This is a genomic window from Blastococcus sp. CT_GayMR20, assembly GCF_004570345.1.
Map to the genome: position 1 here is coordinate 1 of NZ_SPQM01000007.1, position 57129 is coordinate 57129.

Consider the following 57129-nt stretch of genomic DNA (forward strand, 5'->3'; position numbering starts at 1 on the left):
CGCCGGCCAGCAGCCCCGTGCCGCTCACCGTCGTCCTCCCGCCGCACCGGCCCAGGAGCCCCGGCCGGACCGAAGCCAGCTCGGGTCGAAGCCGACGCGCACGTAGTCGGCCAGATCCACCGGGTCGTGCTCGGGCACCGCGCGACCGTCCGGGCCCGGGCCGAAGACCTCGGTGACCGCCGGGCGCCCGCCCTCCCCGATGCCGTTGCACTCGAGCACCTGGCTGACGAACCGGTGGCGCTCACCTCCGATCCAGCGCTCATCGACGGTGCTGAGGTGCACGACCAGGTCGATCGCCGACGCACAGGACCGATACGCGTGCTCCGGGGTCACCGCGGCCCGGCCGCGCATGCACAAGTTGGCGAGCCTCTCGAAGGCATGGTGCGCCGAACGGGCGTGCAGCGTGCAGGCCGAGCCGCCCTCGCCGGCCTCCATCACCTCGATCAGCGGCCAGGCCTCCTCGCCGCGCACCTCGCCCAGCCAGACCCGGGACACGTTCATCACCAGCGCCTGCTCCACCAGCTCGGTGAGAGTCACCTCACCGAGGCGGTGGCCGTCCGGGCCGCGCTCGCCGGTGCCCTCTCGGGCCTCGAACGGCACCACCCTCGGATGCCGGTCCGGCAGCTCGTGCAGCAGCAGCTCGAAATGCTTCTCGATCGTGGCGAGGTTCTCCTCGACCGGCAGCTCGTTGGCCAGCGCCCGCAGCAGCAGCGTCTTGCCAGCGCCCTGCGCGCCGGTGACCACCACGTTCTTCCGCGCCCGGATCGCGGCGCGGAGAAACTGCGCCAGCGACCGGTCGAGCGCCCGCAGTCCAACCAGGTCGTCGAGGTCGACGTTGCGGATCCGATGCCGGCGGATCACCAGCTGCGGTCGCGGCACGGTCTCGATCACGGCCGCCAACCGGGACCCGTCCGGCAGCCGCATGGTGAGCAGCGGACTGGCTGTCGTCAGCGTCCGCTCCGCGCGGCCCAGCCGAGCGGCGATGTGCTGCAGCTGCCGCACCAGATCCTCATCCGAGTCCGCGATCGCCTCCACCCGGACATCGCGGCCGTCGGCGTAGCCGACCCACACGTTGTCGTGCCCGTGCACCTCGATGTTCTCCACAGCCGGGTCATCCACGTAGGGCTGCAGCCGACCCAACCCGAACTGGGCGGCGAACACCGCCTCGGCGATCACCCGCTCCTCGGCCGCCGACGGCACCACCTGCCCGGCGCGCATCCGTTCCCGGATCAGCTCGTCGAGCCCGTCCTGCACGAGCGTGCGGGCCAGCTCCTGCTGCGCCACCGTGCTGAGCGTCGGGCGCCGCTTGAGTTCCTCAGCCAGCGCCGCCGCCGTCACCTCGTGCAGGCGGCGGACCAGCGTCCAGTCCACCGCCTCCGGTGTTGCGTCGGGTCCCGGAGGCACGGCCCCGGCGTGGACCATGTCCGTGGTGACGTCAGCGGACACGACTGCCCCCGACCGTGGCCTCCGCCGCAGACACCGGAGCGGGTGGTGGCGTCAGCCGGGATTCCTGCGCCGCGGCAGAGTCGGCCAGCCGGGCCGCCACCGCCCGGGCGGCCCGCAGCAGCGCCGACTGGGCGAACAACCGACCCGCCGGTTCGCCATCGCTGAGCACCGCCGCCGCCTTCGCATCCCGCGGCAGCGAACCGACGACCGGAACGCCGAGCGCCTCGCCGATCTCCCGCTCGCCGTACGGCTCCCCCGCCCCGACCACCAACGCGCCGAGCATGCCGCCCCGGCCCTTCTCGGCCTGCAGCTCGGCGATCGCCCGCGCCGCCGCGCGCACAGCGCGCAGCGTGGAGCCGGTGACCACCACCACTGCGGCCGCGCGACGGACCGCGGGCAGCGGGAAGTGCTCGGCGTGCAACCTCCCGCAGTCGGCCACCACGTCGACCGCGCCGCCCTCCACCGACGCCAGCACGGTGGCCAGGCGATCCCAGTCCACATGACGGGCACCGGCGGGATCGGCCAGGCCCGGCAGCAGCCGAACCCGTCCCTCGGCGTCGAGCCGCATCAGCTGGGCGTCCAGGTGCCGGGCCGGCCCGCCCCGTCGCGCCGCGAGCTCCAGGTCGGCCAGCCCACCGGCCGACACCTCGCCCCGACCGTATCCCGCCAGCACGTCCCCGCCGGCCGGATCCAGCTCGGCCAGCACCAACGGCCGCGGCCAGCACAGCGCCAGTGCCAGCCCGCTGGTGGTCACCCCGGGTGCGCCCTTCGCCGAGCACAGCGCGATCAACACAGCAGCCGCCCCGCCTTACTCGCCGGCCACTACGACGATGGCGACCAGACCCGCCGCGGCACGCGCGGCAACAGCTGGCCCGTCAGCCGCGTCGACGAGCACGTCGACCACCCGCAGCCCGTCGGCTCCCGGCGGACCGGACTGAACCACGGTCGCCTCCACCACCCCCGAACCCCCCGCTCCGCTCCCGGCAGGAGCAGTGCCTGCGGCCACAGGAACCAGGAGGACGTCGTCCCCCGGGCGCAGCGTGGTCGCCGGCAGCTGCACCGCCGACACCCCCACCCCGACAAGCTGCTGTCCGGGACCCGGAAGCCGCTGATCGGTCAGCGCCTGACGCGTCAGGAGCGAACCCGGCGCCAGGGTGGTCGCCGCGACCAGGCCGACCACCTCATCGCGCTCCCCGTACGGAATGGGCTCCAACGCCGGATCGGAGGTGATCCGCGCCTCCACCAGGTCGGCAGCGGTCACGGGTTGACCCCACGGCACCTCCCGTGCCATCGCGATCACCGGCGACGTCTGCCCCAGCGACGTCGCCAGATACGTCGCACCCAGCGCACCGAGGATCACCATGGTCACCGCCAGCGCCAGCAGCGCCGGACGGCGGCGGCGACGCGGTCGCCCCAGCACCGGCGCCCGAGACAGGCCGTTGACCGCCGCCTGGGGTGGTGTGCTGAGATACGGCGGGGTGCGAGTCACCGGCTGCTTCCGTTCTGGTTGAGGACGTGCAGCTCACCGACGAACAGCTCCGCCGACGACGACAGCTCGAGCGTCTCGGTTCCCGACTGACCGCCGCCGGACCAGGTGATCGTCCACGTGCTCGTCGCGGTGATCGGCCACGGCCCTCCGCCGGGCACGTGCCGGCTCGACGCCTGTGCATAGACATGTCCGCAGTCCGGGGAGGGACCCTCCACCCCCGCGGTGTACGGAGCCCCGGCCCCGCAGACCACCGTGGTGCCATCCCCCATGTCCCAGCTGACCTGACTCACCTGGCCCACAGCGGTGACGGACACTCCTCCCGCTGAAGCGGACGCCCGGGCAGGGCCGGTGGTTTCCGCGCTGCGCTCGACCCACATCCAGACAGGAAGGCCCACCAGGCCACTCGCTGAGCCCGGCGGTGGCGCCGTCCTGATTTCCGGTGCCCTCAGGGCCATGGAGGAGATGGCCTGCTGTGCGAGGACGACGGGATCCGCTGCAGGATCGGAAGGAGAGCCGGTCCCGTTCGCGAGAAAGATGAGCCCAGACCACACGCCGGGACCCCAACCGGCCGGACGTGGGCATGTGAACGCCCAAATCATGCCATCTTCTGGCCGTTGTCCCGCCCACACCGGGTGCCCTATCCACGGCTGGGGATTCGCCACCGCGCGGGTGCAGGCGTCTGGCGGGGACGGATTTCCGCCGCCGTCCTGCCCCGCACTGGCGCTAACACCGCCAGGGTTACCGCTGACTTCCGGCGTCGACACCCACAGCGAGCAGGTCCCGGTGCGGGGGTCGGTCCTGGAGCATTCGACGCCCGGGTCTGCTGCGGCGATCCCGGAAGATGTCAGGCCGAGCCACCCTGGCACTGCGGCGAGTACGACCAAACTCAAGATGCGCTTCAGCATGGCCGGTCCGGCCGCGGCTCCAGCGTGGTCACCAACCAGGGTTCACGGGGCTCCGCCAGGAACTGGACGACGGTGATGTCCCACACGTACCGAGGCGGGGTCCCAGGCGGTACTACCTCGCCGGTCTCGACGTTGACCCGCTGGGCGCTCTGACTGTCGTAGCAGCCAGTGATCCTCACTGTTGGCCCCTCCGGCGCAACCAGATCCACGCTCGTGGCCGTCAGATCTACGGCAGAGTCACCCTCTTGACGAAGCCCAAGGGTGGCGTAGTCCCGCACGGACTGAACGGTGAGAAGCGCCGCCGGATCGGCTGCGTACCGGCGGATCTCGGACTCCCAGTCCCGAGCAGTTGGCTCACGACTCGCCGCGTCGCTGACCTGAAGCAGGCTTTCGAAGGCTTGGGTGGCGGCCGCGGCCGCTTCTTCCTCACGGGTTGGAGGCTCTGACGTCACAGAGGACGTCATGGGGGACGAAGTTGTAGGCGCGACGCTCGGGGACGCCTGCTCCGAACTGCCTTTGTCGTCACTGCAGGCCGCCAGGGCCAAGGCTGCGCCTAGGACGGTAAGGACAACCTGCCGCCGAACCATCATCCGACTCGGTCGACGTCGATACGTTGGCCACGTCCGCCTGCGAGCTGCTGGTGGCTCCTGGGCCTTCTCACGGGCTGCGTTTGCGGTCGATCGTCGATCGGGATGGGCGGTTGGCTGCGGATCAAACCAGCGGCCACCGCTATGCTGAACACGCTCGTGCACGCCATGGCACCTCCCCGACAAGCGGTGGCGGGAAGTTACCACCAGTGGCGTTCGGTAGCGTAACCCCTTCCTCCAGTAATCCTCCAGTTCCAGCCTTGGCGTCTGATCCTCCAGTAGATCGCCGGTTCAGTCACTGGGGGATGCCAAGGCGGCATGTTCGCTACGTGAACGGCGGATGGCTGCCTCAACGCGAGTGGCTGCCACACCGAGCACCTGAGCCACGGCAGATACGACACTTGGTGAGGGTTCCGTGCCGGGGCGTCCGTCCTCCAGTCGGACGTACGTCATGACCGAAACGCCCGGAGCCCCCATCTCGTTCGTGGCAAGGCCGGCCGCGACTCGAAGCGCCGCCAGAGGCGGGTCGTTCGGGTCGGCGTCGAGCAAGTGCAGCGGTTCGACACCTAGCGCGGCTGCCAACCGCGGGATGAACCGAGGCCGGGGGCCTTCCAGGCCCAACTCCCAGACACGAACCCGGGCCGGACCCGACAATCCCAGCGTTCGGGCGAGGTCTTCTCGTGTCATACCAGTGGCCTTCCGAGCCTCGAGGAGACGATCACTCCGAAGTCGTGGCCGCGCCACAGCAACTCCCCTCGCCCAACCGGTCAGGTGCCGCCCCGGTCGTCGTGCACCCTAGCGACGACCCGCACCGCCTGACGTAGGGGAGGTGCATCGTCCGAGCGGCGCCGGACAAGTCGGCGACCTGGAACGTGTCCCAAGGGTGGCGCTGGTCGCTGTAGCGAGTTGGAGCGGATGGAACGTAGCCTGACCAACTTCTCTGGCCCTCCTCTCCCTCCGCAGCGCGGTAGACGCCGGCGCAGTACTGGAGAAACTCTGGAGAGACCCAGCGTCCCTGACACGGAGTCCTACCCACAGAACTGGAGGATGGAGGGCGACGCTCGTCGCATGTTGGCTTTCAGGCGTCCCGGACGACGGTCCGTCTCCATGCGCGGGCACCGGGATCTTCGTCCTCGCACTGGGCTCCACCTCGGCGACCAGGTGCGGGCAGGGTCTCAGTGGCACTGCCGTCAGCTGAATCAGGTACCAGTGTGCTACACGTCCTGGTCTCCGAACCGCAGCAGCATCGTGGGCCACAGGAGCGCCTGGTTGGCCTTCGGAGGTTCGCAGTGAGCCGCCCGAGCCAGGTGATGCACGATCCGCGTCCTGGCCCTCATGACGAGCTGTTCACCATCGCGCAGGCCGGCGAGTACCTGGGGACCGGCGAGCGCTTCATCCGTCGACTCGTCGCGCAGCGGCGCATCTCATACGTGAAGCTTGGCAAGTACGTCCGCCTGCAGCGATCCGCCTTGGACCACTTCATCGAATCCGGGCGCGTACCGAGCGACTGACGCTCGAAACACACTGCACCTCTGGCCAGCGAGTTCTGCCCGACAGCGACCTGATGTTGTCGATGTTCTTCCAGGGCCCACGGGGCGGATCGATCCGGTTTTGAACAAGCGCCTGTGACAGCCACGTCGGAGCGGGCTTGACACCACGGCGGCCCCATGACTGGTCCTGGGGTACTGCCGGTTCTGGGCACGGTTCGCCGAGTCCGATTCCGATCGGGCTTACGGCATGAACTTGGCCGAGCGGACGAGGTGCGCGCTCCCTCCTCCAAAGGCCTCGACAGTGAACCCTCGCCTGGCTAGCACGTCGGCCAGGGCGCGGTTCATGACCTGCTGCACGGATTCGTCCGCGACGGCGCCGTGCACCCCATCGAAGCTCATCCGGTCATGCTGCCTCCAGGTGACGACGATGCTGCCCAGCCCCGGTTCAGGGGTCAGGCAGGCACCGCCGATCTGGTTTCCTGGGCCGTCGGCCTCGTGCAGCGGCAGCCCAGTCTCCGTCAGGACCGTGGCGACCTCCACCACCAAGGTGGTCAACGAGTCCTCGTCCGAGACAAGGGCCTGCCAAGCGTCGGGCAGCCGGTCCATCTGCTCGGACAGGTACGCCAGCCACGCCAAGTCCTGGGGGGACGGTCGCCGGTTGAGCCCGCCGTCCGCCCGGAGGTGGCCGTAGACAGGCCGGGCTTCGTCGAACCCGCCATCGCCGGTCGCGCCAGCTGCCCAGGCGGCGTCGGATCGGTCAGGGAACGGGCCGGCGATGATGCGACCGGGCCCGACCTCCTCGTCGACAACCAGCCACCAACTCTGACCGGCACCGCAGTCGAGAACGACCTCACCGCTGGACAGACCGCCCACAGCGCTCACCCTTCCGAGAACGGCCGCCACCGGGGAAGAGCGACGGCATCTGCGTACCCGGAGACGAGCAGCGCAGATGCCGGAAGGTTAGGAGGGAACGCGCCTGTGACGCTTCCTTCTGGTCTGGAAGCGGCACCCGCGTTCCCGAATCGTTGCACCACCGCCTCCGGGGAACGACGACCCTTCGTCCCGCGCGGCAACATGTCGACTCACGCCGCTACCGGCCAGCGTGATGACGTCCGATCCGGCGTCGGTAATGCTCAAGATGACCGGGATCGAGGGCGAGTCGTCGCATGGGCGGCGCCGCACAGAAGCGTGTATCGGAGCTAGACCTGCCCGAGGGATGGCACGGGTGGTTTGGCCGGGCGGAATCGGCTCCCAGCGCATCGGCGCGCTGGTGGACTCAAGACATGGTTCGCCAGAGTCCAAGCCGGACGCGATGACAGATCCAAGTGGAGGGGGCACCGGACGATCCGGCTGGCTGTTTTCCGGACGAGCCCCAGCCGCGCCGCCGCGGCCAAATGCATCGACACCCGACGGTCCCGGCGGGGGGCTTAGCGGGGTACGCGAGCCTGCCCGTTCCCAGTCGTACGGTCTGAAGGCGGTCCACCCCCACCGCAAGGGGCCAGAGAGCAAAGATGGGGGTAAAGCGTGGCGAGAGCCGCAAACTCACTTGTTCGCATATCCAGGTTGAAGTGTTTTACCAGGCAAGCGACCTGTCGGGTGGGCCCCGTGGGGATCGAACCCACAACCCGCGGATTAAAAGTCCGCTGCTCTGCCAATTGAGCTAGAGGCCCCGGTGGGTGCAGAGAACCCTCCAGAAGACCCACGAGATGACGCGTGAGACTTCTGGCCGGCCCGCAGCCCGGTGTGAGGCTACCGCCGGGGCACGACCCTCCCGCTCGTACAGCTGCCGTGGGGCGGAGCGGACCTGTCCCCCGCCGAGCCACGGCGGACAACCTGCCGGCAGGAGCTCCGAGGATCCGCCGACCGGTGCTCACCGACGTCCTGGCTCCCCGCCGAGCCGGACCGGTCGAGCCGCGGCGGGCACGCTGGACCGGTGGGTGGAAGAAGCGCGAGTACCAGGACCGGAAGGCCGCGGGGTGACCGGTCCGCGTGGACGACCAGTGTCTACGGGACGATCAGCGTCGCGGTCGTCGTCGCCGAGTACGCCTCGTCCAGCGCGAGCCGACTCGCCCTGCTCGTCCTCGGCTACGGGGCCTCGATGTGGCTTGCGCACGGCTACGCCGCCGTCGTGAGCACGGAACGGGAGACCTGGGGCTCGGCGCTCCTGCACTCCTGGCCGGTTGCCGAGGCGGCGCTACCGGCCCTGGTCGTCGTGGGGACCGCGGCGCTGTTCGGCTGGCCCAACCGGATCGCTGTCCCGCTGGCACTCGTCGCTTGCCTGGCGAACCTCATCGCCGTACAGGTCGCTGTGCTGCGGGGAGGCGGGCGGCGCTCACGGCAGCGAATCGCAGCCACGATCGCCCTCGACGTCGTGGCCGGCGCCGTCGTGCTCGCCGTACTGACCCTCCTCCGGTGACCGCGCCGGTCGGCACGCCGTCCGGGTGAGTGCAGAGGCTACCGCCGGGGCTCCGCACCTCCCGTTCGGCTCAGACCGAGGAGATCGGCGCGCCCAAGCGGATCTCACCGTCGGTGAGGACGTCGGCGCGCAGCCCGCCGCGGTGGATGAGCGGCCGCAGGATCCCCGGGCCGCTGAGCCGGTCGAGGTGGACGCAGGGCTCGCACAACCGACGCCCCTCGCACACGACGTCCCCGATGCGGAAGCGCCGCCCGACCAGCGCGTTGACGTCGACGCCCCGGGTCAGCACGTTGCGCCGGGTGCCGGCGAAGTCGAGCGTCTGCCCGGCCGCCGCCATCTCGTCGAGCACCTCGGCCGCGATCAGGGTCAGGTCGTAGCCGGGACGCCGCTGTGCGCGGGAGCTGAACGTGCCCGCCCCCACGGCGTAGCGGTCCCCGTCGAGCCCGCGGCCCGCTCCGGCCTGCGCGACGTCGACCAGCTGCATCGGCGCCTCAGCGGCGACCGCCACGGCGAGGCCCTCGACGGTGCCCCGCAGGTCCGCCGCGTCCGAATGCCGCCGCAGCACCGGATCGAGGGAGGCGACGGCATAGGCCTCGCGGATGCGCAGGTCCGCGGTGGCCCGCCCCAGCAGCGCCGGCTCCTGCGGGCTGAGGACGACGCCGGGCGGCGTCCCGAACGCCAGAACGGCGACGTCCGGCTCCGCTACGACGGCGATCCACCACCCGGCCCACTGGACGCGCACGGGGTCGGCGATCGGCACCAGCCCCGACCCGTGCCCGGCCAGCCACCCTCGCCAGGCGCCCAGGGCGTGCGCCAGGTCGGCGTCGGGCAGCGGCAGTTCCGTCACGGGCACCTCGGTGACCGACGCCACGCAGGCGGCGAACCCGCGGACGAGTGCCGTCGCAGCGGGCCCGGCCGGCAGTTCGACGTCGATCACGGTGCTCCAGGTGTCTCAGGTCCCGGCGAAGCCGCGGACGACGAGGGAGACGGCGAGGGCCGACATCACGACGGCGATGCCCGCGTCGAGGATCCGCCACGCCCTCGGGCGGGCGAACACGGGCCGGAGCAGGCGCGCGCCGTAGCCGAGGCCGACGAACCAGATCGTGCTGCCCAGGCCCGCGCCGGCGGCGAACTGCCACCGGTGCTCCTCGTACGTCGACGCCATCGATCCGAGCAGCACGACGGTGTCCAGGTAGACGTGCGGGTTGAGCCAGGTCAGCGCCAGGCACGTTCCGACAGTCACGGCCAGACCGGTGCGGGCACCGGCGGCGTCCGGCAGCAGCGTGCCGGGCCGCAGCGCGCGTCCCGCGGCCATGGCGCCGTAGCAGAGCAGGAAGGCCGCCCCGGCGAAGCACACCACCGGGATGAGCCACGGCACCTGCGACAGGGCCGCGCCGGCGCCCAGCACGCCCGCACCGATCAGGGCGAGATCGGAGAGGGCGCACACGGCCACCACCGCTGCCACGTGCTCGAGGCGGAGTCCCTGTCTCAGGACGAAGGCGTTCTGGGCGCCGATGGCGACGATCAGTCCCAGCCCCAGGGCGAGGCCGGACGCGGCGGCGAGGAGCGCCGGGGTGGTGAGCACACAGCGACGCTAGGAAACGGCACGTCCACAGTCCAGCTCATGATTCTGATGCGCCGTTAGCATCGCTGTCCATGGATCTCGACCTGCCGCAGCTGCAGGCGCTGGACGCCACGGTCCGCGGAGGCACGTTGGAGGCGGCCGCCCGCGCGCTGCACGTCACTCCCTCGGCGATCAGCCAGCGGCTGCGCGCGCTCGAGGTGGCGACCGGCCGGATCCTGCTGGTGCGGACCAAGCCGGTCCAGGTCACCGAGTCCGGGCAGGCTGTGCTGCGCCTCGCGCGGCAGGTCGACCTGCTCACCGCCGACGTCGCCCGCGAGCTCGGCGGTGATCCCTCGCCCGAGAACGTGCCCACCCTCCCGATCGCGGTCAACGCCGACTCCATGGCCACCTGGGTGCTGCCCGCGCTGGCCCCGCTGGCCGGCGACGTCTGCTTCGACCTCTACCGCGAGGACCAGGAGCACACCAGCGCCCTGCTGCGCGCCGGCACGGTCATGGCGGCGGTGACCTCCGAGGCCCGGCCGGTGCCGGGCTGCACCTCCACCCGCCTGGGCGGCATGCGCTACCGGCCGATGGCCACTCCCGGCTTCGTGCAGCGGTGGTTGCCCGCCGGCCCGACCTCCGAGGCGCTCGCCCGGGCACCGGTCGTGGTCTTCGACCGCCGGGACGACCTGCAGCACCGCTACCTGCACGCCCGCGCCGGTTCCGACGTCGCCCCACCGCTGCACTACGTCCCCGCCTCGGCGGACTTCGTCGCCGCGATCAGCCTCGGCCTGGGCTGGGGCATGGTGCCCGACCTCCAGGCGGGAGGGATGGCCGCGGAGCTGGTCGAGCTCGACCCGGCCGGGGCGGTCGATGTCGTCCTGTTCTGGCAGCAGTGGCGGCTGCGCTCCACCACCCTCGACCGCGTCCGCGAGGCCGTGCTGGCCGCCGCCTCCCGCGAACTGGATCAGGCCTAGTCAGAGGACGTCGAAGACCAGGAGGAGCACCAGCGTCAGCACAGCCGACAGCAGCAGCGAGCCGAGACAGCCGAGCCGGTTCGAGAAGAAGAAGAACATCGTGGTCCAGTGCCCGCCGTCGTGGGCCGGCCAACCCGGCGGCGTGTGCGTTCTGTCACCGGTCCGGGCCGAACCACCCGTTCAGGGGATGCCGTCGGCGGTCTTCGGTTACGTACGGTCATCGGGCTCCGGTCGGACGGCCGGGCAGCGTCGCCTGCCGTCCGGCCGCGGATTCGTCCGTCCGGCGCCGCGAGGTGCCCGACGGGATCGACCCCGGCCCGGCTGACCCGTTCCCCCCGGGGCGGCCGGGCCGGCTTCTTCTCCCGGTCAGGACGGCGGACCGCACACCCGCTGCACGAGCGCGGTCAGCCGCGCCCGGAGGGTCTCGTCGATCGGCAGGTTCACCACCACCTCGTCGTCGTCCCCCACGGTGAGCGCCAGGGGGAAGACGTAGGGCTTCTTCGTCTCGGCCAGCACGTGCGGATCGCAGGACGCCGGGGTGAAGGACACCGGTACCGAGGCCGCCTCGGCGTCGCCGTCGAGCTCGAGCGGCAGGTCGGCGGTCGGTTCGACCAGGACGCTGCGACCGAGGCGCGCGGCCGTGACCGGCTCGGCGCCCTCCCGTCGCGTCAGCGTGAGCGATCCGGTGAGCGCGTCGCCGCCGTCCTCGAGGTCGGTCACGGTGATGGCCACGACCGCGGTCACCCCCAGGACGTCGCACTCCTGCGCGTGGACGAGTTCCAGCACCTGGGCCTCGGCCGGGACCTCCAACGGCTCGACGGATCCGTCGGGTCGCGTGACCGTCAACTCGGCGGAGGCCGGCACCGGGGACGCGTCGCAGACCGCGTCGCCGAACGGCACCGGCAGGTCGATCACCCGTCCGGGCGCGTACTCGGCGGTGATCGCCGTCGGTGGAACCGGTGCGAAACCGGGCGACCGCAGCGCCACGGAGGTGACGGTGAAGGGGGTGTCGCCGGTGTCGGTGAGACGCACCTGCACCTGGCCGCCGATGGCCTCGTCGGTCCGCAGTCGCACGATCTCCGCCTCGATCCCTGGCACGGCGGGCACCGCAGGTGTCACCGAGGAGGACGTCGACGCGTCCGACGACGGGCCGGCGGCCGGTCCCCCGCAGGCGGCCACCGCTCCGACCACGAAGGCGATCGCCGTCCGCCTCATGGCTCGAGAGCCTAGGGCGAGCCGGTCCTCATTCGTGCCGGCCGGGGAGCCGCGCCATGACGCGGCCCGCCGTCATCTTCACCTCGAGCTTCTCCTGCGGATTGGCCGCAGGGCCCCGGCGGGGGGAGCCGCTCTCCAGATCGAACGCCGAGCCGTGCCACGGGCACACCAGGCACTCGTCGCCGCGGACCGTCTCGACCGATCCCTCGTACAGCGGCCCCGACAGGTGCGAGCAGGCGCCGATGAACACGTCCACCCGCGCACCCCGCCGGACGGCGACCAGCGGGACGGCGACGCTGCCGCCCTTCCCGGTGCGCAGGGCCGGCCGCCCCTCCGGCAGGTCGTCCAGCGGCCCGAGGTCGATCCAGTCGGTCGTGAGCGCCCGTGCCGCCGTCGCGGCGTGGGACGCGCCCGACGACTGCGCGTAGGACATGTGCCCGCCGATCGCCGCCGAACCGGTCGCGAGCGCCAGCCCCGAGTACGACAGCACCCGTCCCAGGCCGCCCCGGCCGTTGCGCCGCGCCACCAGCGAGCCGACGTACAGCCCGAGGGCCGCCGTGTTGGCCACCGCGTGGATGGCGCCGAGGCGGCGGACGCCCACTTCCTGCTCCGACCAGTCGGCGGCACCGGCCAGGGACGCCGGCACGGCGGCGGCCACCCCGGTGCCGATGAGCACGGTCGCGGCGGGCCGCAGCGGCGGGATGGCGTCGAGCACCCCGGCGGAGATCCAGCTGCCGACCGGCACCTGGACGAGGACCGGGTGCAGCGTGTGCCCCAGCCACGTGCCGTGCAGCAGGTCCTTCAGCCCCTGCGGGCGGAGTGCCACCTGGACGGCCTTGCGTGCCGGCTCGATGACCTTGTCGAACGCGGACACGTCGGCCACCCGGTCCAGGATGCTCAGCAGACTCATGGCGGGCCCCTACCCGTGCGCCTCACCGGAGATGCCCGGTGTCGCGACCGGATCGTGATCAAGAACTCGGAATCGTCAGGGTGACCAGGCACGTTCTCACGTGACAAAGGCCAGGGCTCGGAGGAGCCTTGACCACACTCCAGCTCGAGAGGAACCGCGTGACCTGCCCGTCCCTGCTGCGCCGCCGGCCGGAGGACGCCGAGATCCTCGGCGACGCCCCGGACCGGCAGCTGTCGCGGGTGCACGACGTCGCCGACCGCCTCCGCCGGGACGACGGATGGGCGCAGTTCGCCCGGTTCGTGCTGGTCGGCGGCTCCTCCACCGCGGTCTACGCGGCACTCTTCCTCGCGCTCCGCGGCTTCGGCTACCTGCCCGCGCACGTCGTCGCGACCGTCGCCTCCTCCATGCTCGCCAACGAGCTGCACCGCCGGCTCACCTTCCATGCCGAGGAGCGGGTCGGGTGGCTGGCCGCCCAGATCGAGGCCGGCGGCGTCTCCTTCCTCGGCCTCGTCGCAACCAGCGCGGCCCTCGGCTGGCTGGACGCCGCGGTCGGCTCGGCCCACCCGATGCTGCAGATCAGCCTCGTGGCCGCGGTGACGGCGGTCATCGGGCTCATGCGCTTCATCGCCCTGCGCTGGATCTTCCGTCCGTCGGTGACCGAGCCGGCCTGACGGCATCCGGCAGGCTCCTGCGTCCGGTCTCAGTAGCGTGGCGCAGATGACCGGGCCGCCTCCTCCCGAGCCCGCGCCGGAACCGGACGCGACCGCGCCGTCCCCCTGGGTCCGCCGCGGTCGGACGACCGGGCGCTGGGCGCTCCGCGTCGTCGTCGCGCTCACCGGTGCGCTCGTCGCCGTTCTCCTGTTCGGCCGGATCTCCGCGCCCATCGGCCCGTTCGACGCGACGCTCGCCTTCCGTCCGTCGCTCGACGGCGGCGCCGCCGTCGCCGTCCCTCCGCTCGGGGCGCTGTCCGTCGACGTCTACGAGGGGCCACTGCGTCTGGACGTCGCGCTCCAGCGGGTCGACCAGGACCGGGCTCGGGCCCTGGCGACCGACCCGGTCCGGCTGGCCGGCGTCGTCGACCAGGTCAGCGCGGACCTCCGCGGAGCGGTCGTCCGTCTTGCCTGGACGACGGCCGCGGTGGCGCTGGCCGGCGCGGCGGTCACCTCGCTCGTCGTCCTGCGTCGCCGCCGCGAGCCACTTCTCGCCCTCGGCGTCACCGGCGCCCTCCTGCTCGGGACGGCGGGTCTGGGTGCGCTCACCTGGCGGCCCGAGGCGCTCTCCCAGCCGACGTACACCGGCCTGCTGGTGAACGCGAACAGCCTGATCGGCAGCGCCGAGGACATCGTCGCGCGCTTCGACGCCTATCGGGCCTCCCTCGAGGACCTCGTCGCCAACGTCGGCAACCTCTACGCGACCATCTCGGACCTGCCGGCACCCGGCGGCACCGGCGACTCGGTGGCCTTCCTGCACGTCTCCGACCTGCACCTGAACCCCGCCGGGTTCGACCTCGTGCGGCAGGTGGTGGACCAGTTCGGGGTCGACGCGGTGCTGGACACCGGCGACATCACCGACTGGGGCAGCGAGCCGGAGAACCGGCTGATCACCACGGTGGGCGACCTGGACATCCCCTACGTCTACGTCCGGGGGAACCACGACTCCGCTGCGACCGCGGCGCTCATCGCCGCACAGCCGAATGCCACGGTCCTCGCCGGCACCGCCGTGACCGTGGCCGGCATCGGCATCGTCGGGGTGGCCGACCCGCGCTTCACCCCCGACAAGACCACCGGTGACGACGACGCGGGAGACGAGGTGCTCGTCCAGACGGGCGAGACGCTGGCAGAGGTGGCTCAGGAGCAGCCAGAACCCCCCGCCGTCGCCCTCGTCCACGATCCGAAGCAGGCGCCACCGCTCGACGGGGTCGTCCCGCTGGTCCTGGCCGGGCACACGCACGACCGCGAGGTCACCGAGCTCGAGGGCGGCACCCGGTTGATGGTGCAGGGGTCGACCGGTGGCGCAGGTCTGCGCGGGCTGGAGGGGGAGTTCCCCGAGCCGCTGACCTGCACCGTCCTCTACCTCGACCCCGACACCGGTGAGCTGCAGGCCTACCTCGAGATCACCCTCGGCGGGCTCGGCGAGACCGAGGTGACCATCCAGCGCGTGGTCATCCCACCGGACGACGGCGCCGACAGCCCGGACGCCGGCGACCCGGCGTCCCCGACCGGATGACCGGAGCGCCCTACGCTCGGGTCATGGCCTCGCGAACCACGACCCGCCCCACCCGGATCGCCGCCGCTCTCCTGACGGGCGGACTGCTGCTCGCCCCGTTGACCGCCTGCACGTTCAGTTCGAACAACGTCTCGTGCAGCCCGAGCTCCTGCACGGTCACGCTGACCGGCGAAGGCGCGGAGGCCGAGATCCTCGGCACGACGCTGTCCTTCGGCGGCATCCAGGACGGCCGGGCCTCGCTCAGCGTCGGGGGCGCCAGCGTGTCGTGCGGCGAGGGCGAGAGCGTCACCGCCGGGCCGCTCGAGCTGCAGTGCTCGAGCATCACCGACGACGGCGTCGAGCTCACCGCCTCCCTGAACTGAGCTGCCGATCAGCCGGCGTCGGCGACCTCGACCACCACGCGGGTCGGGTTCTGCAGCGCGTACACCCGGAACGGGTTGCGGCCGGTGGTGCCGACGAAGGCGACCGTCGTCCCCTCGTACGTGGCGTCGAAGACGACCTCGGTGACCACCTCGGTGTCCGCGGCCGTCAGCGGCCCGCCCGAGTATTCAGTCACGCCGGTGTCGTAGGGGTAGCCGGCACCGGTGAGCGTCACCTGGAGGATCGCCTCCCCCGCGACGTCGACCGCGTCCCCGCTGCCCTGCGACGCCGCGTCGTCGACGTACTGGACGTCCCAGCCGGGGGTGCCCGTGCCACCGACGTCGAGGACGACGCGGTCGAAGCCGTCGTGTCGGCCGAGCCGGATGTCGCTCACGGTCACCCGGGCGTCGGCGGAGGGCTCGGCGGTGTCGGGGTCGGCGTTCGCGGGGAAGGCCGGCGCGTCGGTCGACCCGTCGTCCGCCGTCGCGTCGTCGGTGGCCGGCGCCGCCGACGAGTCCGACTCCGCGGTGGTGGAAGAGTCCGAGGACGCGGCCTGCGTCCCGGGCTTCTCGCCGCAGCCGGCCAGCACCGCCGGGCCCACCAGCAGGGTCGACAGGACGAGGACGACGGCGCGCGATCGGGTGCTCACGGGGGAAAGCTTCGCAGCCTCGCGCCCCCACGCCGGGGTACGCCACGGGGCCATGTATTGTTTCTCCCGCCCCCGGCGAACTACGAGCCCCCATCGTCTAGTGGTCCAGGACGCCGCCCTTTCAAGGCGGTAGCACGGGTTCGAACCCCGTTGGGGGCACGCACCACCAGCACGTGAGTTCCACGGTCTGGCCCTGTAGCGCAGTTGGTTAGCGCGCCGCCCTGTCACGGCGGAGGTCGCGGGTTCGAGTCCCGTCAGGGTCGCTCTCCGGTGCACGCACCGGCGAGGGGCAGGTAGCTCAGTCGGTACGAGCGCTCGCCTGAAAAGCGAGAGGTCGGCGGTTCGACCCCGCCCCTGCCCACAGAGAAGCCCTGCGGCCCCGTCGATGCCCGAGGACAGAGACAAGGCGTCGTCAGTTGTTCAAGCCAGGTACAGGGAACTGGCCGGCTCGCGCGACGTCGGGGCGTGGACACCCTCTGCTTGGCGCGTCGATGCGCAAGTCAAGCTTGTCCATTGGGCGGGTCGTGTTCATCGTGGACCGGCCACTGGCGATGCCGAAAGGCCGAAATCCGCGTCGTCGCGTCACCGTAGCCCCAGGACAGCGTCCCTAAGAAGAACGCTACCGGCGTGAGCCATAGGCTCCAACCGAGGGCCAGGCCCAGTCGATCGTCGAACTCGACACCTGAAGCTCCTGACTCCGCGGCCACCTCGAACGCGCCGATCACGATGGTGATGAACACGAACAGTGCGATGACAACGAGGGTGATTCCGAACGGCACGACGAGGACGGCGATCGCAGCGAGCGTCAGAAGGACCGATTTCAGGCCAAGCAACAGGCGCGTGGGAATTGTCGTCCGCTTCACCTCCACGTCCGTCACGCCCGAGCGGTCCAACAAGAGCCTCATGAAATACGGGTTGCGCTCGTACGCCGTGTGCGCCGTCAGGAGCCAAGCCCGTCCGGCGAGAGCATGGTCGTGAACGGGTCCGAAGGAGTCAGCATGGCGGAGCTTGCCCGCGACCAGATCCAGCCGATCCCGGATGTTGTCCCAACAGATCCCGCTCGGAAGGCGATGTGAGCCGGTGGCGACGAGAAGTGGCCAGAAGAACCGAATCTTCTCCAGGGGGCTGCCGATCGTGATGAGGTTGGTGACGAGGGAGCGGGCCGGTCCGGAGCTGAGGAACGCACGGCGCCGGGCCGGTGTCTGTTGCACGTGACCGGTCAGTCCGTGATAAGCGACGACGCTGCCGAGACTGTGTCCTACGACGATGACCCGGGAACAACCGTCTCTCGCGGCACTCTCCAACGCAGCTGCGAAACGGCTCATCACCCGGTCGCTCACGTCGCGCAGTTTCGAGTCGTCCGGCAGGGCGAGCCCTGCAGAGTTCAGGTAATTGGTGACGTCACCGGCCTCCTGTTCGAGCACTCGTGGGAGTCGACGGAACACGACTCCCACCAGCATGATGAGTACGGGAAGGACGACCATGATCGGCCGCAGGACGACGGTCCAGATCATCACCTTGACACCGGGCTTGTCCGCATACAGTCCCTGGCGCCAATTGAGCCAGGGGAACCAGGTGATCTCGGTGGCGGTAAAGGCGTCGAAAGTGCCTTGAACGGCGTCGGGGGTGAGAACGTCCGCCCACCAGGCTTCGTAGACGCGAAATGTGCGCCCGCTCACCGAGACCGCGGCGTGCCCACGCTGTCGGCTGGTGAGGCCGGCATCGCTCACCGATCCAGTGAGTCCGTTGAGGAACTTGTCGAGAGTTTCACCGTGCGTCTTCTCACCGATGCCGTGAACCAGGACGATCCCGATATCCCCTTGAGACTCGCGGCCCATGCGCCACAATGTGGCATCCGATCCGTGTTCGCGGGCCTCCCGGACGCGCCCCCGGGCTCACCGCCGAGCACGTCAGGCGCCAGGGGACAGCGGTCGCTCCCTCGTCGGATAGCCGCTGGTGTCGAATGACGGACCCGGAAGGGTGTCGTCGCCCGTCTCCGTGAGACCTCAGGCCCAGCTGCGGTCGCCGGCCACTTGGGCGTACACGTCGGCGTGCACCTGGCGCACCGCCGTCCGCTGCTCCGCCCGCCAGGCGCGGTCGGCCGGACGCAGCATCGGCCGGGTCAGCGCCACCGACACCGCGGCCGACAGCGAGACCGGGTCCACGCCGTTCCGCTCGTGCGCGCCGTAGGAGACGACCTCCGACCACTGGTCGGCCAGCCAGCCGCAGCCCGGCGCGACGACGCGCGTCCCGACGTCCCGGCAGATCTCCAGGTCGCGGGAGTGGGTTCCGCAGCGCTCCGGCAGGACCGCGACGTGCAGCTGCTGCAGCTCCGCCGTCCACCCCGCCGGCAGGTGCACGGCCAGTTCGACGGCGCCGGAGGCGACGAGGTCACGGACGGCGGGATCGAGGTCCAGCACGTCGACGGCGTCGACCAGCACGCGGAGCCGGCCGCCGCCGGACACCGCGCCGGACAGTGCCGCGCGCACCAGCTCCCCCGGGTCGGGCACCGCCGACGACGCCGGCCCGAGCCGCACGCCGACCAGGCCCCGCTCGGACCCGAGGTCGGGGTCCGGCACGGCGACGGACGGGTGGGCGACGACGATCGCCGTCCGTCCGAAGCGCGCCGCGATCTCGTCCGCGGCACCGCGCGTGAGCGTGAGGACCACCTCGGCGGTGGCCAGCACGGCCTCGAGGTGGGCGTCCATGACGGCGTCCCAGCGGGCGCCGGCCGGATGGCTGGGTGCGCGCAGCTGGTGCACCGTCACCACCAGGGGCAGCCCGAGCCGGCGCACCGTCTCCGTCCAGCACTGCCCGGCCATCTCGGCCACGTGCGAGTACCCGGTGTGCAGGTGCAGCACGTCGATGTCCGCCGCGTGCTCGGTCAGGTAGGACACGTCGAGCCACGGGCTCGGGTCACCGGTCGGACCGACCCGGACGACCCCCGTGGGCAGGACGGCGTCCTGGTAGGGGCCGGCGTGCGGAACGGTGGCCACCCGGGTGCGGCCCTCGGCGAGGGCCCCCCGTTCAGGAGGGTCTGCGGACGTCACGCGGTGGGAGCACTCCTCGTGCGGTCGAGCGCGACGCAGCGAGAAATGCCGCTCGACGATGAGCCGCCGGCCGCGGGGTTTCGAGCCGGTCAGGTCTCCGGCCTACCCCGGCCCCGCGCGCGTCAACCCGGAACGGACACCATCGTGTGACCGGCGGTCACACCGGGGAACTCGCCAGCGCGGCCAGGTGGGCGTGGACGAGCGTGACCGCCAGCGCTCCCTCCCCCACGGCGGAGGCGACCCGCTTCACCGAGCCGGCTCGCACGTCCCCGGCCGCGAAGACGCCGGGCGTGCTCGTCTCCAGCAGCGCGGGCGGCCGGTCGAGCGGCCAGGCCGGCTCGACGCCGTCCGCCATCAGCTGGCTCCCGGTGAGGAGGAATCCCCACCGGTCACGGGCCAGTACGCCCGCCGCCCAGTCGGTCCTCGGCTCGCTGCCGATCAGGACGAACAGCACGGCGTTCTCGACGGTCTCGCCCCCGGTGTCGAGGTCCCGGACGGTGACGGTCTCCAGGAAGTCGCTGCCCGTGCCGCCGACCACCTGCACGCGGGGGCGGATCTCGACGTTCGGGAGTGCCTCGAGCTCGCGGATGAGGTAGTCCGACATCGTCTCGATCAGGGACGGGCGCCGGATGAGCACGGAGACCTTGTCGGCGTACCGGGAGAGGTGGACCGCGGCCTGGCCGGCGGAGTTGCCACCCCCGATGACGAAGACGTGCCGGCCACGCATGGCCGGCGCCTCGGCCACCGCGGCACCGTAGAAGACCCCGCGGCCGGTCAGCGCCTCGAGCTCGGGCACGCCGATCCGCCGCCACGCCGCGCCGGTGGCGACGACGGCGCTGCGACTGACCACCGCGGTGCCGTCGTTGAGCGAGAGGCGGAGCAGCCCGTCCTCGCGGGTGATCCCCTGGGCGGCGCGCATGAAGTGGAAGGTGCTGCCGAAGGCCCAGGCCTGCTGGTACGCGTGGAAGGCGAGCCGGTTCCCGCTGATCCCGTCCTTGAAGCCGGGATAGTTGCGGATCATCGAACTCGTCCCGGCCTGTCCACCGATGGCCTCGGGCTCGAGCACGAGGGTGTTCAGCCCCTCGGAGGCGGCGTAGACGCTGGCGCCCAGGCCCGCCGGTCCCGAGCCGAGGACGACCACGTCGAAGACGACGCTCGTGTCCAAGGGCGTGAGCAGACCGAACGCGTCGGCGATGTCGAGGTCGCTGGGGTCCTCCAGCACCGGGCGCTCGGGTCGGAAGCGGAGCTGGACGACCGGCAGCCGGGGCTCGGCCAGGTCGAGGCCCTCCAGCATCGACCTCCCCTCGGCGGAGCCGGCGTCGTAGAAACCGAGCGGGATGCGGTTCCGGGTGAAGCTGTCGCGCAGGTGCTGGGCGCGCTCCGACCACCGGTCGCCGATCATCCGCACGGCCTCGAAGCCGCCGCCCTGCCGCGCCGACCACTCCTCGAGGATCTCGGTGACCGCCTTGTGGAACTCCTCGTCGCCGACCACCTCCGGGACGTAGAGCCACCGGTCCAGCTGCCCGAGGGTGACGGCCTCGAAGATCGGCCGGGCGGTCTCCCAGGCGCCCCACCGCACCACCGCGACCGCCATCGCGCCGGGGTGGTCGCGGTGCAGGCCGCGCAGCACCTCCAGCCCGTCGTCGTCGGCGCCGCCGAGGCCGCCGAAGAGCGCAGCCACCGGCAGGCCGCCGGCCAGCCGGTGGGCGGCGTCCTCGGGCTGGGAGCACGGCACGACGGCGTAGTCGGCGCCGTATCGCCGCTCCAGTTCCCGGGTGACGGTGCTCCGCGCGTCGTCGTCCCGGGTGAGGACGACGAGCGCCGCGCGCCGTTCCTCAGCCACGGTGCCGGGCGGCGCGGACGGGCGTGGGGGCGAGCCGCCAGCCGGCCGCGCCGGTCAGCACGACGCCGACGGCCAGGGCCACGAACAGCCAGGAGCCGGCCGAACCCCAGTCCAGGGTCCCGGAGAAGCGGGCCACCCCGACGAGGACGAGGACGCCGAACACCGTGTACGCGATCGCCGCCGTCCGGAGCCGGCGCAGGTCGCCGGCCACGGACGCCAGTGCCGTCGCCAGGCCGAAGGCGAGCAGCCAGGCGGCCACGACGCGGGCGGTGAACGGCGACAGCGGCCACGGCCAGACGGAGGTCGTCGTCGGGCGGACGTAGAGCAGCGCGCCGACCACGAGCAGCGCGGCGGACTCCACGGCCAGGGCGACCCGCAGGACCACCGGCACGGGGTGGCGCGGTGGCGGGTCGTCGCCACCTGCCCGCTCCTGCACGACGATCAGCACGAGCATCGCGATCGGGACGACGATGTAGACGGCCAGCCAGAACCAGGCCGCGGCCTTCGCGAGGAAGTCGAGCCCGCCGAAGTCGTCGTCGAAGTGCATGCGGTTGATGTGCAGCAGCGTCGCGGTGGTCGTGAGGACGACGAAGACGAAGATCGTGAACACCGGCACGCGGCTGTGCGCCCACAGCGGATCCCGCAGGCACAGCACGACCAGCACGAAGCCCGCCGCGTAGCCGGCGCCGATGAACGCAGCGGTCAGCGGCGGTTCGATCGTCCAGGCGAACGTCTCCTCCGTCGACTCCGCGAGCACGAACAGCGCTCCGGTCGCCAGGGCGGTGAGCACGGCGAAGGCGCCGAGCAGGATCCGCATCCCCGAGTGCAGGGGCCGGTGGACGGCCGGGGACTCGAGGGTGGTCGGGGCAGGGTCCACGGGGGCCTCCCGCGCGAATCGGGCCCCCGTGCACGGATTGTCGAGCGGCACGATCGAACCACCGCGCCTCCCCGCTGTCATCGCCTTTCCGGGCCGCGGCGCATTCTCCGGCGCCTAGACTCCGCGAGCGACGACCGGGCACATCCTCGGACGGCGGGAGGGCTCGTGGCGGGAGCGGAGACGGAGCTCGCCGACGCACCCGGGATCATCGCGACCCCCGACCGTCGGCTGCGCGTCTTCGTCTCCTCGACGCTCGAGGAACTGGCCGCCGAGCGGGTCGCCGTCCGTGCGGCGATCGGCCGGCTGCGCCTCACCCCGGTCATGTTCGAGCTGGGTTCCCGGGCCCATCCGCCCCGCGAGCTCTACCGGGCCTACCTGGAGCAGAGCGACGTATTCGTCGGCATCTACGGCGAGCGCTACGGCTGGACCGCCCCGGACATGGGGATCTCGGGCCTGGAGGACGAGTACGAGCTGTCGACGGACAAGCCCCGCCTCCTCTACGTCAAGCGCACCGCTCCGCAGCGAGAGCCGCGGCTGGACGACCTGATCGTGCGGATGCAGGCGGAGAGCGGATCGTCGACCACGCCCTACGACGATCCCGGCGAGCTGGCCGACCGGGTCGCCGACGACCTCGCCGTCCTGCTGACCGAGCGGTTCACCCGCCCCGCGGTGCCCACCCTGCCCGGGCTGTCGCCGGGCTGGCTGCCCACGCCGACGACGCCGCTCGTCGACCGCCGCACCGAGCTCGCCCTCGTCCTGCGCCTGCTGCGGGATCCCGCCGTACGGCTCGTGACGCTCAGCGGGCCCGGGGGCATCGGCAAGACCCGGCTGGCGCTGGCCGCTGCGCAGGAGCTCGTCCCGGAGCGGGACGCCGTCTGGCTCGCCGACCTGCAGTCGCTGCGGGACCCCGGTGACGTGCCGGGGGCGATCGCCGCCGCGGTCGGTGTCTCGGTCGAGGGGCGCCGTCCGGTGCTGGACCTGGTGGCCGACCGCCTCACCGGCAAGCGGGTGCTGATCCTCGTGGACAACCTCGAGCAGGTGCTCGACGCGGCGCCCGAGCTCGGCCGGCTGCTCTCGCGGTGCCCCGACACCCAGCTGCTGGTGACCAGCCGCCGCCTCCTGCGGGTGCGCGGCGAGCACGACGTCCCGCTGGGTCCGCTCGGTCTGCCGCGGACCGGAAAGACCGATCCGGGGACGATCGCCGACGCGCCGGCGGTACAGCTGTTCCTCGACCGCGCCCGGGAGGCCGATCCGGACTTCACCGTGGACGGCGCATCGGCGACGGCCGTCGCGGAGGTGGTGCGCCGCCTGGAGGGTCTGCCCCTGGCCATCGAGCTGGTGGCCGCCCGGGTGCGCACGCTGCCCCCGGCCGTGCTGCTCCGGCGGCTGACCAGTGGCCTGGACCTGGGGGGCCGCGGGATGGACATGCCCGACCGGCAGCGCACCCTCCGGGCCACGGTGGCCTGGAGCCACGACCTCCTCGACGAGGACGAGCGCGCCCTGCTGGCCCGGCTCTCGGTCTGCTACGGCGGCGCGACGCTCGACACCGCCGAGGCCGTCGGTGCCGGCGACGAGGGGCTCGACGTGCCGGAGGTCCTCTCCTCGCTGGTCGCGCACAGCCTGGTGAGCCCGACCGACACCTGCGAGGGCGAGCCGCGCTTCCGCATGCTCGAGGTGGTCCGCACCTTCGCTGCGGAGCGTCTGCGGGAGCGCGGGGAGGAGGAGGCCACGCGCGAGCGGTGGGCCGACCACCTCGCGACGATCAGCGCCGCGGCCGGGGTCGGGCTGTCCGGCCCGGACCGGCCGGTGTGGGAGGCCCGGCTGGAGGCCGAGACGACCGACCTCGAGGAGGCTGTGCGCTGGGCCGTGGCCGCCGACCGGGCGGAGCTCGCGGTTGCTCTCACCGCTCCGCTGGCCCGCTGGTGGTGGGCCCGCGGGATGCTCGTGCCGATGGCGGAGATCGCCGACGCCACGGCCGCCCTGCCGTCGGCGGCCGCCCTGGCACCGGGGGCGGCCGACCTCCTCCGGTGGGCCCGCGGCACGATGCGCATCGCGCTGGGGCGCACCGCCGAGGCGGCGCCTCTGCTGTCGGCGGTCGTGGACAGGGCGCGCGAGCGGGGCGACCCGTGGTTGCTGGGCCACGGCCTCGTCGGCCTGGCGATGACCCGTTCCCCCGACGACCCGGAGCTTCCCGGGCTGTTCGAGGCGGCGGTCGAGGCGCTGCGGCGCAGCGGCGACGACTGGTCGATCGCCTTCGCCCTCGTCCCCCACGGGGACGTCGCCCTCCTGGCCGGCGACGTCCCGGCGGCGCTGCGGGCGCACGAGGAGTCGCTGGCGCTGGCGCGCGGGATCGGCGACGACCACCTGGTCGCCACCCTGCTCGACCAGCTCGGCCTCGACGCCCTGATGGCCGCGGACGCGACCACGGCGCGCGAGCGGCTGACGGAGGCGGCCCGCCACCACCGGGCGATCGGCGACCAGGAGGGGCTGGCCAACTGTCTGAACGGGCTGGCCGGGCTGGCGCTGCTGCAAGGCGATGCCCTCACCGCCGCCCGGCTGTGCGGCACCGCCGACGCGCTGCGGACGAAGCTCGGCGTGGCCGTCTGGCCGCTGCTGCAGTCGCTGGTGACCGGCCTGGCCGACGGCATCCGGGCCACCCTCGGCGACCAGGACCACCGGCGCGAGTGGGCCGCCGGCGCCGCGCTGGATCCGTGGGAGGCCCTCGACAGCGGGCTCGCCGCCGTCAGCGTCCCCGCGTAGCCCTCCGGCCGGCCCGGGCGCGCTCGTAGGCGGGTGCCCGGAACCGGGCCATCGGCCCGTCGGCGACCAGGCCGGGCGGCGGGTGCTGCACGGCGTCGAACCGGACGTCGGGATCGAGCGACGGCACCGGACGGGTGAGGGTCAGGCAGCCGATCGGCTGCCACCGGCCGAGGCCACGGGCGGCGAGCACGGTGAACCGCAGGTCGGCCCGGTCGACGTCGCGGGCCAGCGGCCGCGGATCCGAGGGGACGTCGCGGGCTTGCGCCACGGCGGCGAAACGGATGCTCCCGGCGTCGGAGCGGTAGCCCATGATCGACGAGTAGAAGGTGGCCGCGTCGCGCCGGGGCACCGGCACGAGCCGGGTCAGGGCGCTGCGGCCGGAGGTCGTGAGGAGCAGGTCGACCGGCTCGCCCCCCGTCGGCAGCCGGATCGCCAGGCCCAGCAGATCCGGCAGGGAGGCGGGCAGTCCGGCTCCCCGCGACAGCCGCGCGACCGCCGCATCGCGGGCGGTTCCCGCGAGCCACGGCACGCCCCAGTCGGGGCCGCCGCGCCGGTCCAGCACCGCGTCGAACACCGCTCCCCGCGGGTGCATCGGCTTGCCGCCGCGCCACCTGGCGAGGGCGCCGAGCGGCGCACCCACGAGCCGGCCGGCCGTGCGGGGAAGGTCGCGCACCACATCCTCCTCGTCGTCGAGGCGTCTCCCTACCCACGCCGCACGGTCCGGCACGCCCCCGGCACGGGCCGTCGGACGTGACGCCCGTCTCTCCGCAGGTCAGCGGCCCGGCGGCGCACGCCGGACGGCCATCGGCGACCGTGCCGTCAAGCGGCGAAGTCTGCGCAACCGGCGGCCGATCTTCGGTGAGATCTGCCCGTACCGATCCGGTGACACGGAACGTTCCCACGCTTACGTTCTGTGCATGGTCTCGACGCTTCTGGTCATCGGCGGTGTGCTCGTAGGGCTGCTCGTGCTGCTGGCCCTGATCGTCAGCCTCAGCGCCCGGCCGCAGACCGCCGCCCGCGAGGGCGGAACCCCGGACCGTGTGCCGTCGTGGGTCGTCGACGCCGGCCGGCCGCACCCGGACGCGTGGTCGCCGCTGTCGACGACGACCACCAACGAGATCCCCGCCGTCCGCTGATCACCTGAGCCCCGGTGTCCCGGCGGCTGCGCTCGACGCGCCGCCGGGACGGTCCGGTATCCCCGGGTGCCATGTCCGGGAAAATGGCACCCCGGCGGGCCTGGCCGAGGTCGCGCCCCGGTAACGACGCGCACGAGCGGCTGTCGGAGAACCCGGTGGTGCGTCACGATTTCCCCGGCTCACCGTGGAGTCGCGCCCGGCCGTCGGGTCCGCAATGCCCCCGGTGTGGACGAGGTGGTCGATGTCGCGTCGCGCGCATCCCCGGCTGCGGGCCCTCGGGATGCTGCTGTTCGTGGCGGTGCCCGTCACGGGTGCGCTGGTCGCTGCCCTGCTCATGCCCTGGGTCGTCGGCCCGGGGCTGGCCGCGCGCTCGTCGGCGAACCTGCTCAGCCCGCTGCCCACCGAGCTCGCCGAGGGCACCCTCGCCGGCAACACCGTCGTCCTCGCGGCGGACGGGTCGCTGATCACCTACTTCTACCGGAACAACCGCACCCCGGTCGCCGCCGAGCAGATCGCGCCCGTGATGAAGCAGGCGCTGGTCGACATAGAGGACTCCCGGTTCTACGACCACCGGGGCCTGGACGTCGAAGGCACCCTCCGCGCGCTCGCCCGCAACGTCGTCGCGGGATCGGTCGTCGAGGGCGGGTCCACCATCACCCAGCAGCTGGTGAAGCAGTCGCTGCTGCAGGCCGCGGTCAGCGCGGAGGAGCGGGCAGCGGCCACCGAGGAGAGCGTCGGACGCAAGCTCCGGGAGGCGCGGCTCGCACTGGCCCTGGAGCAGCAGCTGACGAAGGAGGAGATCCTCACCCGCTACCTCAACATCGTGTACTTCGGCCGGGGGGCGTACGGCATCCAGGCAGCGGCGCAGCGGTACTTCAGCGTGAACGCCGCGGACCTGACGCTGCCGCAGGCGGCCATGCTGGCCGGCCTCGTGCAGACACCGGCGAACGACGACCCGATCACCAATCCCGAGGGTGCCCACCAGCGCCGCAACCAGGTGCTGCAGCGGATGCACGTCCTCGGGCACATCACCGACCAGGAACTGGCCGAGATCCTTCCCCAGCCGGTCGCGGTGACCCCCTCGGAGCCGCCACCGAACGGCTGCGTGGACGCGTGGGCCGGCTTCTTCTGCGACTTCGCGCAGCGGCACCTGACCCAGGCGCTGGGCATCTCGCAGGAACGGCTCGACAACGGCGGGCTGACCATCCGGACGACGCTGCGGCCCGACATGCAGGCCGCCGGCGACCTGGCGGTGCTGGCGGACCTGTCGCCCGGCGATCCCCTCGCCGCCATCTACACCTCCCTCGAGCCCGGCACCGGCAAGGTGCTCGCGATGAGCGTCAACCGGCGGTTCGGCTACGACGCGAACGACCCCGCCCAGGAATCGGTCAACCTCCACGTCGCCCCGAGCCAGGGTGCCGGGTCGACCTACAAGGTCTTCGTCGCGGCCTCGGCGCTCGAGCGGGGCATCCCGCCGTGGCACGTGATCAGCACCAGCGACCCGTACGTGTCCCGCGTCTACAAGAACGGGACCGACCCGTACACCGTCCGCAACGCCGGCCGGTACCCGTCGACCCTGCCGATGACCGAGGCGCTGGTCCGCTCGTCCAACACGTACTTCGTCGCCCTGGAGGACGAGCTGGGCAGCGTCGAAGGACCGGTCCGGATGGCGCAGCGCATGGGCCTGTTCTCGCTCGATCCCGTGGCCGACCAGGTGGTCAACGAGAACCGCGGCTCGTTCACCCTCGGTGCGGAGGCGACCAGCCCGATGGCCCTGGCCAGCGCCTACTCGACGCTCGCGGCGAACGGCACCCAGTGCGACCCGATCCCGGTCACCGAGGTGCTCGACCACACCGGCGCCCCGCTGACCGGTCCGGACGGGGTCCCGTTGAACACCGCGCCGTCCTGCACGCCCGACGCGGTGCCCCCGGCCGTCGCCACCACGCTCAACCAGATCCTGGTCGGCGACACCGCGCTCCCCATCGGCACCGGCACCCGCGCCGCGATCCCGGGCCACGAGATCGCCGGCAAGACGGGCACCAGCCAGAACCGGTTCTCCGTGGCCTTCGTCGGCTACACGCCCAAGTACGCCGGCAGCGTCATGTTGCTCAACCCGAAGTCCAACCAGGACCTCGGCGGGTACGGCGGCCGGCTGGCCGCACCCATCTGGCGCGACGCGATGCTGCCGATCCTGGCGGCGGAGCAGGCCGTCCCCTTCCCGCCCGCCGGGATGCCGCTGAACGATCCGCGGCCGCCACCGCCCCCGCGTCCGGACCCGCCGGAGGAAGAGGAACCACGGCCGGCCGAGGAGCCGCCGCCCGCCGAGGACCAGGGGCGGCCGGAGGACCCCTTCGACGACCCGTTCTTCGAGGACGACGACGAGTGACCTACGGCTCGGTCATCAGCTCGGCGGCCCGCTCGCCCAGCAATCACGGCCGTGGCGACCGGTCCCCGCGTGGGCACCCGGGGCAGTTAGGCGCGCTGGATCCCGCGACCACGCGGCCGCGCTGCACCGGCACCACGACGCCGGGGGTGAGTTCCGACGGCACTTCCGGGCCGCGGGGTGACCGGGGACGACGACGTCCCAATCCTCAGACACTCCGGAGCCCGAGCACCTCCGGCAGGTCCAGCCGGCGGACCTTGCCCGTCGAGGTGCGCGGCAGGTCGTCGAGCCGGTGCAGGCTCTTCGGCCGCTTGGCCGGGCTGAGCCTCTCGCGGGACCAGGCCGCGAGAGCGGCGGGGTCGGCCGTGCCCACGTAGGCGGCGACCACCTGCTGGCCCCACTCCTCGTCGGGGATGCCGAACACCGCGCTCTCCACCACCTCCGGATGGGCGTCGAGGACCGCCTCCACCTCCGCGGGGTAGACGTTGACGCCGCCGGAGATGACGAGGTCCTCGCGCCGCCCGTCGAGCCAGACGATCCCGTCGTCGTCCACCCGGCCGAGGTCGCCGACGGTGACCAGGTCGCCGCGCCAGGCCGCCGCCGTCTTGTCCGGCGCCCGCCAGTACTCGAACCGCGCCCAGGGCGGCACGGCGCACCACAGCTGCCCTCGCTCGTCGGTCTCCAGCCGCCGTCCCGGGCGGGCACGGCCGACGCTCCCGGGGTGGGCGAGCCAGTCCGCCGGCGAGCAGACGGTGAACTGCGCCTCGGTCGAGCCGTAGAACTCCCAGAGGGTGCCGTCGGGCAGCGCGTCGAGGACCGCCCGCTTCAGCGGGGCGGGGCAGGGCGCGCCGGCGTGCACGAGGCGCCGGAACGACGACCAGTCGACGTCGCCCAGCGCGAGCAGCCGCTGCAGGTGGGTCGGCACGCAGAACGTCGTCGTGGGCCCCAGGGCCGAGATGACCCCGGCGGCCCGGGCTGCCTCGAACGGCCCGGGCAGCAGCACCTCACCGCCCGCGAGCAGCGTGTGGACGGCGAACCGCAGCGGCGCGCTGTGGTGCAGCGGTGAGAGGACCAGGTGCCGGTCGCCGGGCCCGAAGCCCCACAGGTCGATCTCCTCGGCGGCCAGTGACCGGGCGTCGTCCCCGGTCAGCACGCCGGACCACACGCCCTTCCGCCGGCCCGTCGTCCCCGACGTGTAGTGCATCGGCCGGGCGAGCGGGACCTCGGCGAGGTCGGCCTCGGCCTCCCCGAGCAGCCGCGCCGGGTCCTCGCCCACGTCGAGTGCGGCGTCGGCGTCCTCGGCCAGGGCGGAGCGCTCGGCCGCCGGCAGGGCCGGGTCGAGGACGACGGGGACGATGCCGGTGCGCAGCGCGCCGAGCACGACGGCCAGCAGCGCCGGCGAGGCGGCCGCGGAGACCAGCACGCGGTCCCCGGCGACCAGCCCGGCCGCGGCGAGGGAGGCGGCGGCCCGCCGCTGGTCGCGTTCGCTGCCGGCGGCGTCGACGACCGGGACGTCGCTCACGCCAGCCGGACCGGTTCGGACGCGTCCGCCTCGATCCCGCCCTCGACCCGCCCCTCGGCGCGGAGCTTGTCGAGGGTGGCCCGGGTGGACTGCGCCGCGGCCGGCCACAGCTGGTGCGGCACCTCGGCGTAGACGGTGGCCACCAGCTCGTCCACCGTGGCCGGGCCCTCCGCGAGGGCCCCCAGGAGCTGGTGCTCCCGGTAGGCCCGGTGGGCGAGGTAGAAGTCCAGGACGGCGCCGGGATCGTCGGTCAGCTCGGGCCCGTGCCCGCAGTAGAGGGCGCTGGGACCGAGGTCGTGCACCCGCCGCAGCGAGTCCAGGTACGCGACGACGTCCCCCTCGGGATGGGTGACCACGGACGTGCCCCTGCCCAGCACGTGGTCGCCGACGAGGACGGCGCCGGATTCCAGCCGGAAGGCGAGGTGGTCGGCGGTGTGCCCCGGCGTGGGGACGACGCCGAGGGTCGTGCCGGCCAGCGCGAGTCGCTCGCCGGCGGCGAGGACCCGCCCCCGCGGGCCCGCGACGGCGGGCGTCGCGGCGGCGACCTGCGCCCCGAAGTGCTCCCCCCACGGCAGCGCGGCCTCCGCGTGGTCGCCGTGGTGGTGGGTCACGAGAACCGTCACGCAGCGGGCGTCCCTGGCCGCGAGCGCCGCCTCGACCGCCGCCAGGTGGGCCGGGTCGTCGGGCCCCGGGTCGACGAGCACCGCCTGGCCGCTGCCGGGTGCGCCGACGACGTAGGTGTTGGTGCCGTCGAGGGTCATCCCGGACGGATTGGGGGCCAGCACCCGCGTGACCAGCGGCTCCAGCTCCGCCGTGCGCGGCATGCTGCCCGGGACCGCGAGGCCCCAGCTCGTACGCGGGTCGACAGGCACGTCCACGCCCGCACGCTAGCCGTGCGACTGCGCCCCCAGCTCATCGGCCGCTAGCCTCGCGGGCATGCGCAGAACCCTCACCACGTGCCGGGACGGCCTCGCCGTCACTGCCGCCGCCGTCCTGCTCACCGCCTGCGGAGGATCGGGGGACGACGAGGCCTCGTCGACCTCGAGCGCCGGCGAGACCACGAGCGCGTCGGAGAGCAGCGCCGACGCCGCCGACTCGGAGTTCTGCACGGAGGCCGCGGCCATCCAGGAGCGCGTCGGCTCCACCTTCGACGACCAGGCCGACCCCGCGGGCCTCCCCCAGGCCCTGACGCAGGCCGCCGAGGAGGTCCGCCAGGTCGAGCCCCCTGCCGAGATCGCCAGTGACTGGGCTGCTCTCGCCGACGGCATCGACCAGATCGCCGCGGCGATCGCCTCGGTCGACTTCAACGACCCGAATGCCGCGGCGACCTTCGAGCAGCAGGTGGCCCCGCTGCAGCAGGAGCTGGCCGGCGCCTCGGCCAACGTGTCGTCCTACCTGCAGAACGAGTGCGGCCTCGAGGTCGACCCGAGCGAGACGGCTGCCCCCACGAGTTAGCCGCCGCAGCCCCCGATGTAGATGCCGCGCGCGTTGAGCCACGGAACCGGGTTGACCTGGCCGCCGTACATGACGCCGCGCGGGTGGGCCTCGAAGTGCAGGTGCGGCCCGGTCGACTGACCGCGGTTGCCGACCTCCGCGATCTGCTCCCCGGCAGAGACCCGCTCCCCGACGGAGACGAAGTAGCGGTTCACGTGCCCGTACACGGTCACGTAGCCGTCGTCGCCCAGGATGTAGACCGCCAGGCCGAAACCCGTCGCCGTGCCGGCGCGCTTCACCACCCCGGAGTGGGCGGCATAGATGGGCGTGCCGATCGGGGCCGCGATGTCGACGCCGCCGTGCAGCGCGCCCCAGCGGATCCCGTAGCAGCTGGACACCCGGCCGGACGCGGGCTTGGCGTAGGAGCCGGAGATCACCGCGCCGCCGCTGCCTCCGTCGTCGTCATCGGCGGCCGGGGCGTCGTCCCGTTCCCGTGCGGCGCGGGCGGCCTCCTCCGCGGCCCGCTGTGCCGCGGCCGCGGCGGCGGCCTCCTCGGCCGCCTTCTGAGCGACCCACTGGTCGTAGGCGTTGCGGGCACCCTGCAGCTCCAGGAGCCGGATCTGCGCGGCCTGCAGCTGCTGGTCGTACGTGGCCTTCTGCGCGGCGACCTGCTCGTAGGCGTGCTGCTGGGCGGCGAGCTGGGCATCGGCCTCGTGCTTGGCGGCCTCGGCCACCTCCTCCGCGGCAGCCATCTCGTCGCGGGCCGCGCGGGCGGAGGAGTCGGCGTTGGCCTGCGCGACCTTGGCGATCTCCAGCTGGTCGAGGACGTCGACCTCGTTGGCCGCGACGTAGTCCAGCAGCGCGGCCCGCTGGATCAGCTCGCCGGGGCCCTCGGAGTCCAGCAGGGCCGCGGAGCTGGTGAGCGATCCCCCGTTCATGTAGCTGTCGCGGGAGAACGTGGCGATCCGGGACTGCGCGTCGGCGACGGCCGCGGCGGCCAGGGCCAGCTCGGCGGCGGCCTGCGCGGCCACGGCCTGCGCGGTCTGGAGCGCCTCCTCGGCGATCAGGTACGCGGTCCCGGCCGCCTCGGCCTGGATGCCGACGCGCTCGAGCTCGGCCTCCGAGGCGGCGACCAGCGCGGCGATGCGGCCGACCTCCGCGGCGGCGGCGTCCTGCTCGGAGCGCGCCGCCCCGATCTGACCATCGGTCGGGTTCGGGGGCGGCGCGGGCGCGGCGATGGCGGGCGCGCCGGTCGCGACGAGAGCAGCCCCGGCCAGCACCGCGACGAGGGCCGTCCTGAACGGACGACCGGTGGCGGGCCCACGGGTGCCGGGACGCCGCGGGACGGGCCTGGTCACCCGTCCTGACGGACGGCGCTGCAACATGCTCGCTCCCTGGGGAAGAGGGTGGTGGGTGAGCGAGCGGAAGCCTGGCACTGTCACCCCCAGTCACAAAGGCAACACGCGGCCCACTCGACACACCATTCTCAGTTCGTGAGGTGACCATTCCCTCACACGGAGACATGTCGACAACTGCGGGAGGGAGCTCGAGGACTGGGGCCCCCCGTCGGGGGGACGCCGGTGTCAGGAGGGGGGGCGCTCGAGCTCGTGCGCGAGCTGGTCCAGCTCGGCGCCGCCGGCCATTAGCCGCGTCAGCTCGTCCCGGCTCACGCCGCTCTTGGCGAAGCTGCCCAGGCTGCGGCCGCGGTTGAGGACCAGGAAGCGGTCGCCGACCGGATAGGCGTGGTGCGGGTTGTGGGTGATCAGGACCACGCCCACGCCGCGGTCGCGGGCCTGCGCCACGTACCGCAGGACGACGCCGGCCTGCTTGACGCCCAGGGCCGACGTCGGCTCGTCGAGGATCAGCACCCGCGCGCCGAAGTGCACCGCGCGGGCGATCGCGACCGACTGCCGCTCACCGCCCGACAGCGTGCCGACGGGCTGGTCGGGGTCGCGGATGTCGATACCCATCGCGGCGAGCTCGCGGCGGGTGGTGGCCCGCGCCTGTGCCGCGTCGAAGCGGCGGAACGGGCCCCGGCCGCGGGTCGGCTCGGCGCCGAGGAAGAAGTTCCGCCAGATCGCCATCAGCGGGATCATCGCCAGGTCCTGGTAGACCGTCGCGATCCCCGCGTCGAGGGCGTCCCGCGGGGCGCCGAAGGTGACCGGCTGCCCGTCCAGCAGCAGCTCGCCGCGCGTCGGCTGGTGCACCCCGGCCAGGATCTTGATCAGCGTCGACTTGCCGGCGCCGTTGTCGCCGAGGACGCAGGTGACCTCGCCGGCGCGCACGGTGGTGGTGATGCCGTCGAGCGCGATGACGGTGCCGTAGTCCTTGCCGACGTCCCGGAGCTCCAGGAGCGGCAGGGGCACGGTCATCGGCGCGCCGCCTCGGCGTAGCGGCGGACCATCCGGTTCGCCAGGACCGCGAGCAGCAGCATCGCGCCGAGGAAGAAGTAGAACCAGTCGGCGTCCCAGCGCAGGTAGGGGATGCCGAGCTGCGTCATGCCGAAGATGAGCGCACCGAGCGAGGCGCCGATCGCGGAGCCGAATCCGCCGGTGAGCAGGCAGCCGCCGATGACCGCCGCGACGATGTAGATGAGCTCCTGCCCGATGCCGGTGTTGGCCTGCACCGAGGTGAGCCGGACGGCGAGGGTCGTGCCGACGAACCAGGCCGCGGCGGCCGTCGTCATGAACAGCGTGATCGTCGTCCGGCGGGCGGGGACGCCGACGTTGCGGGCGGCCACCTCGTCACCGCCGGTCGCGAACACCCAGTTGCCGAAGCGGGTCCGCAGCAGGACCCAGGTGGCCAGCGCGGTGAACAGCAGCCACCACAGGATCGCGATGCGGAACTCCGTGCCGGCGATCGCGAGGCGGGAGGCGAAGATCCACTCGGCGGCGCCGTAGCCCGGCACCTCGTCCACCCCGCCGACCGTGACCGTGTTCGTGAAGAGCTTGGTCAGCCCCAGGTTGAGGCCCTGCAGCATCAGGAACGTGCCGAGCGTGATGATGAAGCTCGGCAACCCGGTGCGGGTGACCAGCCAGCCGTTGAGGAAGCCGATGGCCAGCGCGACCAGCAGCGCGACGCCGATCGCCACCCAGATGTTCTGGCGGAACTCGACCGCGACCACGGCCACGGTCAGCGCCGTCGTCCCGACCATGACGCCCGCCGAGAGGTCGAAGTGGCCGCCGATCATCAGCAGCGCCACGGCGACGGCCATGATCCCGAGCGTCGACGCGGGATCGAGCCAGTTGGCGATGCCCCGCGCCGACCGGAACACCGGCGACTGGACGGCGAAGAACGTGAAGACGGCGACGGCGCCGATCAGCGCCCCGAGCTCGGGGGTCACCAGCAGCCGGCGCAGCGGACCGCGTGCGGTCAGCCGCTCGTCGGCGCGCTCCCTCGTGTCGGTGCCGGTCGCACTCCCGGCCGGCACCTCGGAGTCCGTGGCGCTCAGCGCGTGCCGGCCGAGGCCAGGTCGGCGATCTCGTCGACGTTGTCGGCGTCCACGATCCCTGGTCCGGTGAGGACCGGCTGCCCGCCGCCCACGGTGTTCAGGTTCTCGGCGTACAGCTTGAGCATCACGATCGGCAGGTAGCCCTGCTCGTACTGCTGCTGGTCGACGGCGAAGGCGATGTCGCCGTCCTGGATACCCGAGATGACGTCGGCGTTGAGGTCGAAGGTGGCCACCAGCGGCTCGGCGCCGGCGTCGGCGGCGGCCGTGACGGCGACCGCGGCGACGGCCGAGTTCAGCGTGAGCACCGCGTCGATGGTCGGGTCGCTCTGCAGCTGGGAGGTGATCGTGGACTGCGCGCCCTGCAGGTCGTTGATGTCCACCTGCAGGGAGGTCACCTCGCTGCCGAGCCCCTCGGCGGCCCCGGAGCAGCGCTGCTCCAGACCGATGTTGCCCGCCTCGTGGACGACGCACAGCACGTTCGTGGCACCCTCGGCGGCGAGCTGCTGGCCCGCGCCCCGCCCGGCGATCGCCTCGTCCTGCCCGACGTGGCCGATGGCCCCGAACTCCGCCGACCGGTCGCCGCCGGAGTTGATGGTCACGACGGGGATGCCGGCGTCCACCGCTGCCTCGACCGAGTCCTGGACGGCGTCGGGGTTGGCCATCGAGACGACGATGCCGTCGACGCCCTGGTTGACCGCCGCGTCGATGAGCTGCGCCTGGCGCTGGGGGTCGCCGTCGCTCTGGTAGTCCACCGAGACGCCGAGGTCCTCGCCCGCGGCCTCGGCACCGTTCTGGACGACGTCCCAGAACGCGTCACCGGCCGAGCCGTGCGTGATCACCGCGAAGGAGAGGTCGCCCCCGCCGCCGCCGCTGCTGTCCTCCGAGCCGCCGGAGTCGCCCCCGCCGGAGTCCCCGCCGTCCGTGGTGCACGCCGCGAGGAAGAGCGGCGCTGTCATCAACAGGGGAGCAGCCAGGGTGAGCAGTCGCCTGGGTGCGGCCATGGACGTCCTCCTGAGCTCGCGGGGCGCCCTCGCCCCGCCGTGTGTCGCTCCAGGATCATGCCCGCACCGGTGGCCCGGCGCGGCGGGACCCGCGCGGGGCACCACGGACGGGCGACACGCGCGGCGCGATCTAGGCTCGGACCGTGGAGATACTGAGCTCGGGTCACGAACAGGTCGTCTTCTGCCAGGACGCCGACTCAGGGCTGAAGGCGGTCATCGCCGTCCACTCCACGGCGCTGGGCCCGGCGCTCGGCGGCACCCGCTTCTACCCGTACGCGAGCGAGGAAGCGGCGGTCGCCGACGCCCTGCGGCTGTCGAAGGCGATGTCGTACAAGAACAGCCTCGCCGGCCTCGACCTCGGCGGCGGCAAGGCCGTGATCATCGGCGACCCGCACACCGACAAGACCGAGGCGCTGCTGCGCGCCTACGGCCGGTTCGTCGAGGCGCTGGGCGGCCGGTACCTGACCGCCTGCGACGTCGGCACCTACAACGCCGACCTCGACGTGGTCGCCCGCGAGACCCGCTACGCGCACGGGCGGTCGGAGGCCTACGGCGGCTGCGGGGACTCCTCGGTGCTCACCGCCTACGGCGTCTTCCTCGGCATGCAGGCGGCCGCGCAGCACTGCTGGGGTGCACGGTCGCTGGCCGGCCGCACCGTCGCCGTGGCCGGCGCCGGCAAGGTGGGCTCGCACCTGATCGGGCACCTCGTCGAGGACGGCGCGGACGTGCTCGTCACCGACGTCGACCCGACCGCGGTCGAGCGGGTGCAGGCGCGTCACCCCTCGGTGAAGGCCGTGCCCGACACCGCGACGCTGATCCGCACCTCGCACGACGTCTACTCCCCCAACGCCCTCGGCGGCGCGCTGGACCCCGGAACCGTGGCGGTCCTGCCGTCCCGGATCGTCTGCGGCGGCGCGAACAACCAACTCGCCACGGCCGAGGTCGCCGAGCAGCTGCGGGCCCGCGGCATCCTCTACGCCCCTGACTACCTGGTGAACGCCGGCGGGGTCATCCAGGTCGAGGACGAGCGGCACGGCTTCTCGTTCGACCGGGCCAAGGCGAGGGCGGACGGCATCGTCGACGTCGCGCTGCGGGTGTTCCGGGCCGCCGACGACGAGGGGGTCTCCCCCGCCGCGGCCGCCGACCGGCTGGCCGAGGAGCGCATGGCCACTGTCGGTCGGCTGGCCACCATCCGCCTGCCCCACTGAACCCGGTTCCCCACCGCCGCGGGAAGATCACCACTCGTCCAGCGGGGTCTCCCCCGCGGTGAGACACCGCTGACCCAGCGCTGATCGTGGTCGCGCTCCCCGTCGGAGGGAGGGACGTGTGCTCGGCGGCGGTCGGTGTCGTAAGGTTGTCCAAGACATTGTCACTCAGTCGGGGTCGCCAGGCGGGCCGTCCAGCCCGTGGGCTGGACTTCCGTACTCCGTAGCGAGGGGGTCGAGCCGATGGGGCGCGGCCGAGCGAAGGCCAAGCAGACACGCGTGGCCCGTGAGCTCAAGTACAGCTCACCCAACACCGACCTTTCTGCTCTGCAGAAAGAACTCACCGGTGCACCGTCGTCGTACACCGCCCCTGCGCGGCCGACGACGGACGACGACGAGGACGAGGACGACGTCTACGCCGACAAATGGGCGGACGACGACGCGGACGACGACTGGGCGGCCAGCCCTCGTTAGCCGCTGAAGGCCCCCGTCCAGAGGCTCGTCCCGAGCGTGCGAGGGATGAGGGGGACGGGGGTCCTCCTACTAGCGGTAGGTGCCCACCAGATGGGCGGCGGGAGACCCGTCGTCCGCCCGGGGCTCGATGCTGCCCGCGACCCAGGCCGGGATCCCGGCGGCGACCAGCTGGGCGACCGCCGCGTCCGCGGCCTCGCCGGCGACGGCGGCGACCATGCCGACCCCGCAGTTGAACGCGCGCTCGGACTCCTCCCTGGGCACGCCGTGCTCCTCCATAAGGCGCACAGCTGCCGGCAGCGCCCAGGTGGCGCGGTCGAGGACGGCCGCCAGCCCGTCGGGCACCACGCGGGCGGTGTTGCCGGCCAGCCCGCCGCCGGTGATGTGCGCGAAGGCGTGCACGCTCCCGACCCCGAGCTCGGCGACGAGCGCCAGGCAGTCGCGGGCGTAGATACGCGTCGGCTCGAGGAGCTCCTCGCCCAGCGGCCGGTCCAGGCCGGCCGGCGTGGTGTGCAGGTCGAGCCCGGCGGCAGCGACGACCCGGCGCACCAGCGAGTAGCCGTTGGAGTGGAAACCGGACGAGGCCATCGCGATCACCGCGTCGCCGGCGGTCACCCGCTCGGGACCGAGGACGGCGTCCGCTTCGACCACGCCCACCGCGGTGGCGGCGAGGTCGTACTCGTCGGCGTCCATCAGGTCGCCGTGCTCGGCGGTCTCCCCGCCGACGAGGGCCGCGCCGGCCTGCGTGCAGCCGGCCGCGATGCCCGTGACGATCGCGGCGATCCGCTCGGGGACGACCTTGCCGCAGGCCACGTAGTCCTGCAGGAACAGCGGCTCGGCGCCGCAGGCCACGAGGTCGTCCACGACCATCGCGACCAGGTCGATGCCGACCGTCTCGTGGCGGTCCAGCTGCCGCGCGAGCGCGATCTTCGTGCCGACGCCGTCCGTGGACGAGGCCAGCAGGGGCGTGCGGTACTTGGTCGTGTCCAGGGCGAAGAGCCCGGCGAAGCCGCCGAGGCCGCCCACGACCTCGGGCCGGTTGGTCTTCTCCACCGCCGCGCGCATCAGCGTGACGGCGCGCTCCCCCGCGTCGATGTCGACGCCGGAGGCCGCGTACGTGAACTGCTCGCCGCTCACGGCCTGGTGAGCGCGTCCTCGGCGCCGCCCGGCACGTTCGCGCTGCCGGCCCGCTGTCCGGTCCAGCCACTGATGGCGCGGTGCTCGATCCCCTCGAGGACGTGCTTGCCCAGCACCTCCGACTCACCCAGCGGGATCGGGTACTGACCGGTGAAGCACGCGGTGCAGAGCCGGTTGGCCGGCTGCTCGGTCGCGGCGATCAGGCCCTGCTCGGAGACGTAGCCGAGCGAGTCGGCGTTGATCGAGGCGCGGACGCCGTCGATGTCGAGGCCGTTGGCGACGAGTTCGGCGCGGCTGGCGAAGTCGATCCCGTAGAAGCAGGGCCACTTCACCGGCGGCGAGGAGATGCGCACGTGCACCTCGATCGCGCCCGCCTCGCGCAGCATGCGGATGAGCGCCCGCTGGGTGTTGCCGCGCACGATCGAGTCGTCGACGACGACCAGCCGCTTGCCGCGGATGACGTCGCGCAGCGGGTTGAGCTTCAGCCGGATGCCCAGCTGGCGGATCGTCTGCGACGGCTGGATGAAGGTGCGCCCGACGTAGGAGTTCTTCACCAGGCCCAGGCCGTACGGGATGCCCGACGCCTCGGCGTAGCCGACGGCCGCCGGGGTGCCCGACTCCGGCACCGGGATCACCAGGTCGGCCTCGGCCGGGTGCTCCTTGGCCAGCCGGCGGCCGATCTCGACGCGGGCGGCGTGCACCCCGCGGCCGGAGATGGTCGTGTCGGGCCGCGCGAGGTAGACGTACTCGAAGACGCAGCCCTTGGGCTCGGGATGGGCGAAGTGCTGGCTGCGCAGCCCGTTCTCGTCGATGGCGATGAGCTCGCCCGGTTCGACCTCGCGGACCACGGAGGCACCGACGATGTCGAGCGCTGCGGTCTCGCTGGCGACGACCCAGCCCCTCTCGAGCCGGCCGAGGACCAGGGGCCGGACACCCTGCGGGTCGCGCGCGGCATAGAGGGTGTCCTCGTCCATGAAGGTGATCGAGAAGGCCCCCCGCAGCTGCGGGAGCACCTCCATCGCCGCGGCCTCGATGGACAGGTCCGGGTGGGCGGCGATGAGCGCGGTGATCAGGTCGGAGTCGGTCGTGGCCGAGAAGACTCCGGGCACGCCGGCGTCGGCCGCCTTCGTCGCGAGCTCGGAGGTGTTGACCAGGTTGCCGTTGTGGCACAACGCCAGCCCGGTGCCGGCCTCGGTGGTGCGGAACGTCGGCTGCGCGTTCTCCCACGTCGACGCACCGGTCGTGGAGTACCGGGTGTGGCCGACCGCGATGTGCCCGCGGAGGCTGCCCAGGGTGGCCTCGTCGAAGACCTGGCTGACCAGCCCGAGATCCTTGTAGACCACGACCGAGGCGCCGTCGGACACCGCGATGCCCGCCGCCTCCTGACCGCGGTGCTGGAGCGCGTACAGGCCGAAATAGGTCAGCTTCGCGACCTCTTCGCCCGGCGCCCAGACCCCGAAGACGCCACAGGCGTCCTGGGGACCAGGAGAGTGGGGATCGAGGTCGTGCGTCAGCCGTCCATCACCGCGGGGCACCTGTTGAGGGTACCGGCGTGGACGACGGTTCCCGGGGCGGGTGGGGTGAAGGTGGCCACTGTTCGACATGGCATCACTGGGCGCGGTCCCGTCGTCCCTGCGTCATGCTGGACGTCTCCGGAGAGGAGGGTCCGATGCCCAGCGACCGACCCGACCCGAGCGACTTCCTCGCGATGGCCCAACGGATGATGCGCGAGCTGTTCGGCGACGCGCACGGCGACGAGGACCCGTGGGCGGCGGCGACCCGCTCGGCGCGGGAGTCCCGCGGCCGCGAGCCGAGCGCCCAGCAGCAGCGCGAGAACCTCACGTTCGCACTCGCGACGCGTGCCGTCGAGGCGCTCGAGGACCTGGCGCTGAACGTCGCCGCGATCCGCCAGCGCATGGAACGCACCGGCCCCCACCCGGACGGGGACGACGCGACCGGGCGGTGATCGCCGGGCTCAGCCGATGGTGGGGAGCTCCGCCGCGATCGTCGTGTCGTCGCCGTGCCCGGTCCGCACCACCGTGTTGCCGTTCAGCGTGAACAGCTCGGACCGGATGGAGTGCTCGATCGTGGGCCGGTCGCTGTAGGAGCGGCCGGTCGCCCCCGGGCCGCCGTGGAACAGCGTGTCGCCGGTGAAGACGGTGCCCAGGTCGGGCGCGTGCAGGCAGACGCTGCCCGGCGAGTGACCGGGCGTGTGCAGGGTGACCAGCTCGATGCCGGCCACGGTGAACCTGCTGGCCGATGTCAGCTCGGAATCGGGTTCGGCGTCGGTGTGCACGACGTCCCACAGCATCCGGTCCATCGGGTGGAACCAGATCGGCGCGCCGGTGGCCTCGCGCAGGGCCGGCGCCGCAGTGATGTGGTCGTTGTGGCCGTGGGTGAGCACGATCGCGGTCACCCGGCGGCCGCCGATCCCCTCCACGATGGGCGCCGCGTCGTGGGGCGCGTCGATGACGAGCACCTCGTCGTCGTCACCGACGAGCCAGACGTTGTTCTCGACGTCGAAGTCCTGCCCGTCGAGGCTGAAGACGCCGGGGACGACGACCTTGTCGACGCGGGGGGTCACTTCAGGACCACCACGGACCGCAGCACCTCGCCCCGGTGCATCTTCTCGAACGCCTCCTCGACGTCCTCGAGACCGATCGTCTCGGAGACGAAGGCGTCGAGGTCGAAGCGGCCCTGCAGGTAGAGGTCGATGAGCATCGGGAAGTCGCGGCTCGGGAGGCAGTCGCCGTACCAGGAGGACTTGATCGCCCCGCCCCGGCCGAAGATCTCGATGGCCGGGAGCTCGATGCTCATGCCCGGCGTCGGGACGCCGACCATCACCACCCGGCCGGCGAGGTCGCGGGCGTAGAACGCCTGCTCGAACACCTTCGGGTGCCCGACCGCGTCGATGGCGACGTCCACCCCGAACCCTCCGGTCAGGGCCTTGATGGCCTCGACCGCGTCGGTCTCGGACGAGTTGACCGTGTGGGTGGCGCCCATGCCCTTGGCCCACTCGAGCTTCTTGTCGGAGATGTCGACGGCGATGATCGTCGTCGCGCCGGCCAACCGGGCGCCGGCGATGGCGGCGTCGCCCACACCGCCGCAGCCGAAGACCGCGACGCTCTCGCCGCGCTGCACGCCGCCGGTGTTGATCGCGGCGCCGACGCCGGCCATGACCCCGCAGCCGAGCAGGCCCGCCGCCGTCGGCGGGGCGGCCGGGTCGACCTTCGTGCACTGCCCGGAGTGCACCAGCGTCTTCTCGACGAAGGCCCCGATGCCCAGCGCCGGGGAGAGCTCGGTGCCGTCGGCCAGGGTCATCTTCTGGGCGGCGTTGTGGGTCGCGAAGCAGTACTGCGGCTGGCCCTTCAGGCAGGCGCGGCACTGCCCGCAGACCGCCCGCCAGTTGAGGATCACGTAGTCGCCGACGGCCACGTTCGTCACGCCCGCGCCGACGGCCGACACGACACCCGCCGCCTCGTGGCCGAGGAGGAACGGGAAGTCGTCGTTGATGCCGCCCTCGCGGTAGTGCAGGTCGGTGTGGCACACGCCGCACGCCTGCACGTCCACGACCGCCTCACCCGGACCCGGATCGGGCACGAGAATCGTCTCGATACTGACCGGTGCACCCTTGCTGCGGGCGACGACGCCCTTCACCTCGTAGGCCATGGGCCGAGCCTAGTGAAAGGACCCTCCTGCCCCCCAGCGCTCGCAAGCTCGCGCCGGGCCCCTGCAGGAGGGCCGCACACTCCTTCAACGCGCGGGTAGGCGCGGGCCGTCGTACGGTCCGACCCGGTCGCGGCGAATCTCACAGCACGCGGCCCTATTGCGTCCGACCGTTTCGTCCCGCCCGCTCCCGGAGGTTGCATCCGTGGCAGTTCCCAGCTTCCTCGCCCGGGAGCGCATCGTCGCTCGACCGGGGTTCAACCGCTGGCTGATCCCGCCGGCAGCGCTCGCCGTCCACCTCTGCATCGGCCAGGCCTACGCGACCAGCGTCTACAAGACCGCGCTGGTCGAGCACTTCGACACGAGCCTGACCGCGATCGGCATCATCTTCTCGATCGCCATCGTGATGCTCGGACTGTCCGCGGCCCTCTTCGGCACCTGGGTGGACCGGAACGGCCCCCGGGCGGCGATGTTCACCTCCGCGGTCTTCTGGGTCTCGGGCTTCCTCGTCGGCTCGCTCGGCATCGCCACCGAGCAGCTGTGGCTGCTGTACCTCGGCTACGGCGTCCTCGGCGGCATCGGCCTCGGCATCGGCTACATCTCGCCGGTCTCCACGCTGATCAAGTGGTTCCCCGACCGTCCGGGCCTGGCCACGGGCATGGCCATCATGGGCTTCGGCGGCGGCGCGCTCATCGCCTCACCGCTGTCGCGCCAGCTGATGAGCTTCTACGACCCGGACTACGTGCCGACCGACGCCGCGTCGGTGGCCAGCGGCGACGCCGTCGCCAAGCTGTTCCTGACGCTGGGCGTGCTCTACCTGCTGTTCATGATGTTCGGCGCCTTCCTGGTGCGGGTGCCCGCCGCGGACTGGAGGCCGGAGGGCTTCGACCCGTCGACGGTGAAGAAGAAGGCGCTGGTCACCACGGAGAACGTGTCGGCGAACAACGCGGTCAGGACTCCGCAGTTCTGGCTGCTGTGGATCGTCCTCTTCTGCAACGTCACCGCGGGGATCGGCATCCTGGAGCAGGCGTCTCCGATGATCCAGGACTTCTTCCGCACCGGTGACGGGTCGCTCGTCGCGGCCTCGGCGGCCGCGGGCTTCGTCGGTGTCCTGTCCCTGTTCAACATGGGCGGCCGGTTCATCTGGTCGACGACGTCGGACTACATCGGCCGCAAGCCGATCTACATGGTCTATCTCGGCGTCGGGATCGTGCTCTATCTCGTGCTGGCGACGCTCGGCAGCTCCGCCACCTGGATCTTCGTCATCACCGCCGCCCTGATCATCAGCTTCTACGGCGGCGGTTTCGCCACGGTCCCGGCGTACCTGCGCGACCTCTTCGGCACCTTCCAGGTCGGCGCGATCCACGGCCGGCTGCTGACCGCCTGGGCGGCAGCGGGCGTCGCCGGTCCCCTGATCATCAACGGGGTGCTGGACGCGCGTGGCACGCCCGGTCAGCTCGTGGCCGGTGACTACCGCCCGGCCCTCTTCATCATGGTCGGCCTGCTGGCCGTCGGCTTCGTCGCGAACCTGCTCGTGAAGCCGGTGGCCGCCAAGTGGCACGAGTCGGCCGATGCCGTCGAGGAGTTCACCCACGAGCACCACACCCCGGAACGGAGCGCCGCCCGATGAGCTCGGCCCTGTCGACCAACGACCGTCCCGCCACCACCCACACCCCGGCGGGGCTCATCGCCTTCGCCTGGACGCTGGTGGGGGTACCGCTGGCCTACGGCCTGTTCCAGACCGTCAAGACCGCCCTCAAGCTCTTCACCGGGTAGTTCCGGTCGTGCCGAGTGGGCTCCGGAGGGGTGCGCACAGGCGCGACGCAGCGGCTCGGCTCAGCTGAGGACGGCTCCTGGCCGCTGTGTCACCTGCGGAGCGGTGACAGAGGGAGCAGAGCACTCAGGTCGGCGCGGTTGCCGCTGGCGACGACATGTCCGGCGGCGACCGCGTCGTCCCACGTCGTGGCACCGGTCGCGAGCCGGAGCCAGGTCGCCGCGTCTGTCTCGACGACGTTGGGCGGCGTGCCCCGCGTGTGCCGCGGCCCCTCCACGCACTGGACGGCGACGTGCGGCGGGACCCGCAACTCCACCGAGCGGCCGGGCACCTGCTGCGCCAGCCACCGGGCGGTCGTCCTGACCGCGGCGCCGACCACGGAGCGCGGCGGCTGGTCGGCCTCGCCGGCGAGCCACGGCCGCACCGGGTCGACGGCGGCCCGCAGCTCCTCGGCCGGGATCGGGGCCGGCATCAGCTCGTGGGGACGGTGCCCGCCGGGACGGTGCCGATCGCGGCCTCGGGGCTGCCGAACAGTGCCGGGAGCGTCGCCGACCACGCGGCCCGCAGCTCGGCCAGCGGCAGGTCGAGGAGCCCGTCGACGACCAGGGAGTCGCCACCCGTCGTCCCCAGTTCGACGACCTGGACACCGGCCCACTGGGCCGTCGTCTTCACCGCACCCGGGTCGTTCGTGGTGACGACGGCGCGGGCCGTCGACTCGCTGAAGAGCTGGGCGAACGGGTCGCCCGTGACGTGGAGCCGGGCGCCGATGCCGTAGCGGAGGGCGGACTCGGTGAGGCTCTGGGCGAGGCCGCCGTCGGCGAGGTCGTGCGCCGACGTGACCAGACCCTCGCGACCGAGGGCGGCGAGCAGGTCGCCGAGGGCGCGCTCCGCGGGTAGGTCGACCTGCGGGGGCATGCCGCCGAGGTGTCCGTGCACGACCGATGCCCACGCCGAGCCGCCGAACTCCTCGCGGGTCTCGCCGAGCAGCAGCACCGTCTCGCCGTCGGTCCGCCAGCCGCCGGGGATCCGGCGGCGGACGTCGTCGTGCACGCCGAGGACGCCGATGACGGGGGTCGGATTGATCGGGACGTCGCCGGTCTGGTTGTAGAGGCTCACGTTGCCGCCGGTCACCGGCAGGCCGAGCTCGCGGCAGCCGTCGGCCAGGCCGCGGACGGCCTCGGCGAACTGCCACATCACCTCCGGTTCCTCGGGAGAGCCGAAGTTCAGGCAGTTGGTGACGGCGAGGGGCTTGGCGCCGGAGACGGCGACGTTGCGGTAGGCCTCGGCGAGGTTCAGCTGGGCGCCGGCGTAGGGGTCGAGGCGGGCGAAGCGGGCGTTGCCGTCGAGAGCCAGTGCGATGCCGCGGTGGGTGTCCTCGTCGATGCGGACGACGCCGGCGTCCTCGGGCTGCGCCAGCACGGTGTTGCCGCGGACGTAGCGGTCGTACTGCTCGGTGACCCACGTCTTGTCGGCGCCGTCCGGGCTGCTGATGACGGCGAGCCAGTGGGCCTGGATCTCCGCGCCGGACTGGGGCCTCGGCAGGTCGGCCGCGCTGTTGGCCTGCAGGCGGTCGAGGTCGGCCGGCCGCCGGATGGGCCGCTCGTAGACCGGGCCCTCGTGGGCGACGGTGCGCGGCGGGACGTCGACGATCCGCTCGCCGTGCCAGTCGACGGTGAGCCGGTCGCCCTCGGTGACCTCACCGATGACGGTGGCGAGCACGTCCCACTTGCGGCAGACGGCGAGGAACTCCTCGACCTTGGCCGGTTCGACGATCGCGCACATGCGCTCCTGCGACTCGCTCATCAGGATCTCAGCGGGCGTGAGCGTGCTGTCGCGGAGCGGGACGGTGTCGAGGTCCACGTGCATGCCGCCGGTGCCGGCGCTGGCGAGCTCGGAGGTCGCGCAGGACAGCCCGGCGCCGCCCAGGTCCTGGATGCCGGTGACGAGGTCCGCGGCGAAGATCTCCAGGCAGGCCTCGATGAGCAGCTTCTCGGTGAACGGGTCGCCGACCTGCACGCTCGGGCGCTTGGCCGGGCCGTGCTCGTCGAACGTCTCGCTGGCCAGGACGCTCACGCCGCCGATGCCGTCGCCGCCGGTCCGGGCGCCGAAGAGGATGACCTTGTTGCCGACGCCCTCGGCCTTGGCCAGCCGGACGTCCTCGTGCTTCATGACACCGACGCACAGCGCGTTGACCAGCGGGTTGCCGGCGTAGCAGTCGTCGAAGAGCAGTTCACCACCGATGTTGGGCAGGCCGAGGCAGTTGCCGTAGCCGCCGACGCCGGCGACGACGCCGGGCAGGACGCGGGCCGTATCGGGCGCATCCGCGCGGCCGAAGCGGAGGGAGTCCATGACCGCGATCGGGCGGGCGCCCATGGTGAGGATGTCGCGGACGATGCCGCCGACGCCGGTGGCCGCCCCCTGGTACGGCTCGACGTAGCTCGGGTGGTTGTGCGACTCCACCTTGAAGGTGACCGCGTAGCCGTCGCCCACGTCGACGACGCCGGCGTTCTCGCCGATCCCGACGAGCAGCGCCTCGCTGTGCGGCAGGTCGCCGAACTGCCGCAGGTGCACCTTGCTCGACTTGTAGGAGCAGTGCTCGCTCCACATCACCGAGTACATGGCCAGCTCGGCGGTGGTGGGCCGGCGGCCGAGGATGTCGCGGATGCGCAGGTACTCGTCGGTCTTCAGACCCAGCTCGGCGAACGGCTGCTCGTCCTCGGGGGTCTTCTCCGCCCGCTCGACGGTGTCGACGTTCACACCGCCACCGCGGCCTTCAGGATGCTGCTGAAGAAGCCCAGGCCGTCGGTGCTCGGGCCGGTGAGGTCCTCGACCGCGTGCTCGGGGTGCGGCATGAGTCCGACGATGCGGCCGTTCTCGCTGGTCACCCCGGCGATGTCCCGGCTGGATCCGTTCGGGTTGCCGTCGGCGTACCGGAAGACGACCCGGCCCTCGCCCTCGAGCCGGTCGAGGTCCTCCGGCGAGCCGACGTACCGGCCCTCGCCGTTCTTCACCGGGATGACGATGCGCTGGCCCTCGGCGTAGTCGCTGGTCCAGGAGGTGTCGGCCCGCTCGACGACGAGCACCTGGTCGCGGTTGCGGAAGTGCAGGTGGCTGTTGCGGGTGAGCGCGCCCGGCAACAGGCCGGCCTCGCACAGCACCTGGAATCCGTTGCAGATGCCCAGCACGGGCAGCCCCTGGCGGGCGCGCGCGACGACGTCCTGCATCAGGGGTGCGCGGGCGGCGATGGCACCGGCGCGCAGGTAGTCGCCGTAGGAGAAGCCACCGGGGAGGACGACGGCGTCGACGTCCTTGAGGTCGTGGTCGGCGTGCCACAGCGCGACCGGCTCACCGCCGGCCAGGCGCACCGCGCGGGCGGCGTCGACGTCGTCCAGGGATCCCGGGAAGGTCAGAACACCGATGCGCACAGTTGCTCTCTTTAGTCGGTCGGGAGGTGCAGCTCGACGTCCTCGATGACGGGGTTGGCCAGCAGCGTCTCGGCGATCTGCTTGAGCTCGGCCTCGTCCGGCGTGCCGTCGACCTCGAGGACGAAGTGCTTGCCCTGGCGGACGCTCGTCACGCCGTCGTGACCGAGGCGCCCCAGCGCGCCCAGTACCGCCTGTCCCTGCGGGTCGGAGATCTCCGGCTTGAGGACCACGTCGACGACCACCCGGGACACGCCGACGAGGGTACCTGGACCCAGATCTGGACCCGCCCGCCCCGCGAGATCGGCGATGTGGTCGCAAAGGGCGCGGTTTCACGACGAGAACGCCGATGTCGTCAGAGACCGAGAGCGCGCCTGATCTGGCGAAGGACCTCGTCCGCCTTGCCGTAGATGTCCGCCGAGGTGAAGCGCAGCACCGTCCACCCTGCTGTGATGAGGCGGTTCTGCCTCCGCGCATCCTTCACGAAGACATCTCGCTCCCGGTGGATGTCGCCGTCGAACTCGACGATCACCTTCTGCTCGGGCCAGGCCAGATCTGCTCGTCCGACGATGCCGTCCACGTCCCGGACGACGAACTGCGGGACGGGACGGGGCAGTCCTCCCCGATGGACGAGCCATCGCAGAACCGACTCCATCGGCGACTCCGACCGCGGGTCGGCCAGCGGCAGGACGTCTCGCGCCCGTGCGGAGCCGCGGCCGCTGGGACGGCGCAGGAGTTCGGCCTGGAGCGTCGGTAGGCTGACCAGCGCATTGAGCAATTGATCGGTGGCCGCGAGGAGTGCAGGGCGCTCGAGGACGCCTGCCAGATCCCGCCATGTCCTCGCCGGCGACGTCACCGGCAGCGAGCGTCGCCGGACGACCGACGCCTCGTCCAGTGGGATCCGGTACAGCCGGCGGTCGATGCGACTCTCCGCCCGTGATCCCGGTGGCACGGTCAGGTGCACGCGATCGTCGTCCCTGGGCCGCATCGGGATCTGAAGTCCCCAGACGTCCGCTGCGGACAGGTGACTGACCACTGCACCGGGCGGAGCAGTGAGCAGGACGGCGGCAAGGCGACCGGTCAGTTGACCGCGCAAGGCGTCAGGGAGGTATGTGTCGCGCGACAGCCGCGCAACCTGCGGATGCCTCAGCTCCCTGTCGCTCAGCCCCGCTGCACGTGCGGCCGATCGGGTGGTCGGACCGGTGATCCGTGATCGTGGCATTCGCCTGGGCACCCGGAGAGCATCGAGGAATCGGCAGCCATCGAGGCAGGCAATCCACAACCCCGGCGAGATCGGCGAAGTGGTCGCCACAACGCGCTCTATGCGACGAGGTCGCCGATGTCGCCCGACTATGCGAGCAGCTTCCACACTGCGTCGGGGGACTCCCAGTGGGCGTTGTGGCCGGCGCCGTCGAGCACGACGGCGTCCGGGTCGACGCGGCGCATCGACTCCAGGCCGACCATCGGGTCCGCCGAGCCCGCCGCGAGCCGCAGCGGCGCCGCGCTGCGCGCCAGGACCGTCTCCACCGACGGTCCGACGGCGCCGAACGCCCGCGGGTCCAGCGCGGCGACCCACCCCCCGCGAGCGACGCGCACACCCGCGTGGGCAACCGGGTCGGCCGGGTCGACGAGGTCACGCAGGCCGGCGAGCTTCAGGTGCCGGTCGGCGGCCTCCGCCGAGCTGCCGAACACCTGGGCCGGACGGCGCGACATCGCCTGCGCGCGCGCCACCTCGTCGTCGGTCCAGTCCACCTTCACGCCGAGCGCGACGACGCGGTCGACGTCGACGCCGTACCACCCACTGCCGAGGACGGCGCCCACGACCCCGCCGAAGGAGTGGCCGAGCACCGTCACCCGGGACGCACCGAGCTCGGCGGCGAGCTCCGCCACGTCGGCGGCGTGCACGGCGTAGCCGTAGGGCGGTTCCGCGAGCGAGAGGCCGTGACCGCGCAGATCGGGCGCGGCCCACCGGCCGGGCCACGACTCCGCCACCAGGGGCAACAGCCGCCGCCAGACCGCCGCCGTCGCGCCGAGGCCGTGGAGGAGGGCAGGAGGTGCCCGCCCGTGCCGCCGGTGAAGTACGCGATGCCGCCGCGGGTGCGCCGCATCAGCCGAACCTCCGACCGGTCAGCTGCTCGAAGGCGGTGACGTAGCGCTCGCGGGTCGCGGCCACCACGTCGTCCGGCAGCTCCGGCGGCGGGGACACCCGGTCCCAGCCGGACGACGTCAGCCAGTCGCGCACGTACTGCTTGTCGTAGGAGGGCTGCGCCGAGCCGGGCGACCACGTCCCGGCCGGCCAGAAGCGGGAGGAGTCGGGCGTGAGCACCTCGTCGCCGAGCACCAGGGAGTCGCCGGCGAGCCCGAACTCGAACTTCGTGTCGGCCAGCACGATCCCGGCGCCCGACGCGATCTCCGCCGCGCGCGAGTACAGCGCCAGGGTCAGGGCGCGCAGCTCCTCCGCACGGGAGACACCGACGGCGGAGACCACGGCGGAGAAGTCGATCGCCTCGTCGTGCTCCCCCACTCCGTGGTCGGTGTAAGGGGCCTTCGTGGACGGCGTGAACACCGGCGACGGCAGCCGCGAGCCCTCGACCAGTCCGGCCGGCAGCGCGACGTCCCGGATCGAGCCCGTGCGCGAGTACTCGACCGTCCCGGACCCGGACAGGTAGCCACGGGCGACGCACTCGACCGGCAGCATCTCCAGCCGCCGGACGAGCATCCCGCGTCCGGCCGCCTCCGCAGGGACGTCGTCGGCACTGATCAGGTGGTGGGAGGCGCCGAACTCAGCCAGCACCGGGGTCAGCTGCTCGAACCACCAGACCGACAGCTGGGTGAGCACCCGGCCCTTGTCCGGGATCGGCGTCGGCAGCACGTGGTCGTAGGCGGAGATCCGGTCCGAGGCGACCAGCAGCAGTTGCCCGGGACCCGCGTCGTAGATCTCGCGCACCTTGCCCCGCGCCACCAGGGGCAGTCCCAGACTCACGTGAGCTTGGCCAGCCGGTCGAACAGCGGCCCGAGGTTGGCCACGTACTTCTCCGGCCGGCAGATCTCGTCCAGCCGCGCCTCGTCCAGCGTCACGCCCGAGGACGACGCCCGTCCCCGCAGCGTCTCGCGGAACGGCGTCCCCGACTGCCACGTCTCCATCGCCGCCGACTGCACCAGCGAGTACGCGTCCTCCCTCGAGAGCCCGCCCTCGACCAGCTCCAGCAGCACCGACGACGTGTAGATGAGCCCGCCCGTGGACTCGAGGTTGGCCCGCATCCGATCGGTGTCCACGACCAGGTTCTCCACGAGCCCGGCCGTCAGGTCGAGCAGGTAGTCGGTGGTGATCGCGGCGTCGGGCAGGAACACCCGCTCGGTGGACGAGTGCGAGATGTCGCGCTCGTGCCAGAGCGGGATGCCCTCCATCACCGGCACGATCGCGGCCCGCACCACCCTCGCGAGCCCGGCGATGCGCTCGGAGCGGATCGGGTTCTTCTTGTGCGGCATCGCGCTCGAGCCCTTCTGGCCCGAGCCGAACGCCTCCGACAGCTCCCGCACCTCGGTCCGCTGGCCGTGCCGCACCTCCAGCGCGATCGCCTCGCAGACCGTGGCGATGATCGCCAGGGCCGAGACCCACTCGCTGATGGAGTCGCGGAGCACCACCTGCGTCGACGCGTCCGCCGGCCGCAGGCCCAGCGCCTCGGCGACGAACACCTCCACCGACGGGTCGATCAGCGAGTACGTGCCGACGGCGCCGGAGATGGCCACCACGCCCACGCGCGCCCGCGCCTCGCGGAGGCGGTCCCGCGACCGCGCGGCCGCGAACGCCAGGTCGGCGACCCGGTGGCCCCACACGTCGGGCTCGGCGTGCACGCCGTGGGTGCGGCCGACCTTGATCGTGTCCCGGTGTGCCAGCCCGTGGTCGCGCAGTGCGGCGACCAGCCGGTCGGCCTTGGCCAGCAGGACGTCGGTGGCGTCGGTGAGCTGGACGGCGAGCGCGGTGTCCAGCAGGTCGGACGACGTCATCCCGTGGTGCACGTACGCGGCCGCAGAGCGCGGCTCGGTGTTGTCCGCCCACGCGGTGAGGAACGCGATGACGTCGTGCTGCGTCGTCTCCTCGATCTCCGCGACCCGCTCGGGCGTCGGCGGCGGGGCGTTGCGCACCGGCTCGACGACGTCGGCGGGCACCCGGCCGGCGGCCGCGTGCGCCTCCAGGACGAGCGCCTCGACCTTGCACCACAGCTCGTACTTGTGCTGGTCGCTCCAGACCCGCCCCATCTCCGGGAGCGTGTAGCGCTCGATCATGCGGGTACCGCCGGACACAGCTCAGCTCGTCGCACCACGGAGACATCCTCCCGCAGGGCTAGCGTGATCATGGACGGCCCCTAGAAGCAGGGCGGAGGTGCGTGATGCTCAGACGCGCCAGCGACCTCACCGCGCGGGCCCGCGAGCGCATCCGCGCGGCCCGCGAGCACGATCCGCACGGCTGGCACGACCGGCACCATGACCACGACCGGCACCATGACGACGAGCCGATCGACTTCGTGGAGCTCCCCCACGAGGACGACGAGACCGCCTCCGAGCAGCCACCGCTGGGCAGCCCCGAGTCCGGCGCCCCGGACGTCGACGGCGCCGTCGCGCCCGGTCCGGTCAGCGGACCCCCGGAGGGTGGCCGACCCCACCGCCCCGGGGAGCGGTCGCGCCGGCTGATGTCCGGCGCCGACCGCCGGTCGGCACCCGAGGACGGCGTCCCGAACGGCCTGCGGACGGCGGCGGCGTGGTCGTGGCGGCTGATCGTGGTGATCGCCGGCTTCTACGTGCTGCTCTACGCCGCCGCGTACGTCGCCGTGGTCGTCGTCCCGGTGCTCGTGGCCCTGCTCCTGGCCGCCCTCCTGCAGCCCGGGGCCGCCTCCCTGGTCCGCCGCGGGTGGCCCAAGGGGCTGGCCGCGACGGCGATGCTCCTCGTCGGCCTGGCCGTGGTCGCCGGGATCATCACGCTGGTCATCGAGCGGTTCTCCGCGGGCTTCTCCGATCTGGCGAGCCAGGTCAGCGAGGGCATCGGGCAGGTGCAGAGCTTCGTCGTCCGCACCTTCCCGATCACGCGCGGCCAGCTCGAGGATGCCGTCGCCGCGGTGCAGGAGACCCTGGTCGACAACCAGGAGACGATCACGTCCGGCGCGATCACCACCGCGGCGACCGTCGGCGAGGTCTTCACCGGCATCGTCCTGGCGCTGTTCACGCTGTTCTTCTTCCTCAAGGACGGCCGGTCCATCTGGCTGTGGCTGGTCGGGCTCTTCCCGCGCGAGTCCCGGGCCTACATCGACGAGGCGGCCCGGCGCTCCTGGCGGACGCTGATCTCCTACGTGCGGGCGACGGCGGCCGTCGCGCTGGTCGACGCGGTCGGCATCGGCATCGGCCTGGCGATCCTGGGCGTTCCGCTGGTGATCCCGCTGGCGGCGCTGGTCTTCCTCGGCGCCTTCATCCCGATCATCGGCTCGTTCCTCGCCGGCTCGGTGGCGGTGCTCGTCGCGCTGGTGTCGGTGGGCCCGATCAAGGCACTCATCGCGCTGGGCGTGGTCGTGCTGGTCATGCAGCTCGAGGGGCACGTCCTGCAGCCGCTGCTGCTGGGCCGCGCGGTGCACGTGCACCCGCTCGCGGTCGTGCTGTCGATCGCGGCAGGTCTGCTCATCGGCGGGATCTTCGGCGCGCTCATCGCCGTCCCCACCGTCGCGTGCGCGAACGTCGCCGGCACCTACCTGAGCCGGCGGCACGAGGGGCCGCGCCCGCCCGAGCCGCGGCCCGACCGGGCGAAGCCCGCCGTCACCGCGAAGTAGGCGGTGCGATGCGGCCCTCGACGGCTGCCAGCGCGATGTCGGTCCGCCAGTGCGCGTCGGCCAGCCGGACGGCGGCCACCCGCTCGTAGGCCGTCTGCCGGGCGGCCGCCAGGTCGGCACCGAGGCCCACCACCGAGAGCACCCGGCCGCCGGCGGAGATCACCGAGCCGTCGGCGGCCAGCGCCGTCCCCGCGTGCAGCACGCCCTCGCCGTCGGCCCCCGTGATCGCCGACCCCGTGCGCGGCGACTCGGGATAGCCCGGCGCGGCGACGACGACGGTCACCGCGGCACCCTCCCGCCAGCGCAGCGGCGGGTGCTCGGCGAGCGTGCCGGTGGCCGCGGCGTGCAGGAGGCCGGCCAGCGGCGTCTCCAGCAGCGGCAGCACGACCTGCGTCTCCGGGTCGCCGAACCGGGCGTTGAACTCGACGACGCGGACGCCGCGCGAGGTGAGCGCGAGCCCCGCGTAGAGGAGCCCGCTGAAGGTCTCCCCGCGACGGGCCATCTCGTCGACGGTCGGCTGCAGCACCGTCGCCATGACCTCGTCCACCAGGCCGGGCGGCGCCCAGGGCAGCGGCGCGTAGGCGCCCATCCCGCCGGTGTTCGGCCCGCCGTCACCGTCGTCCCGCCTCTTGGCGTCCTGGGCCGGCACCAACGGGACGACGGTCGTGCCGTCGGTGACCGCGAACAGCGACACCTCCGGGCCGTCGAGGTACTCCTCGACGAGCACGGCTCCCCCCGCGTCGAGCACCCGGTGCCCGTGGGCGACGGCCGCGGCGCGCTCGTCGGTGACGAGCACGCCCTTGCCGGCGGCCAGGCCGTCGTCCTTCACCACGTACGGTGCCCCGGCCTCGTCCAGGGCCGTCTCCAGCTCGGCGGGGCCGCCGACCGGCCAGGACCTCGCGGTCGGCACCCCGGCGGCGGCCATCACGTGCTTGGCGAAGGACTTGCTGCCCTCCAGCTGCGCCGCCTCCTCGGAGGGCCCGAAGCAGGGGATGCCGGCGTCCCGGACGGCGTCCGCCGCCCCGGCCACCAGCGGCACCTCGGGCCCGATGACGACGAGATCGGCCCGCCACTCCTGCGCGATCGCCGCCACGGACACCGGGTCGGCGGCGTCGACCGCCAGCGGCTCGGCGACCGCGCGGGTACCGGCGTTGCCGGGCGCGCAGGCCAGCCCGCTCACCGCGGGGTCGGAGGAGAGAGCCACGCACAGGGCGTGCTCCCGGGCACCGGAGCCGATCACGAGCACGCGCACGGAGGAAAGCTACCGAGCGGCCATCACCGCAGCCGAAAGAGGACCCCGTCCTCCCCACCCCTCGCAAGCTCGCGGCGGTGCCCTGGACGGGGCCGCCGCGCGCGGGCGTCGACCCGCAGCAGCTGGCGGTGCGCCTCCGCCTGCAGCTTCCGCCAGGCGGTGAACCGGGACGGATCGAGCCGGCCGTCGTCGATGGCCGCCGCGACGGCGCAGCCCGGCTCGCCGCGGTGCCCGCAGTCGCGGAAGCGGCACTCGGCGGCGAGCTGGGCGACGTCGGCGTAGGCGGCGTCCACGCCGCCCTCGTCGTCGTAGAGCGCGAGCTCGCGCATGCCCGGGGTGTCGATCAGCAGCCCGCCGCCGGGCAGCAGGTGCAGCTCGCGCGCGGTGGTGGTGTGCCGGCCGCGGCCGTCGTCACGGATCTCCTGCGTCGCGCCGAGGACCCTCCCGGCCAGGGCGCTGGCCAGGCTCGTCTTGCCGACGCCGGAGGGGCCCACCATGGCCCCGGTGCGGCCGGGCCCGAGCAGCGCGCGGACGGCGTCCAGACCCTCGCCGGTGACGGAGCTCACCGCGAGCACGTCGACGCCGAGGGCGTCCTCGGCCACGAGTGCCACGGCCGCGGGGACGTCGTCGCAGAGATCGGCCTTCGTGAGGACGACGACCGGCGTCGCACCGCTGCTCCAGGCCACCGCGAGGTAGCGCTCCACCCGTCGCAGGCGGGCCTCGCCGGCGAGCGCGTCGACGACCAGGACGACGTCGAGGTTGGCCGCGACCACCTGCGCCGCCGACGTCCGGCCGGCCACGGTGCGGACGAAGGCACTCCTTCGAGGGAGGACGGCGACGGCCTGTTCGCCGCGCAGCGCGACCCAGTCACCGACCGCCGGAGCGCCCGACCCGGCCTCGTCGTAGAGCGCCGATGCGGGGTGCACGCGGGCCTCGCCCCCGGCCGTCAGCACGCTCAACCGGCCCCTGTCCACCCGGAACACCCGCGCCGGGGCGCTGTCCGGCGGCAGCTGACCGACGCGGTCGGGCGTCCAGCCGAGCACTGAGAGATCGCTCACGTGGCGCATGGTGCCGTGCTGGTCAGAGTGGTGTCTTCCGAATTGTGGACGACACGTTCACTTCAGTTCGCCGTCCCGACATCCGATTCAGGTGTGGTGAGGGACATGCGCGCGACAGCGTTGCCGGAACAGATGCCGGCGACCCGCTCTTCCCTGCCCGTCGTCATCGGGCACCGCGGGGCACCGGCCTACCGGCCGGAGCACACGACCGCCAGCTACGAGCTGGCGATCGACCTCGGTGCCGAACTGATCGAGCCCGACGTCGTCATCAGCCGCGACGGCGTCCTCGTCGTCCGCCACGAGAGCGAGCTCTCCTGGTCCACCGACGTCGCCACCCGTCCGGAGTTCGCCGACCGCCGCACCACCAAGGTCGTCAAGGACGAGACCTGCACCGGCTGGTTCGCCGAGGACTTCACCTACGCCGAGCTGACCACCCTGCGCGCCGTCGAGCGCATGCCGGAGCTGCGGCCGCTGAACTCCGCCTACGACGGGAAGTTCGGCATCCTCACCCTCGCCGAGGTCGTCGAGCTGGCCCGTACCCACTCCACGCCCGAGCGCGAGATCAAGGTGCTGGCCGAGCTGAAGCACGCCGGTGACGCTCTCGACTCCGAGCTGCCGATGGCCGAGCTGGTCACCGAGGAGCTGCGCCGGCTCGACGCGACCGACGCCCAGGGCCCGGTGATGCTGCAGTCGTTCGACCCCCGGGTGCTCCGCGACGTGCGGGCGGCCCTCGGTGACGACGGCCCGCAGATGGTGCAGCTGGTCGACGACTTCGCCAACGGCGACGCCATGGTCACCCCGGCCGGGCTCCGCGAGATCTCCACGTACGCGCAGGGCGTCGCGCCCAGCTGCGACCGCGTGCTCATCGGCGACGACGGGCTCCCGGTCACGGGTCGCTCCGCCCTCGTGGACGAGGCGCACCGTGCGGCGCTGTCGGTCTTCTGCTGGACCCTGCGGGCGGAGAACGCCTTCCTGCCCCAGCACCTGCGGGTGGGCGACGCACCCGACGCCCTCGGTGACGCACTCGGCGAGGCCCGGGAGCTCCTGGCGCTGGGCGTCGACGGCCTGATCACCGACTCCCCCGAGCTCGCCGTCCGCGCGATCGGAGAACTCGCCACCGCCCTGGTGTGACCCGATGACGGGCACCCGCAGGGTCCCCAGAGAAGGAGCCGGGACAGGCCGCCCGCAGATGGGGGACAGCACCTGGCCTCGTCGGTTGATCCGGAGGATCAACCGATCAAGTCATTGATGACCACGTTCTCGTCGCGGCCGGGACCGACGCCGATCACGCTGATCCGGGCGCCCGCCAGCTCCTCGAGCCGCTGCACGTAGGCCTGGGCGTTCTTCGGCAGCTCTTCGAACGTGCGGCAGTGCCGGAGATCCTCGAACCAGCCCGGCATCTCCTCGTAGACCGGCGTCGCGTGGTGGAACTCGGTCTGCGTCATCGGCATCTCGTCGTGGCGGACGCCGTCGACGTCGTAGGCCACGCAGATCGGCACCGTCTCCAGCCCGGACAGGACGTCGAGCTTGGTCAGGAAGTAGTCGGTGATGCCGTTGACCCGGCTGGCGTAGCGGGCGACGACGGCGTCGAACCAGCCGCACCGCCGGTCGCGGCCGGTGGTGACGCCGACCTCGCC

53 protein-coding genes, 4 tRNA genes and 1 pseudogene (1 of these 58 only partly in view) are annotated in these 57129 nt (G+C 72.7%); 20 read left to right on the forward strand and 38 right to left on the reverse strand.

Annotated elements, in window-relative coordinates; all coding sequences use genetic code 11:
- Positions 1 to 24: 24 nt before the first annotated feature.
- The 5 genes from E4P40_RS03165 to E4P40_RS03190 form a co-directional block, all read right to left on the reverse strand.
- Entirely contained in the window at positions 25 to 1446 is a 1422-nt protein-coding gene (locus tag E4P40_RS03165; RefSeq protein WP_245160107.1) for an ATPase, T2SS/T4P/T4SS family, read from the reverse strand.
- Positions 1436 to 2239 (reverse strand): hypothetical protein, encoded by an 804-nt coding sequence (locus E4P40_RS03170; protein ID WP_135157215.1) that lies wholly within the window; start codon positions 2237 to 2239, stop codon positions 1436 to 1438. Before E4P40_RS03170 ends, E4P40_RS03165 begins: the two co-directional genes overlap by 11 nt.
- 15 nt (positions 2240 to 2254) lie before the next feature.
- On the reverse strand, positions 2255 to 2935 hold the full coding sequence (locus E4P40_RS03175) for an SAF domain-containing protein (RefSeq protein ID WP_135157217.1): 681 nt from the start codon (positions 2933 to 2935) through the stop codon (positions 2255 to 2257).
- Positions 2932 to 3249 carry a hypothetical protein gene (locus tag E4P40_RS28760; RefSeq protein ID WP_245160108.1) on the reverse strand — a complete coding sequence of 106 codons (318 nt, stop codon included), beginning with the start codon at positions 3247 to 3249 and terminating at the stop codon, positions 2932 to 2934. The genes E4P40_RS03175 and E4P40_RS28760 overlap by 4 nt, the downstream gene beginning before the upstream one ends.
- Before the next feature lie 1469 nt (positions 3250 to 4718).
- A complete protein-coding gene (locus tag E4P40_RS03190) occupies positions 4719 to 5171 on the reverse strand; it encodes a helix-turn-helix transcriptional regulator (RefSeq protein ID WP_135157219.1) in 453 nt (150 codons plus the stop codon).
- A gap of 545 nt (positions 5172 to 5716) precedes the next feature.
- On the opposite strand from E4P40_RS03190, the gene E4P40_RS03195 reads away from it, so the two are divergent.
- Positions 5717 to 5938 (forward strand): helix-turn-helix domain-containing protein, encoded by a 222-nt coding sequence (locus tag E4P40_RS03195; RefSeq protein WP_245160110.1) that lies wholly within the window; start codon positions 5717 to 5719, stop codon positions 5936 to 5938.
- Positions 5939 to 6157: 219 nt separating this feature from the next.
- Here E4P40_RS03195 and E4P40_RS03200 read toward each other — a convergent pair whose 3' ends face one another.
- Complete coding sequence (locus E4P40_RS03200) at positions 6158 to 6790, reverse strand: hypothetical protein (RefSeq protein ID WP_135157221.1); 633 nt, start codon at positions 6788 to 6790, stop codon at positions 6158 to 6160.
- 724 nt (positions 6791 to 7514) lie between these two features.
- A tRNA-Lys gene (locus E4P40_RS03205) sits at positions 7515 to 7587 on the reverse strand.
- A gap of 263 nt (positions 7588 to 7850) precedes the next feature.
- On the opposite strand from E4P40_RS03205, the gene E4P40_RS03210 reads away from it, so the two are divergent.
- A complete protein-coding gene (locus E4P40_RS03210) occupies positions 7851 to 8333 on the forward strand; it encodes a hypothetical protein (protein ID WP_135157223.1) in 483 nt (160 codons plus the stop codon).
- 70 nt (positions 8334 to 8403) lie between these two features.
- Here E4P40_RS03210 and E4P40_RS28460 read toward each other — a convergent pair whose 3' ends face one another.
- Both E4P40_RS28460 and E4P40_RS03220 read right to left on the reverse strand, forming a co-directional pair.
- Positions 8404 to 9270, reverse strand: coding sequence for an MOSC domain-containing protein (locus E4P40_RS28460; protein ID WP_209305172.1), 867 nt, complete (start codon positions 9268 to 9270; stop codon positions 8404 to 8406).
- 15 nt (positions 9271 to 9285) lie between these two features.
- Positions 9286 to 9918 carry a LysE family transporter gene (locus tag E4P40_RS03220; protein WP_135157225.1) on the reverse strand — a complete coding sequence of 211 codons (633 nt, stop codon included), beginning with the start codon at positions 9916 to 9918 and terminating at the stop codon, positions 9286 to 9288.
- A gap of 71 nt (positions 9919 to 9989) precedes the next feature.
- Between E4P40_RS03220 and E4P40_RS03225 the strand changes: the two genes are divergently transcribed.
- The gene (locus E4P40_RS03225; RefSeq protein ID WP_135157227.1) at positions 9990 to 10874 is read left to right on the forward strand and encodes a LysR family transcriptional regulator ArgP; all 885 of its coding nucleotides are present in this window, start codon (positions 9990 to 9992) and stop codon (positions 10872 to 10874) included.
- A 366-nt stretch (positions 10875 to 11240) separates the two neighbouring features.
- Here the strand turns inward: E4P40_RS03225 and E4P40_RS03230 are convergent, their stop codons facing one another.
- Complete coding sequence (locus E4P40_RS03230) at positions 11241 to 12089, reverse strand: hypothetical protein (RefSeq protein ID WP_135157229.1); 849 nt, start codon at positions 12087 to 12089, stop codon at positions 11241 to 11243.
- Between the two features lie 28 nt (positions 12090 to 12117).
- A complete protein-coding gene (locus E4P40_RS03235; protein ID WP_135157231.1) occupies positions 12118 to 12999 on the reverse strand; it encodes a Rieske (2Fe-2S) protein in 882 nt (293 codons plus the stop codon).
- Between the two features lie 128 nt (positions 13000 to 13127).
- Here E4P40_RS03235 and E4P40_RS03240 point away from each other — a divergent pair, with 128 nt between their 5' ends.
- From E4P40_RS03240 to E4P40_RS03250, 3 genes are read left to right on the forward strand one after another with little or no spacing between them, the layout of a single operon-like run.
- Positions 13128 to 13670 (forward strand): GtrA family protein, encoded by a 543-nt coding sequence (locus E4P40_RS03240; RefSeq protein WP_245160111.1) that lies wholly within the window; start codon positions 13128 to 13130, stop codon positions 13668 to 13670.
- Between the two features lie 46 nt (positions 13671 to 13716).
- Positions 13717 to 15225, forward strand: a complete 1509-nt coding sequence (locus E4P40_RS03245; protein WP_135157233.1) for a metallophosphoesterase — start codon at positions 13717 to 13719, stop codon at positions 15223 to 15225.
- Positions 15226 to 15248: 23 nt separating this feature from the next.
- A complete protein-coding gene (locus tag E4P40_RS03250) occupies positions 15249 to 15587 on the forward strand; it encodes a hypothetical protein (RefSeq protein ID WP_135157235.1) in 339 nt (112 codons plus the stop codon).
- Between the two features lie 8 nt (positions 15588 to 15595).
- On the opposite strand, the gene E4P40_RS03255 is transcribed toward E4P40_RS03250, so the two are convergent.
- On the reverse strand, positions 15596 to 16234 hold the full coding sequence (locus tag E4P40_RS03255) for a hypothetical protein (protein WP_135157237.1): 639 nt from the start codon (positions 16232 to 16234) through the stop codon (positions 15596 to 15598).
- 86 nt (positions 16235 to 16320) lie between these two features.
- On the opposite strand from E4P40_RS03255, the gene E4P40_RS03260 reads away from it, so the two are divergent.
- The 3 genes from E4P40_RS03260 to E4P40_RS03270 all read left to right on the forward strand — a co-directional run bounded on the left by E4P40_RS03260 (position 16321) and on the right by E4P40_RS03270 (position 16595).
- A tRNA-Glu gene (locus E4P40_RS03260) sits at positions 16321 to 16393 on the forward strand.
- A 30-nt stretch (positions 16394 to 16423) separates the two neighbouring features.
- A tRNA-Asp gene (locus E4P40_RS03265) sits at positions 16424 to 16497 on the forward strand.
- Positions 16498 to 16521: 24 nt separating this feature from the next.
- Positions 16522 to 16595: transfer RNA gene (locus tag E4P40_RS03270), tRNA-Phe, on the forward strand.
- Between the two features lie 139 nt (positions 16596 to 16734).
- Here the strand turns inward: E4P40_RS03270 and E4P40_RS03275 are convergent.
- The 4 genes from E4P40_RS03275 to E4P40_RS03290 form a co-directional block, all read right to left on the reverse strand.
- Positions 16735 to 18072 carry a hypothetical protein gene (locus E4P40_RS03275; protein WP_135157239.1) on the reverse strand — a complete coding sequence of 446 codons (1338 nt, stop codon included), beginning with the start codon at positions 18070 to 18072 and terminating at the stop codon, positions 16735 to 16737.
- A 168-nt stretch (positions 18073 to 18240) separates the two neighbouring features.
- On the reverse strand, positions 18241 to 19284 hold the full coding sequence (locus E4P40_RS03280) for a glycosyltransferase (RefSeq protein WP_245160112.1): 1044 nt from the start codon (positions 19282 to 19284) through the stop codon (positions 18241 to 18243).
- A 157-nt stretch (positions 19285 to 19441) separates the two neighbouring features.
- Complete coding sequence (locus E4P40_RS03285; protein ID WP_135157241.1) at positions 19442 to 21127, reverse strand: FAD-dependent oxidoreductase; 1686 nt, start codon at positions 21125 to 21127, stop codon at positions 19442 to 19444.
- Positions 21120 to 22004 carry a hypothetical protein gene (locus E4P40_RS03290; RefSeq protein WP_167762087.1) on the reverse strand — a complete coding sequence of 295 codons (885 nt, stop codon included), beginning with the start codon at positions 22002 to 22004 and terminating at the stop codon, positions 21120 to 21122. Before E4P40_RS03290 ends, E4P40_RS03285 begins: the two co-directional genes overlap by 8 nt.
- 165 nt (positions 22005 to 22169) lie before the next feature.
- On the opposite strand from E4P40_RS03290, the gene E4P40_RS03295 reads away from it, so the two are divergent.
- Complete coding sequence (locus tag E4P40_RS03295) at positions 22170 to 24764, forward strand: DUF4062 domain-containing protein (protein ID WP_167762088.1); 2595 nt, start codon at positions 22170 to 22172, stop codon at positions 24762 to 24764.
- On the opposite strand, the gene E4P40_RS03300 is transcribed toward E4P40_RS03295, so the two are convergent.
- Positions 24748 to 25437 (reverse strand): phosphodiesterase, encoded by a 690-nt coding sequence (locus tag E4P40_RS03300; RefSeq protein ID WP_135157247.1) that lies wholly within the window; start codon positions 25435 to 25437, stop codon positions 24748 to 24750. The two genes, E4P40_RS03295 and E4P40_RS03300, sit on opposite strands and share 17 nt — an antisense overlap.
- Before the next feature lie 244 nt (positions 25438 to 25681).
- On the opposite strand from E4P40_RS03300, the gene E4P40_RS03305 reads away from it, so the two are divergent.
- Both E4P40_RS03305 and E4P40_RS03310 read left to right on the forward strand, forming a co-directional pair.
- Positions 25682 to 25900, forward strand: coding sequence for a hypothetical protein (locus tag E4P40_RS03305; RefSeq protein ID WP_135157249.1), 219 nt, complete (start codon positions 25682 to 25684; stop codon positions 25898 to 25900).
- A gap of 241 nt (positions 25901 to 26141) precedes the next feature.
- The gene (locus E4P40_RS03310; RefSeq protein ID WP_135157251.1) at positions 26142 to 28286 is read left to right on the forward strand and encodes a transglycosylase domain-containing protein; all 2145 of its coding nucleotides are present in this window, start codon (positions 26142 to 26144) and stop codon (positions 28284 to 28286) included.
- Between the two features lie 205 nt (positions 28287 to 28491).
- On the opposite strand, the gene E4P40_RS03315 is transcribed toward E4P40_RS03310, so the two are convergent.
- Positions 28492 to 29805, reverse strand: coding sequence for an AMP-binding protein (locus E4P40_RS03315; RefSeq protein ID WP_135157253.1), 1314 nt, complete (start codon positions 29803 to 29805; stop codon positions 28492 to 28494).
- Positions 29802 to 30683, reverse strand: coding sequence for an MBL fold metallo-hydrolase (locus tag E4P40_RS03320; RefSeq protein WP_135157255.1), 882 nt, complete (start codon positions 30681 to 30683; stop codon positions 29802 to 29804). Before E4P40_RS03320 ends, E4P40_RS03315 begins: the two co-directional genes overlap by 4 nt.
- Positions 30684 to 30741: 58 nt before the next feature.
- Here E4P40_RS03320 and E4P40_RS03325 point away from each other — a divergent pair, with 58 nt between their 5' ends.
- Entirely contained in the window at positions 30742 to 31260 is a 519-nt protein-coding gene (locus tag E4P40_RS03325; RefSeq protein ID WP_135157257.1) for a hypothetical protein, read from the forward strand.
- On the opposite strand, the gene E4P40_RS03330 is transcribed toward E4P40_RS03325, so the two are convergent.
- The 4 genes from E4P40_RS03330 to E4P40_RS03345 form a co-directional block, all read right to left on the reverse strand.
- Entirely contained in the window at positions 31257 to 32597 is a 1341-nt protein-coding gene (locus E4P40_RS03330; protein WP_245160113.1) for a M23 family metallopeptidase, read from the reverse strand. The genes E4P40_RS03325 and E4P40_RS03330 overlap by 4 nt on opposite strands.
- A gap of 225 nt (positions 32598 to 32822) precedes the next feature.
- Positions 32823 to 33611 carry an ATP-binding cassette domain-containing protein gene (locus E4P40_RS03335; protein ID WP_135157261.1) on the reverse strand — a complete coding sequence of 263 codons (789 nt, stop codon included), beginning with the start codon at positions 33609 to 33611 and terminating at the stop codon, positions 32823 to 32825.
- Positions 33608 to 34669: an ABC transporter permease gene (locus E4P40_RS03340; protein WP_245160114.1), complete on the reverse strand. Its 1062-nt coding sequence runs from the start codon at positions 34667 to 34669 to the stop codon at positions 33608 to 33610. Before E4P40_RS03340 ends, E4P40_RS03335 begins: the two co-directional genes overlap by 4 nt.
- Positions 34670 to 34686: 17 nt before the next feature.
- Complete coding sequence (locus E4P40_RS03345) at positions 34687 to 35691, reverse strand: sugar ABC transporter substrate-binding protein (RefSeq protein ID WP_135157263.1); 1005 nt, start codon at positions 35689 to 35691, stop codon at positions 34687 to 34689.
- A 143-nt stretch (positions 35692 to 35834) separates the two neighbouring features.
- On the opposite strand from E4P40_RS03345, the gene E4P40_RS03350 reads away from it, so the two are divergent.
- Entirely contained in the window at positions 35835 to 36899 is a 1065-nt protein-coding gene (locus tag E4P40_RS03350) for a Glu/Leu/Phe/Val dehydrogenase dimerization domain-containing protein (RefSeq protein ID WP_135157265.1), read from the forward strand.
- Positions 36900 to 37139: 240 nt separating this feature from the next.
- Complete coding sequence (locus E4P40_RS03355) at positions 37140 to 37370, forward strand: DUF3073 domain-containing protein (RefSeq protein WP_135157267.1); 231 nt, start codon at positions 37140 to 37142, stop codon at positions 37368 to 37370.
- A gap of 69 nt (positions 37371 to 37439) precedes the next feature.
- Here E4P40_RS03355 and purM read toward each other — a convergent pair whose 3' ends face one another.
- Both purM and purF read right to left on the reverse strand, forming a co-directional pair.
- Positions 37440 to 38504, reverse strand: a complete 1065-nt coding sequence (purM, locus tag E4P40_RS03360) for a phosphoribosylformylglycinamidine cyclo-ligase (protein ID WP_135157268.1) — start codon at positions 38502 to 38504, stop codon at positions 37440 to 37442.
- Entirely contained in the window at positions 38501 to 40039 is a 1539-nt protein-coding gene (purF, locus tag E4P40_RS03365) for an amidophosphoribosyltransferase (protein ID WP_135157270.1), read from the reverse strand. The genes purM and purF overlap by 4 nt, the downstream gene beginning before the upstream one ends.
- A gap of 134 nt (positions 40040 to 40173) precedes the next feature.
- Between purF and E4P40_RS03370 the strand changes: the two genes are divergently transcribed.
- Positions 40174 to 40470, forward strand: a complete 297-nt coding sequence (locus E4P40_RS03370) for a hypothetical protein (RefSeq protein ID WP_135157272.1) — start codon at positions 40174 to 40176, stop codon at positions 40468 to 40470.
- A gap of 9 nt (positions 40471 to 40479) precedes the next feature.
- Here E4P40_RS03370 and E4P40_RS03375 read toward each other — a convergent pair whose 3' ends face one another.
- Positions 40480 to 41088, reverse strand: a complete 609-nt coding sequence (locus E4P40_RS03375) for an MBL fold metallo-hydrolase (RefSeq protein ID WP_135157274.1) — start codon at positions 41086 to 41088, stop codon at positions 40480 to 40482.
- Positions 41085 to 42173: an S-(hydroxymethyl)mycothiol dehydrogenase gene (locus tag E4P40_RS03380; RefSeq protein WP_135157276.1), complete on the reverse strand. Its 1089-nt coding sequence runs from the start codon at positions 42171 to 42173 to the stop codon at positions 41085 to 41087. The genes E4P40_RS03375 and E4P40_RS03380 overlap by 4 nt, the downstream gene beginning before the upstream one ends.
- A gap of 202 nt (positions 42174 to 42375) precedes the next feature.
- Here E4P40_RS03380 and E4P40_RS03385 point away from each other — a divergent pair, with 202 nt between their 5' ends.
- A complete protein-coding gene (locus tag E4P40_RS03385) occupies positions 42376 to 43800 on the forward strand; it encodes an OFA family MFS transporter (protein ID WP_135157278.1) in 1425 nt (474 codons plus the stop codon).
- The gene (locus E4P40_RS27890) at positions 43797 to 43946 is read left to right on the forward strand and encodes a hypothetical protein (RefSeq protein WP_167762089.1); all 150 of its coding nucleotides are present in this window, start codon (positions 43797 to 43799) and stop codon (positions 43944 to 43946) included. The genes E4P40_RS03385 and E4P40_RS27890 overlap by 4 nt, the downstream gene beginning before the upstream one ends.
- Positions 43947 to 44035: 89 nt before the next feature.
- Here E4P40_RS27890 and E4P40_RS03390 read toward each other — a convergent pair whose 3' ends face one another.
- The 8 genes and pseudogenes from E4P40_RS03390 to purB form a co-directional block, all read right to left on the reverse strand.
- Positions 44036 to 44416 (reverse strand): sterol carrier family protein, encoded by a 381-nt coding sequence (locus tag E4P40_RS03390; protein WP_135157280.1) that lies wholly within the window; start codon positions 44414 to 44416, stop codon positions 44036 to 44038.
- Positions 44416 to 46701 (reverse strand): phosphoribosylformylglycinamidine synthase subunit PurL, encoded by a 2286-nt coding sequence (gene purL / locus E4P40_RS03395; protein ID WP_135157282.1) that lies wholly within the window; start codon positions 46699 to 46701, stop codon positions 44416 to 44418. Before purL ends, E4P40_RS03390 begins: the two co-directional genes overlap by 1 nt.
- Positions 46698 to 47369 carry a phosphoribosylformylglycinamidine synthase subunit PurQ gene (gene purQ, locus E4P40_RS03400; RefSeq protein ID WP_135157284.1) on the reverse strand — a complete coding sequence of 224 codons (672 nt, stop codon included), beginning with the start codon at positions 47367 to 47369 and terminating at the stop codon, positions 46698 to 46700. The genes purL and purQ overlap by 4 nt, the downstream gene beginning before the upstream one ends.
- A gap of 11 nt (positions 47370 to 47380) precedes the next feature.
- Positions 47381 to 47620: a phosphoribosylformylglycinamidine synthase subunit PurS gene (purS, locus tag E4P40_RS03405; protein ID WP_135157286.1), complete on the reverse strand. Its 240-nt coding sequence runs from the start codon at positions 47618 to 47620 to the stop codon at positions 47381 to 47383.
- A gap of 101 nt (positions 47621 to 47721) precedes the next feature.
- Positions 47722 to 48330: a DUF559 domain-containing protein gene (locus tag E4P40_RS03410; protein WP_167762090.1), complete on the reverse strand. Its 609-nt coding sequence runs from the start codon at positions 48328 to 48330 to the stop codon at positions 47722 to 47724.
- 386 nt (positions 48331 to 48716) lie between these two features.
- A pseudogene (locus E4P40_RS03415) lies at positions 48717 to 49400 on the reverse strand (alpha/beta hydrolase); the annotation flags it as partial.
- A gap of 73 nt (positions 49401 to 49473) precedes the next feature.
- Entirely contained in the window at positions 49474 to 50349 is an 876-nt protein-coding gene (locus E4P40_RS03420) for a phosphoribosylaminoimidazolesuccinocarboxamide synthase (RefSeq protein ID WP_135157292.1), read from the reverse strand.
- Positions 50346 to 51653 carry an adenylosuccinate lyase gene (gene purB, locus E4P40_RS03425; RefSeq protein WP_135157294.1) on the reverse strand — a complete coding sequence of 436 codons (1308 nt, stop codon included), beginning with the start codon at positions 51651 to 51653 and terminating at the stop codon, positions 50346 to 50348. Before purB ends, E4P40_RS03420 begins: the two co-directional genes overlap by 4 nt.
- A 104-nt stretch (positions 51654 to 51757) precedes the next feature.
- Between purB and E4P40_RS03430 the strand changes: the two genes are divergently transcribed.
- Entirely contained in the window at positions 51758 to 53182 is a 1425-nt protein-coding gene (locus E4P40_RS03430) for an AI-2E family transporter (protein WP_135157296.1), read from the forward strand.
- On the opposite strand, the gene purD is transcribed toward E4P40_RS03430, so the two are convergent.
- Complete coding sequence (gene purD, locus E4P40_RS03435) at positions 53169 to 54434, reverse strand: phosphoribosylamine--glycine ligase (protein WP_135157298.1); 1266 nt, start codon at positions 54432 to 54434, stop codon at positions 53169 to 53171. The two genes, E4P40_RS03430 and purD, sit on opposite strands and share 14 nt — an antisense overlap.
- A gap of 23 nt (positions 54435 to 54457) precedes the next feature.
- Positions 54458 to 55492: a ribosome small subunit-dependent GTPase A gene (gene rsgA, locus E4P40_RS03440; RefSeq protein WP_135157300.1), complete on the reverse strand. Its 1035-nt coding sequence runs from the start codon at positions 55490 to 55492 to the stop codon at positions 54458 to 54460.
- A gap of 105 nt (positions 55493 to 55597) precedes the next feature.
- On the opposite strand from rsgA, the gene E4P40_RS03445 reads away from it, so the two are divergent.
- Complete coding sequence (locus tag E4P40_RS03445; RefSeq protein WP_135157302.1) at positions 55598 to 56623, forward strand: glycerophosphodiester phosphodiesterase family protein; 1026 nt, start codon at positions 55598 to 55600, stop codon at positions 56621 to 56623.
- Between the two features lie 98 nt (positions 56624 to 56721).
- On the opposite strand, the gene E4P40_RS03450 is transcribed toward E4P40_RS03445, so the two are convergent.
- Positions 56722 to 57129 carry the 3' end of an adenylosuccinate synthase gene (locus tag E4P40_RS03450; protein ID WP_135157304.1) on the reverse strand. Its footprint extends 882 nt past the window's final position, so only the last 408 of its 1290 coding nucleotides appear in the window; the start codon falls outside the window, past its right edge — the gene reads right to left on this strand; it ends in the stop codon at positions 56722 to 56724.

Coding starts and splice junctions, on each gene's coding strand:
- E4P40_RS03225 (WP_135157227.1), top strand. CDS start 9,990: ATGGATCTCGACCTGCCGCAGCTGCAGGCGCTGGACGCCACGGTCCGC.
- E4P40_RS03230 (WP_135157229.1), bottom strand. CDS start 12,089: ATGAGGCGGACGGCGATCGCCTTCGTGGTCGGAGCGGTGGCCGCCTGC.
- E4P40_RS03235 (WP_135157231.1), bottom strand. CDS start 12,999: ATGAGTCTGCTGAGCATCCTGGACCGGGTGGCCGACGTGTCCGCGTTC.
- E4P40_RS03245 (WP_135157233.1), top strand. CDS start 13,717: ATGACCGGGCCGCCTCCTCCCGAGCCCGCGCCGGAACCGGACGCGACC.
- E4P40_RS03250 (WP_135157235.1), top strand. CDS start 15,249: ATGGCCTCGCGAACCACGACCCGCCCCACCCGGATCGCCGCCGCTCTC.
- E4P40_RS03275 (WP_135157239.1), bottom strand. CDS start 18,072: ATGGGCCGCGAGTCTCAAGGGGATATCGGGATCGTCCTGGTTCACGGC.
- E4P40_RS03305 (WP_135157249.1), top strand. CDS start 25,682: ATGGTCTCGACGCTTCTGGTCATCGGCGGTGTGCTCGTAGGGCTGCTC.
- E4P40_RS03310 (WP_135157251.1), top strand. CDS start 26,142: ATGTCGCGTCGCGCGCATCCCCGGCTGCGGGCCCTCGGGATGCTGCTG.
- E4P40_RS03325 (WP_135157257.1), top strand. CDS start 30,742: ATGCGCAGAACCCTCACCACGTGCCGGGACGGCCTCGCCGTCACTGCC.
- E4P40_RS03335 (WP_135157261.1), bottom strand. CDS start 33,611: ATGACCGTGCCCCTGCCGCTCCTGGAGCTCCGGGACGTCGGCAAGGAC.
- E4P40_RS03345 (WP_135157263.1), bottom strand. CDS start 35,691: ATGGCCGCACCCAGGCGACTGCTCACCCTGGCTGCTCCCCTGTTGATG.
- E4P40_RS03355 (WP_135157267.1), top strand. CDS start 37,140: ATGGGGCGCGGCCGAGCGAAGGCCAAGCAGACACGCGTGGCCCGTGAG.
- E4P40_RS03370 (WP_135157272.1), top strand. CDS start 40,174: ATGCCCAGCGACCGACCCGACCCGAGCGACTTCCTCGCGATGGCCCAA.
- E4P40_RS03380 (WP_135157276.1), bottom strand. CDS start 42,173: ATGGCCTACGAGGTGAAGGGCGTCGTCGCCCGCAGCAAGGGTGCACCG.
- E4P40_RS27890 (WP_167762089.1), top strand. CDS start 43,797: ATGAGCTCGGCCCTGTCGACCAACGACCGTCCCGCCACCACCCACACC.
- E4P40_RS03390 (WP_135157280.1), bottom strand. CDS start 44,416: ATGCCGGCCCCGATCCCGGCCGAGGAGCTGCGGGCCGCCGTCGACCCG.
- purB (WP_135157294.1), bottom strand. CDS start 51,653: ATGATCGAGCGCTACACGCTCCCGGAGATGGGGCGGGTCTGGAGCGAC.
- E4P40_RS03430 (WP_135157296.1), top strand. CDS start 51,758: ATGCTCAGACGCGCCAGCGACCTCACCGCGCGGGCCCGCGAGCGCATC.
- E4P40_RS03445 (WP_135157302.1), top strand. CDS start 55,598: ATGCGCGCGACAGCGTTGCCGGAACAGATGCCGGCGACCCGCTCTTCC.